This window comes from Brevundimonas sp. (assembly GCF_035626975.1).
Taxonomy (GTDB): domain Bacteria; phylum Pseudomonadota; class Alphaproteobacteria; order Caulobacterales; family Caulobacteraceae; genus Brevundimonas.
In genome coordinates, this window is record NZ_DASPMQ010000005.1 from 55,646 (window position 1) to 109,837 (window position 54,192).

The window sequence follows — 54,192 nt, forward strand, 5'->3', positions numbered from 1 at the left end:
ATCTGGCCCACCGCGCGGTCGTGCTCGACGCCGCGGCGGGACGGGTGGTTGCGGAACTGGCCTCTCCCGGCGTGCTGCCCCGACCGGAGGGATGGCGGGCCGACGTCGACTATCGTGCGGCGGTCGAAAGGCTGGCCGCGGAACTGGCTCGCAGCATGACTGCCATCCCGGCGGCGGATGAGAGGGGTTCATGAGCCGCCTCCTGCCGCCCCTGTTGTTGACGGCTCTCCTCCTCCTCGCGTGGGAGATCGCCTGCCGCGCCTTTCAGCTGCCGGTCTACCTGCTGCCTCCTCCCGGCGCGGTGGCCCTGTCCCTTGTTCACCGCGCGCCGCTGCTGCTGTCCTCCGCCGCCGCGACCTTCTGGATGGCCTTCCAGGCCCTGGTCGTCGCCTTTGGGCTCGGCGGCGGTCTGGCCCTCGCCGTTTCGCTCAATCGATCGGCCGAGCAGGCCGTTCGCCCCCTCGCGGTCGCGCTGCAGGTCACCCCCGTGGTCGCCATCGCCCCGCTGGTGGTGATCTGGGCGGGCCTCGACCATGCCGACAGGGCTGTCGTCGCCCTCGCTGCGGCGGTGGCCTTTTTTCCGCTTTTCTCGGGCGTGCTGACCGGCCTGAAGTCCGCAGATCCGGATCTGGAGCGGCTGTTCGACCTGTATGGCGCCTCCCCGCTGCAGCGGCTGCTCAGGCTGCGCCTGCCGGCCGCCCTTCCCTTCATCCTCGAGGGCCTGAGGGTCGCCGCCGGCCTGTCGGTCATCGGCGCCGTCGTGGCCGAGTTCGTCTCCGGCTCGGGCGCGACGCAGGGTCTGGCCTGGCGGCTGCTGGAAGCCGGCAACCGGCTGCGCACGGCCGACATGCTCGCGGCCCTGGTCTGCCTGATGATCATGGGTCTGGCGCTGAACGCCGTCGTCGGAGCGATCGAAGGCGCCGTGCGGCGCCGGCTGGCCTGAACGGACCTCCCCGTTAGCGGCGGGTTAAGCCCCGCACGGCTACCGTGGCGCTCCAGTTTCCGCGTCCGGAGCCCGCCCTTGCGCCGCGCCTCGATCCTCGCCGTCGCCGCTCTCGCCGCCACAGGTGTGCTGGCGCTCGCCGACGTCGCCTCGGCCCAATCCGCCCCGGCAGCCGGGCAGGCGCAGGGCCTTCGCTATCTGTCCTGGCAGGGCCGCGGCGAGCCGGCGGCCCCCTCCACGCGCGATGGGGCCCGGCCTGCGCCGGCCCGGACCGACCTGCGCCGCCCGAACACCGTCATCCCCCACGGCGGTTTCGCCGCGTCGGAGCCGCCGGCCCCGCGCCGCCTGTCTCCCGCTCCCGGGCCCGCCCGGCGAACCCTGACTCCCGCCAACGCCTGGCTTCAGCCGGCGGCGGTTCCGCCCGAACCGGCTCCGGCTCCTGTACCGCCGGCTCCGTCGGCGCCCGCGCCGCAGCCGTCTCCCGGCCCCGACTACTTGCCCGACCAGGGCCGCCGCGGTCAGCCCGCGCCCGCCGAAGCCGTCTATCCCGCGCCCCTTCGACAGGGCGACGCCTCCGTTACGGACGCCGCTGCGGACCCGATGGCTCCCCGCCGCGACGCGCCGATCTTCCGGATGCAGCAGGCGGCGCCCGCTCCACAACCGGAAGCCCCGTCCGCCGTCGCGCCCCCGGCTGAAGCGCCGGCTCAGCCGCGCCGCGTCGCGGAGGTGGCCGACTCCGGTGAGCGCCCCCCGCAACAGGGGGCCCGGTACTACTCCGTGCACCGGCAGAACGGACGCGAGCCGGATGCGCTGGTCATGCCCACGCCCACCTATGTCGACGCCCTGGTGGTGTCGATGACGGAGACCCCCGCCACGCAAGACCTGGCCGAACCGGCGCAGGGCCCGACCCTGATCCGCGATCGCGACGGAAACATGCGGGCGACCCCCGCCGCCTCCGACGGGGATCATCAGTGATCGAGGCGTCCACCCTGTCGCGTCTGCCCGACCTGATCGCCCTCGCGGAGGAGGACTCCAGCGAGAAGCGCCGCACCCTGCTGCGTGAACTGACGGACCATTTCTTCGGTGGATCGGCCCGCACCGCCACCGAGGACACCCTGTATGACGCGGTGCTGGTCAAGCTGGCTGACGACATGGAAACCGCCGTGCGGGCCGAGCTGTCCGCGCGCTTCGCCAACGCTCCCGACGCGCCGCACACCCTGATCCGCCGGCTGGCCAACGACGAGGCCGCCGTCGCCGGCGCGGTGCTGGCCGCCTCGCCCGTGCTGACGGACGAGGACTTGCTGGGGGTGGTGCGCCGGCACGGTCAGGACCATCTGCGCGCCGTCTCCGCCCGGCCCTCGGTGTCCGAAGCCGTCTCCGAGGTGATCGTCGAGCGCGGCGACGACGAGACCCTTGGAACCCTTCTGCGGAACGACGGCGCCCGCCTGTCGCGCAAGGCTTCGGAGGCCGCCGTGGAGCGGGCGAAGTCCAACCCCGACCTGCACGAAGCCACGATTTCACGCGCCAGCCTGCCGCCGGATCTGTTGAACGACATGTATTTCGTGGTCGAGGCGCGCCTGCGGACCCGGATACTCGAACAGAACGCGAGAATGGATCCGGCCTTGCTGGAGAGCGCCCTGGCCGCCGGTCGCGCCCGGATCGCGACGGACGACGGCGCCCTTCCCGCCGACTACGCGGAATGCTCGGCCTATGTGGAGGAACTGAAGGCCGCCGGACAGCTCACGCCCCAGATGCTGGCCCGCTTCCTTCGGTCAGGCGACCGCACCGGCGGCCGGACCTCGTTCCTGATCGCCCTGGCCCAGTTGGCCGATATTGATTTCCATACCGCCCGCCAGATCATCGAGCGGCGGGAACTGGATGCCCTGGCCGTGGTCTGCAAGGCCGCCGACCTCGATCGCGCCCTGTTCCTGACCTATGCGGTGGTGCTGCTGAACGACGACGGCGACGCCATGGCCAAGGCGCATTCCTACGCCCGCATGTACGCCGAACTGACCCGCGAGGCCGCGCTCAGGACCCTGCGCTTCTGGCGCATGCGGCGCGGCGCCCAGGCGGCCTGACCCCAAACGCAAGACGGCCGCCCCGTCGCCCGGGGCGGCCGCTTCTCAGCCAGTCGTATGAACCGGCTTATTTCTTGGCGCGGCCGGCGGCGCGGGCGGGTTTGCGGCCGCCCTGGCCCAGACCCATCTGCTTGGCGAGGTCCGAACGCGCCTTGGCGTAGTTCGGCGCGACCATCGGATAGTCCTTCGGCAGGCCCCACTTGGCGCGATATTCCTCGGGGCTCATATTGTACTTGGTGCGCAGGTGGCGCTTCAGCGACTTGAACTTGCGGCCGTCTTCCAGGCAGATCAGGTAGTCCGGCGTGATAGACTTGCGGATCGGAACCGCCGGCTCCTTCGGTTCGGGCTCGGGCTCGACCGCGCCACTTGAAACCTGCGACAGCGCCGCGTGGATGCTGGAAATCAGGCCGGGCACTTCGGTAGCCTGAACGTTGTTGTTGCCGACATAGGCCGACACGATGTCGGCGGTCATCTCAAGCAGTTGCGAATTGTCTTCCATACGCGCGGCCTCACCTTGTGATCTGGTCGTCTCAGCCGAACGTTCACCGCCAGCCTGTCGCGGGGTCAATATAGACGAACCCTGATTCAGGCAATAGCGTATTCGCGTGGCGTTTATCAGACTAACCGAGCTCTACTTGCGCGCCCGGATCAGCGGCCGAAGTTTTCCGCCAAGGCCAGCATCGCCGCCCGCTCCGGCGCTGAATAGTCGTCCATCCCGTCTTCCTCGCCGTCCCGGATCGCCCTCAGTAGAGCGGGCGTCAGGGCGGAGGACAGAGACCAGTTCCAGTAACGCAACACCGTCTGGGCGCGGTCCACGGCCAGCATGTCGTAGGTGATCTGGACCCGCTCCCAGGCAGGGTGAATCGATCCGTCGTCCGCGGTTTCCGGTCGTCGCATCGACCGCCACAGGCCCGTCAGATCCGACTTGCCCAGGCCGGTCGCCTTGCAGAGTATGGCCAGCGGCTCACCGCCCGGGTCGCCCAGTATCTTGGCTCCGGTGACCGGCTTGACGCCGGACAGATAGGCGATCTCCGTCGCCACCTCGCGCGTCAGGCCATCGCGGGCCGCGGCCTCGACGGCCTGCTCAAGACCGCTGTAAGGGCTCTTCTCTATGGCGGCCCGGTTCCTCTGGCGGCGCTCGATGAACTGCAGCGCCTTGCGCGACACCGGGTCCTGCCAGTTCTCTTCGGCGGCCATCGCGAAGACGTCCTCGACCACCTCCTGCATGACCTCGCGGGAGACGGCGAACCTCTGGAGGATGGTGCGGCGGTCGTCAGGCTCGCACCACCAGAACATGACATAGGCGCCCGAGGGCCTCAGCTCGGGCCGTTTCAGCAGATGGTGGCACAGACCGCGCTCGGTCCGGCTCAGGCTGACCACGCCCTCGACGGCGACCTGGCTCAGCCGCGCCGTGTTGTTTCTCAGCACCGCCTCGATCACCGGGCTCTCGCCAAAGCTCATGAGGGTCTCGGTGACCACCTCCGACAGGGCGCGGCGGCCGGCCATGAGGAGCCGGTGCTCGGTCCCGGCGTCCCGCGCGCAGGAGACCAGGTCGGCGTCCGACAGCGAGGCGCACTGCTCGATCAGCAAGCCCGCGATATCCGGTTCGTCCCGCAGCAGCATTCGCGTCAGGGCGCTGGGCAGTTCGGCCAGCGGCGCCAGCCGCGCCGTCACCCGCTTGCGATCCTCATGGGACGCCAGGCGCAGCATTTCGACCAGAAGGTCGCCGGTCACCGCCCGCTCGAACGCGTTGATCCGGCTGGTCGGCAGCGACACCACGTCGGCCAGGCGCTTCAGCAGGGCATGGCGCGCGCGGAAGCCGCCTTGCGGCGCGGCCTCCTCTGGCATGAGAGCGAGCTCGGACATGTCGGTCAAGGTTAAGGCTCGCCGGTTAACCGCCCGTGACGGTCCTCGCCGCCAGATCAGCTTCCCAAAGCCTCGAGCAGTTCAGCCTCCGGGAGGTTTGGATCGGCCAGTGGGTTGGCGCTGACCTGCGCGTACCAGTCGGGGCGGACGCGCGGCAAGGGCCGGGCGAACCGGATCCAGTCAACTTCCAGCACCATGTCGACCCGCGACTCACGGTCCACGGTGCGGTTGATCGCTTCGGGGTTCTCCGGTCCGGGCGGAACGTCGTCGCTCGTCGTGTAGGCGATGAGGCCCACCTGCATCACTGGATTGTTCTCCATCCGGTAGAACCGGTCCCGCACCTGCCAACGGGTCTCGCCCTCCGGCCGGGCGAGCGCGATCAGCACCATGCCGACCCGGACCAGCCGCAACTCGACCCAGCCGGTCGGAAACGGCCGCAGCCTCAGCGAGGAGTAGCTGTTGAACGTCGATTTGGTCTCCGTCATAGGCTCGCCCGCCACCTGCCCGACGCCGGTGGTGATGAAGTGCCAGTTCTCTGATCTCGGCGCCCATCGTTCCGCCGTGGATCGGTTAGGCACACGCGCCATCAATCCGCCCAGGGACCACGTACCGCCCGGAATGTCGCCCTCCTGGCTCCGCACCCGGACGCGCGCCCTCACGTCGAAGTCGCCGTTTACTTCCCTGAACAGGAATGGCGCGTTCAGATCGCGCACCCAGGCCGAATGATGCGGCTCGATGTGCAGGGCGCCCGGCGTAGTTTCGCCGACGTCCAACGCCTTGATCTTGTCAGGCCAGCCAAACGCCTGATCAAAGCGGACCCAGCCGGTCAGAACGCCGCTGTCGAACTCGTCCGAAAGGGAGGTCAGCTCATCCTGAGCCAGCGCTGGGGTGGCGGCGAGCAGACTCAACGAGGCGATCAAGGCGCGCATGGCGGCTCCACAGGTTGCATGCCGCCAATGCGCCGCCGTACGCGATCGCGTAAAGTTAAGCTTCTTTAAGCGCCCGCCGCCGCGGGTCCACAGTTGCGAAACACGGTTGCAACAAACTCGTGCCTACAGGCCCTCGAACAGCGCCGTGGACAGATAGCGCTCGGCGAAGCTCGGAATAATGGCCACGATCATCTTGCCGGCGTTTTCTGGCAAGGCGGCCTGACGGAAGGCGGCCACCAGGGCGGCGCCCGAGCTGATGCCGACCGGGATCCCCTCCAGGCGCGCCGCCTTGCGGGCCATGTCGAAGGCGTCGTCGTTGGACACCTGCTCGACGCCGTCGATGACCGAACGGTCGACGTTGGCGGGAATGAACCCGGCGCCGATGCCCTGAATCTTGTGCGGGCCGGGTTCGCCGCCTGACAGCACGGGCGAGGCGGTCGGCTCGACCGCGATCATCCGCACTGACGGCTTGCGGGCCTTCAGCACTTGGCCGACGCCGGTGATGGTCCCGCCGGTGCCGACCCCGGAGATGACGATATCGACCTCTCCGGCCGTGTCGTTCCAGATCTCCTCGGCCGTCGTGACCCGATGGATGGCGGGATTGGCCGGATTGTCGAACTGCGACGGGCTTACGGCGCCCGGCGTCTTGTCGAGCAGCTCCTGGGCCGCGGCGATGGCGCCCTTCATGCCCTTCTCGGCCGGCGTCAGCACCAGTTCGGCGCCCAGCAGGGCCAGCATCTTGCGGCGTTCCATCGACATGCTCTCGGGCATGACCAGGATCAGCCGATAGCCCTTGGCCGCCGCGACGAACGCCAGGGCGATCCCGGTGTTTCCGCTCGTGGGTTCGATCAGCACCGAGTGCGGCCCGATCTGGCCCGCCTGTTCCAGCGCGTCGATCATGGCCACGCCGATCCGGTCCTTCACCGAGCCGATCGGATTGAAGAACTCCAGCTTGGCCAGCACCGTCGCCTTCGGCCTGTATTCCTCCGACAGCCGCGGCAGGCCGACCACGGGGGTGTCGCCGATGGTGTCCAGAATGGACGGATATATCTTTCCGCGTCCGGCTTTCAGATGACGGGAAGGATCATAGGCTGAAGCCGGGGCGACGTCGGACATGGGAGGTCTCTCGCAGGGCAGGGCGGAAATGACGGCGTGACGCCGGGGCGAAAGTCGATCGCCCCGGCGTCGTCGCAAGCCGGTCGCGCCAGCCTACATCCAGTCATCCAGCCCGTCGATATGGCGCCACAGACCCGCCATCTCGCCCGTGAACCCGTCATCCCGGTCGAACAGGCCCGACATCCGGTCCGTCTCGCCGCCGAACCGGCTCCAGGGAGCCAGGTCAGCCGACAGCCCCTCATCGGGCAGGATCAGCGGTTCGTCGCCGCCTTTCAGGACGATGAAGTCGTCGTCTGACATGCCCGGCAGGATCTGGGCGTCGTAGGACTTCGCCGACGACGACGTCGCCGCCGCGGCCGGAGATGCGGCGACCAGGTCGGACAGCAGGGCCGTGGTCCCGTCGCTGAACCGGACGCGCTCCACACCCGTCAGCAGGTCGACGCCGTCGCGCGCCGCCACGGCGTCGGCCACGCGGTAGGCTCCGCCCGCCTCGGCCGTCACGACATAGTCGGCGCGAACGCCGGTCAGCAGAACCAGGTCCTGACCGGCGCCGCCGTTCAAGGTGTCGTTTCCGCCGCCGCCCGTCAGGGTGTCGGCCCCGACGCCGCCGGTGATTACGTTGGCCGAGGCGTTGCCGATGCCGGCGAAGTTGCCGGCGCCGGTGTAGATCAGGTTCTCGATATTGGCCCTGAGCGTAAGGGCGGCGACGGTCGTCTCGACGGTGTCGGTGCCCTCGCCCTCGTACTCGATCAGGGTGTCGCCGGCCAGGTCCACCAGGAAACGGTCGTCGCCGAGCCCGCCGTACACGGTGTTCGCCTCGCCGAGGCCGCCGCCCAGCACGTCCGCGCCGGCGTTGCCCATCAGGGTGTCGCGCCCCGCACCGCCCAGCAGGACATTGGCGGAGCCGTCGCCGAACAGGGTGTCGGCGAAGGCCGAGCCGGTGACGTTCTCCACGCCGGTCAGCACATCGACCGCGCCCGAGCCGTCATCCAGGACCCGTCCGATCGACAGCCGGGCGCTGACGCCCGCCGCCGCCGAGCCATAGTCCGCCGTATCGGATCCGGCGCCGCCGTTCAGGGTGTCGGCTCCGCCGCCGCCGCTCAGCGTGTCGTCGCCGACGTCGCCGTTGAGGACGTCCGTCCCAAGGCCGCCCGCGAGGATGTTGGCCGCCTCGTTGCCGGTCAGGGTGTCGTTCCCGTCGCCGCCGGTCGCCCGTTCGATGATCACGCCATTGGCGATGGTGAAGCCGGTCCAGGCGCCGAGCGCGTAGGACACCCGGCCGCCACCGCCTTCCTCGTACTGCAGGGTCGCGGCGCGCAGGTCGATGGTGGCGTTGCGGGATCCGGCATAGCGAATCTCGTCATTGCCGCCGCCGTCCCAGATGGCGCGGTAGTAGTGGCCGGCCCCGTTGACGTCGTCGATCGTGTAGACGTCGTCGCCGGTCGCCCACTCCTCGTTGACGCCGTACTTGTCCTGCAGCACCGCGATGTCCAGCGCGCCAAGGGTGCCCATCCAGCCGAAGTGGTCGGCCTGCATCTCGAGGCCGCCCGAGCTGGGGCCGCCATGGCCGGCAGGTCGGCCGCCGACGCCGCCGGTCTCGTTCCAGCCGTCGTTGTACGACATGATGGTGTACATCTGCTGGCTCAGGCCGAAGTCGCCGTACTGGCCGCCGATCGCGCCCTCGACCGGGTCTTCGCTGGGTCCGGCGCCGCTCATGACAGGACCGCCGCCGCCGGTGTCATGCGGATGCTTCATGCCGTGGCCGTGGCCCCACTCGTGCAGCAGGGTCGGGAAGAAGAAGCCGCCCGGGCTGACGCCCTCCTCGGTCCAGCGATAGTCTCCGCCGTTGATCTCGGTCTGGCCTTCGTTCTGTTCGCCGGGAGGACTCATGCGGCCCAGCAGGCTGGCGCCCGCGCCCGGCGTCCCCGGATAGACGATGATCTTGATGTCGGCGTCCGCGCGGTTATCAACCTCGATGTACTTCAGGTCGGTGACCTGCTCGTAGATGTTCATGCAGCTCCAGAAGGCGTCCCGTTCCCACTGCTCCAGGTTGCGCGCCTGAAGTGAGTTTTCCAGGCCCGGATTGAGGGGATCCTCGCTGAGGAAGACGTCGCCCTGCTTGGCGAAATACACCTTCATCACGTTCTTGCCGACGATGCCGTATTCGGTGTTCGTGATCGGCGTCCCGCCGTCGGCGACGCCATTGTCCGTGCGCGTGCCGTTGTCGCCGTCAGGGTTGCGGACGGTGTGGTCCCAGGTGCTGCCCCAGTCGAGCGAGTCGAGCAGGGGGTTGGGCGCCTGGCCGGCGGCCGAATAGAAGCGCGGCAGGGGCGCTTCGGAGGCTTCGACGGCCCGGACGTTCAGCGTGTAGTCGCCGACATGGTCGCCGTCCGTGCCATTGGTCGCGTCCTGATCGAAGCTGCGGGCGTTGATGTAGTAGGTGCCCGTGGTCGTCGCAGTGAAGAACAGCTTGGCGTCGAGGCCTGAGGGCGTGGTGTTGCTGCCGCCGTCGGCCGAGGCCAGCAGGGTCGTGCCGTCCGCGCCGTAGAGCTCGATGAAGGCGTCGGCCAGCGGAACGCCGCTCAACAGGGTTCCGTCGCCCGTGGCGGTGCCGCCGACATGCAGCAATTGGGAGATCGCATAGGTCTGGCCCGCGACCAGGGTGACGGCGAAGAAGTCCTGGTCGTTGAAGTCCTCGATCACACCATAGGTCGTCGAGCCGACGGTGATGGCCTGGGCCGCGCCGGCGCTGTCGCCGCCGACGGTGTCCAGCAGCAGGGGATTGGTGACCGTGTCCACGCCGACGGTTCGAACCCGGTCGCCGACTCCGTCGCGGAAGAAGTCCGTCCAGCCCTTGCCGCAGCCGCAGCCGCAACTCAGGCTCCACGAGGCCACAGCGGTCTCGCCGTCGCGATTGTCGTTGGCCGCGAAGGCCAGGGGCGCCGGAGCGACGCCGTGCAGCGCCGATGTCAGATTGATCTCGGCGAAGGCGAGCGGGGACACGAGGCGCGTGTCGAACACAGCCGCGCGAGCGGCTCCGGAAGAAGCAGCCATGGGGATAACCCTCCTGATGCCGACGATGGCCCGCGCCAGCCGCGGGCCCCGTCCTGATGGTCTCAACGACCGGCGTTCCGATTTTCATCCGCGGCCGGACCGATGAGGGTGGGGCGTCCGGGGCGGACGCGCGCCGGACGTCTGATCGCCGCCCCTCCTTGGCGGTTGGTCGATCAACGCTATCCGGCGGCGAGACTAATCCATGGGCCCGGAGGTTGGTTCCCGCCTCCTCGCGCCGTGAGACACGCGTCGAGGCGCCGCACCGGAATCCCAGCGTTACTGTGGCGCGAACAAAACAGTGCCGCAGCAAAACGCTGCCGTGCATCTCGCGCTTCGCCACAACTTGGAGCAAGTTGCAGCCCCGCTCATCGGGGGCGGCATTTTGAGAAACAGATCATGAAACAATTCATTGCGTTGGCTGCCGTAGCCGCCGCTGCGCTTGCGACGCCCGCCATGGCCCAGGACAACTCGGGCCGCTATGTCCAGGTCAATTTGGGCGGAGCGGTCGCCGGCTCCGTGGATCTCGACGTCGTCTCGCCGCCCGACACGTTCTCCGGTGACGCCGATCTTGAGTCCGGCCTGTTCGCGAGCATCGCCGCTGGCACCCGCGGCGACAGCGCCTTCTCGGTCGAAGGCGAAGTGCTGTACGTCCAGAGCGACATCGATACGGCCGAGGCGGACGCCATTTTCGGTCCCCTGGATGCGAGCGTGTCGACCGTCGGCGTTCTCGCCAACGTCATGTACAACTTCTCGACGGGCGGCCCGGTCGCGCCGTATGTCGGCGCAGGTGTGGGCTGGGGCATGGTCGATTACGAAGTCGCCGGCGAGTCGGAAGACGACTCCAGCCTCATCTGGCAGGCGAAGGCCGGCGTGACGATCCCGATGTCGGAAACCATGACCTGGGACATCGGTTACCGCTACATCGACATGCCGACGTTCGAGATTTCCGACGGCACGGACTCCATCCGGGCGGAAGGCAGCGCCCATGTCGTTTCGATCGGCGCCCGCTTCGTATTCTAGGTCTTTCGGGACGCGTTCCGAAGGAAGGGCCCCGGCTTCACGCCGGGGCCTTTCTCATTCGGCCTTGACCGGCTCCGGTCGTTTCACGCCTGATTGACCATGACCGCGCAAACGCCAGGCTCCGGTCTGAGGTCTTTCGCTTGCGCAATCTCGCGGCCGCCGTCGAAGCGACAGCCGGTCTGACGGCTGGACTCCGGCGCCGGGTCGGTTACGCCTGTGCATTCACGTCGAGGGGATGGGGGGACTACCACGTGACAGACGCCACACTGCCGACCGCGCAGGCCGACCGTATCGGGGAGATCGACATCATCCGCGGCTTCGCGCTGTTCGGAGTGTTGTGGATGAACGTCTTCGGCATGGGCGACTTCCTCGTGCCCGCGGACAACATCCACGGCCTGACGCAGATGGAGACGCTGGAAAAGGTGGTGGGCTTCCTGTCCGCCCTGCTGATGGGCGGCAAGGCGCAGGCGCTGTTCTCGCTGCTGTTCGGCTTCGGCTTCGCCATCATGATGGACCGCATCGGCCGGCGGGGCGGCGACGGGCGGACGATCTATCTGCGACGGGTCCTCGTGCTGCTGGCGGTGGGCGTGGCGCACACCAGCCTGCTGTGGGCCGGCGACATCCTGAACGCCTATGCCGCCATGGCCCTGCTGCTGCTGTTGACGCGGCGCTGGTCGAGCGGATGGCTGCTGGGAGCGGGCCTGGTCCTGGCCACCCTCCTGCCCGCCGCGGTGATGATCTTTTACCAGCTGACCACGCCCGAGGGACAACCGCCCGCCTTCGTCGCGCTCTTTGAGGCGGGGGCGGCGGCGCGCTGGCCGATCGTCATGAGCCACGACTATCCGGCCTTCGTGGTCGCCATGTTCAGGACGCTGTTCGTCGAATTCTACACCCAGCCGATCGCGCTCAGCTATTTCGGATGGATTCTCGGCCGGTTCATGATCGGCAGCTGGATCTATCGGCAGGGCTGGCTTCAGCAGCCCGAACGATATCTGACCGGCTTCGCCATCGTGGCCGCGACCTTCATCCCTCTCGGCCTGCTGACCAGCCTGCGCCGATCGATGATGGCCGGCATGGAGCTGGAGCCGATGCCGTGGGCCCAGGCGCTGTTCAGAGGGGTCGCGCCGGTCGCGGAGCTCGTCCAGGCCCTCGGCTACGGAGCCCTGATCGTCGTCCTGTGCCAGCTGCCGGCGGTGCGCCGGTTCCTGTCCGGGCTCGGCTCGGTGGGACAGATGGCCCTGACCAACTACCTGACCCAGAGCGTCTTCTTCTTCGTCTTCCTGTACGGCTTCGGCTTCGGCCTGTTGCCCTGGATGGGACCGACGCTGAGCCTCGCCTTCACCCTTGCGGTGTTCGGGCTGCAGATTGTGTTCAGCCGCTGGTGGCTGGCGCGTTACGCCTATGGCCCCGCCGAATGGCTGTGGCGCTGGGCGACCTATGGCGTGAAACCGGCGCTGAAGCGGGCATAGTCGTCCTCTCTTCACCGGTCGTTAACCACGATCCCGCATCCGTGGAAGCCTGATCAGGGGCTTTCCGCTTGCGCAATCTCGCCGCCGCCGTCGAAGCGATCGATCCGCTGGTCGTGACCGGCAAGGTCGCGGGCGTGAACGGCCTGCTGATCGAGTCAAAGGGCGGCCTGTCCCGCCTCGCCGTCGGCGCCCGGGCCGAGATCGAGCGCCGCCATCTGTCGCCCCTTCCCGCCGAGGTGGTCGGCTTCCGCGACGCCAAGGCCCTGCTGATGCCGTTCGGCCCGGTCGAGGGCGTGGCCCCCGGCGCCGACATCCGCATCGTCTCCGCCGCCGCCAGCGTGCGCCCGACCACCGCCTGGCTCGGCCGGATCATCGACGCCTTCGGGCAGCCCATCGACGGCAAGGGGCCGCTGCCGACCGGCCCCGCCGCCTATCCGCTCCGCGCGCCGCCGCCCCCCGCCCACTCGCGCGGCCGGGTCGGCGAGCGGCTCGATCTCGGCGTCCGCGCCATGGACGTCTTCACCACCACCTGCCGCGGCCAGCGCCTCGGCATCTTCGCCGGTTCGGGCGTCGGCAAGTCGGTGCTGTTGTCGATGCTGGCCCGACAGGCGACCTGCGACGTCGTCGTGGTCGGCCTGATCGGCGAACGGGGCCGGGAGGTCCGCGAATTCATCGAGGAGACCCTGGGCGAGGAAGGCCTGCGCCGCGCCATCGTCGTCGTCGCCACCTCCGACGAACCGGCCCTGAAGCGCCGGCAGGCCGCCTACATGACCATGGCCGTCGCCGAGTTCCTGCGCGACCAGGACCTCGAGGTCCTGTGCCTGATGGACTCGGTCACCCGCTTCGCCATGGCCCAGCGCGAGATCGGCCTGGCCGCGGGCGAGCCGCCGACCACCAAGGGCTACACCCCCACTGTCTTCACCGAATTGCCCAAGCTGCTGGAGCGCGCCGGCCCCGGCCCGGTCCGGCCCGACGGCACCACCGCCGGACCGATCACCGCCCTGTTCACCGTGCTGGTCGACGGCGGCGACCATGACGAGCCCATCGCCGACGCCGTCCGGGGCATCCTCGACGGCCACATCGTCATGGACCGCAAGATCGCCGAGCGCGGCCGCTTCCCGGCCATCGACGTGCTCAAGTCGGTGAGCCGCACCCTGCCCGGCTGCCAGACCCCGCCCGAACGCGAGCTGAACCGCCGCGCCCGTCAGTGCCTGTCGGCCTACGCCAACATGGAAGAACTGATCCGCATCGGCGCCTATCGCACCGGCGCCGATCCGATCGTCGACCGCGCCATCGCCCTGAATCCCGCGCTCGAGGCCTTCCTCGGGCAGGATCACCATGACGTGACGCGGCTGGCCGATTCCTTTGACCGTCTGGAAACCATTCTGAACCAGGGAATGGTTCAGTGACCGGAGACGCAGCATGACCGCCTGGGCCCAATCCCTGATCCGCATCTCCAACTACGAGGTCGAGACGCTGCAGAAGCGGCTCGCCGAGATCACCGCCCGTCGCGCCTCCGCCGAGATGCGTCTCGCCGTGCTGGAGGCCGAGGCCGAGATCGAGCAGGAGCGCGCCCGCGAGGACGCCGAGGCCGCCATGCTGCTGCAGGCCTATCTGAACGGCTGGAAGCTGCGCAAATCCGCCGCCGAGGCCGATGTGGTCGAGATCAACGCCGAGGAGGCGGGGGCCCGCGACGCCCTGACCGGCGCCTTCGAGGAGCTGAAGAAGTTCGAACATGTTGCGGAGACCACCCGGCTGAACCGGATCATCGCCGCCGGCAAGCGCGAGACCGCGGCCTTCGACGAACTGGGCCTGAGGCGCCGTGCGGGCTGACCCGCCGCGCCTGAACCGCCGCGCCCTCCTCGCCGCGCCGATCGCGCTGGCCGCCTGCGACCGCTTCGCGACCGCCCGGCCCGCCGCCGATCCCCCCGCCCCGCCGCTGAAGGCCGTCGCGCCCTGCCCTTTCGGCGCCACCGCCATGACCTGGCAGCTCGACCAGCCGGACTGGCTCGAACAGGTCCTGCGCCACTGCTCCCAGCTGACGCCCGAGTGGGAGCAGAAGATGGAGCGCACGCTCGGCGCCGGCTTCACCCATGACTTTTCGGCCTCCGACCGCGTCGTCGCCTTCGCCCGCGACAACGGCCTGCGCGTCCACGGCCACACCCTGATCTGGTATTCCCAGGGCGGCGAGGTCTTCAACGACGACGTTCCCCGCGCCCGCTTCGCCGCCGAATACGACCGTTACATCGCGGCCGCCGTCGGCCGCTACAGGGGCCGGATGGCCGGTTGGGACGTGGTCAACGAGCCTGTGGCCGAGGACGGCGACGGCCTGCGCGACTGCCACTGGAGCCGCGCCCTGGGCATGGACGGCTACATGGTCCGCGCCTTTGAACAGGCCCGCGCCGCCGACCCCGACGCCGTCCTGTTCCTCAACGAATACAATCTCGAGAACATCCCGGCGAAGGGCGCGACATTTCTGAAACTGGTCGAGCGCCTGCTCAAGCTCGGCGCCCCGATCGGCGGCATCGGCACCCAGTCGCACCTGAACATCGAGATCCCGGCCGGACAGATCACGGCCTTCATGCGCGACGCGGCCTCGCTCGGCCTGCCGATCCACGTCTCCGAACTGGACTTCCCGATGCAGCGCGACGGCGGCCGCCTGCCCGACCTGCGTCCCACCGCAGAGCGCCGCGCCCAGCAGGTCGCGCGCGTCGGCGAACTGGCCGAGGCCTTCATGGCCCTGCCCGAACGCCAGCGTTACGCCTTCACCACCTGGGGCCTGCGCGACGTCGACAGCTGGCTGGTCCGCGAGGAAGGCAAGAACCGCCCCGACGAGAGTCCGCTCCTGCTGGACGCCGCCGGCCGTCCCAATCCGGCGTACCGGGCCGTGGTCGACGCTTTCACCGGCTAGGCTCGCGCCGGGATTCTCGCCTCGATTCCGGCGAGCTCCAGCGCCTTCAGCAAGGCCTGCGCGGCCGCCTCAACGGCCCCTCCGTCCCGCCCGCGCACGACCAGATTGGTCCCGATCTCCCCCACCGCGCCCGCCCCGAATGGATAGCTCCCGAAACTGAGATCGTGGTGCGCCCTCGCCGCCGCCGTCAGCATATCCGCCACGTCGCCCTCGCCCACGCCGGTCACCCGCACCGTCCGCGAGTGCACCACAGCCCCGGTCCGCAACCGCGGCGCCACGTCCTCCAGCATCGCCGACATGATCCTGGGCACCCCGGCCATCACGAAGACGTTGCCGATCTGGAAGCCCGGCGCATCGGTCACCGGATTGGCGATCAGCGAGCCGCCGTCCGGAATCCGCGCCATCCGGCGACGCGGCGCGTTGAGCTCATCGCCATAGCGCCGCTCCAGGATGGCCAGCGCCCCTGGATGCTCGAGCAGTTCGACCCCGAACGCCGTCGCCACCGCATCCGCCGTGATGTCGTCATGCGTCGGCCCGATGCCGCCGGTGGTGAAGACATGATCGTGCGAGGCCCTCAGCGCGTTCAGGTTCTCGACGATCTGCGCCTTGCGGTCCCCGACCGTCCGCGCCTCCAGCAGGTCGATCCCCAACGCCCCGAGAAACCGGGCGATGGTGTTCAGATTGGTGTCCTGCGTCCGGCCGGACAGGACCTCGTCGCCGATGATCAGGACGGCGGCGGTGGGGGATGCATCGCTCATGACCAGCAGCTAGTAGACCCTCGCCCATGCGCTTCAAGTCGTCGCTCGAACACGGAACCCTGATCCGCCGCTACAAGCGGTTCCTCGCCGACGTGGTGCTGGAGGACGGCCGCGAAACCACCGTCCACGTCCCGAACCCCGGCGCCATGCTCGGCCTGACCGCGCCGGGCCTGCCGGTCTGGCTGTCCCGCTCGCCCGATCCGAAGCGCAAGCTGCCGCTGACCCTGGAGGCCGTGATCCTGCCCGACGCCGGTCCGGTCGGCGTCAACACCCTGAATCCCAACCGCATCGCCGAGGCCGCCATCCCGCGCGGCAGGATCCCGGAACTGACCGGCTACCGCATCCTCCGGCGCGAGGTGCGCTACGACGTCGACAGCCGCATCGACATCCTGCTTGAAGACGACGCCAAGGGCCTCGGGCGCCCGTCCTGCTGGGTCGAGATCAAGAATTGCCACTTCAGCCGCACCCCGCCGCTGGCCGAATTCCCCGACTGCAACACGGTCCGCGGCGTCAAGCACCTGAAGGCGCTGGAGCGGGTGGTCGAGGCCGGCGGCCGCGCCGTCATGCTGTTCATCGTCCAGCGCATGGACTGCGACTCCTTCACCACAGCCGACGACATCGACCGCGCCTACGGCCCCGCCCTGCGCGAGGCCGCATCGCGCGGGGTTGAGGTTCTGTGCTATAGTTGCCACCTGAGTTCCGAAGCGATCCGGCTGGATCGCGCCCTGCCATGGCGGCCCCACCCCTGACCGGGCCCCGCCGAAAGAGACCGATGTACGAGACCCCCGAACTGGACAGCGACGCCTTCGTCCGCACCCACGAAATCCGCGTCCATGACGCCGAAGCCTTCGAGGGCATGCGCAAGGCCGGCCGCCTGGTCGCCGAGGCGCTCGACATGATCACGCCCTTCGTGGTCCCCGGCGTCACCACCGGCGAGATCGACGACCGGGTCCGCGAGTTCACCCTCGACCACGGCGCCCTGCCCGCCTGCCTCGGCTACAAGGGCTATGAGAAGACGGTCTGCACCTCGATCAACCACGTCGTCTGCCACGGCATCCCGGGCGACAAGGTTCTCAGGGACGGCGACATCGTCAACATCGACCACACCGTCATCGTCGACGGCTGGCACGGCGACTCCAGCCGCATGTATCCCGTCGGCCAGATCAACGCCCGGGCGAGGAAGCTGATCGACGTCACCTATGACTCGATCGAGGCCGGTCTCGCGGTCATCAGGCCGGGCGCCACCTTCGGCGACATCGGCTACGCCATCCAGCAGGTGGTCGAGGCCAACCGCATGTCGGTGGTGCGCGACTTCTGCGGCCACGGCATCGGCCGGCTGTTCCACGACAGCCCCAACGTCCTGCACTACGGCCGCCGCGGCGAGGGCGCGACGCTGAAGACCGGCATGTTCTTCACCGTGGAGCCGATGGTGAACCTGGGCAAGCCGCACGTGAAGGTGCTGTCCGACGGCTGGACCGCCGTCACCCGCGACAAGTCCCTGTCGGCCCAGTGCGAACACACCATCGGGGTCACCGAGACCGGCGTCGAAATCTTCAGCGCCAGCCCCGCGGGACTGTTCCGTCCCAAATTCTGACCGGTGAGCGTAGCTCCGACGGCCTGTTCTCGGCCGAACTGGACGTTCCCTTTCTGTTCTGGCATCGTGCGGCGTTCATCCCGGAGGCCGCCGTGTCCGCAGTGCTGCCCTTCCCGACACCGGCTGCGCGTCAGGACGCGCCGTCCGCCGAGGTCCTCGCCATCAGGGGGCCCGGCCTGTCCGGCCATCGCGAACGGCTGAGGAACCGCGCCCGCACGGCCGGCCTGCACCACCTCCCCGACTACGAGCTGCTCGAATTCTTTCTGTTCCGCAGCCAGCCCCAGGGCGACGTCAAGCCGATCGCCAAGGCCCTTCTGGCCCGCTTCGAGTCCCTGGCGGCGGTGCTCGCCGCCTCGGTCGAGGATCTGATGACCGTCAGGACCGAGGATGCGCGAGGCCGGACCCGGGGCATCGGCGTCGAAACCGCCCTGGACCTCGCCGCCCTGCACGAGGTCGCCCGGCGCGTCGCCAGGGAAGAGGCCGGCAAGCGCACCGTCATCTCGTCGTGGACCGCCCTGCTGGCCTACGTCCGCCTGTCGCTCCAGCATGAGCCGCGCGAGCAATTCCGCGTCCTCTACCTCGACAACCGCAACCAGCTGATCCTCGACGAAATCCAGAATCGCGGCACCGTGGACCATGCTCCGGTCTATCCGCGCGAGGTGGTGCGCCGGGCGCTGGAGCTGTCGGCCAAGTCGATGATCATCGTCCACAACCATCCGTCCGGCGACCCGACCCCGTCCCGCCCCGACATCGACATGACCCGCCAGATCATCGAGGCCGCCCGCGCCCTCGACCTCTCCGTGCACGACCACCTGATCGTCGGCCGCGACGGCGTGGCCAGCTTCAAGCAACTGGGCCTGATGTGACCGGGCCCTCGCGCAGGACCTTGCTGGGTGCGGCGCCGGTCGCCGCCCTCGCGGGCGCGGCCGTCGCCCCGGACGCCGCGCCCGCGGTCATGGTCTCGACCTGGGACTTCGGCGCCGCCGCCAACGCCGCTGGCCTGGCGGCGCGGGCGACCGGCGGCTCGGCGCTGGACATGGTCGAGGCCGGCGGGCGCGTGGCCGAAGCCGACGAGAGCAATTCCTCGGTCGGTCTCGGCGGCCTGCCGGATCGCGACGGCCGGGTGACGCTGGACGCCTGCGTCATGACGTGGGCGGGCGACATCGGCGCGGTCTGCGCGCTGGAGGACGTGGTCCACGCCGTCTCGGTGGCCCGTCGGGTGATGGAGCGCACGCCTCACACCATGCTGGTCGGCGAAGGCGCGCGGCGCTTCGCCGTCGAACAGGGCTTCGAGACCCACAACCTGCTGACGCCGCGGGCGGAGGCGGCCTGGCGGGAGTGGCTGAAAACCGCCGACTACGCCCCCCGTATCAACAGCGAGAATGCCGACTGGCGCGCCATGCCCGGCGGCCCGGGAAACCACGACACCATCGGCCTGCTGGCCATCGACGCGGCGGACCGGATGGCCGGGGCCTGCACCACCTCCGGGATGGCCTTCAAGATGCGCGGCCGGGTCGGGGACAGCCCGCTCATCGGCGCCGGCCTCTATGTCGATGACGAGGTCGGCGGCGCCACCGCCACGGGCGTGGGCGAGGACGTCGTCCGCGTCGCCGGCTCGCATGCCGTGGTCGAGGCGATGCGCGCCGGACTGGATCCGGCCGCCGCCTGCCGTCGCGTCATCGAGCGCCTCGCCCGGCTGCGCGGCGCAGCCGTGGCCCGGTCGCAGGTCGCATTGCTGGCGCTCGACAAGCAGGGCCGCGCCGGCGGCTTTGCACTACAGCCCGGCTTCACCTACGCCGTCACGGACGCGAGCGGCCAGACACGGATCGAACGCGCAGGAGCCCTGTTCGAGACCCCATGACCACCCTGATCACTGAACGCCTGACCCTGACACCCGTCGCGCTCTCCGACTACGACGACCTGCGGGTCCTTTGGGGCGACGCTGACTTCATTCGTCACATCTTCCCCGCGCCGCTGACAGGCGAGGACGTGTGGCTGCGCGTGTTGCGCGACATCGGCCACTGGGAGGCGCTGGGCCACGGCAACTGGACCGTCCGCCTCAGGGACGGCGGCGACTACGTGGGCAGCGTCGGCGTGCTGGACTACCACCGAACCCTCGAACCGGCGTTCGACGCGCCGGAGCTCGGCTGGGGCGTCCATCCCCGCTTCCAGGGTCAGGGCCTGGCCTTCGAGGCCCTGTCGGCCGCCCTCGCCTGGTGCGACGACACGCTGAACGCCGCGCGCACGGTCTGCATGATCTCGCCGGAGAACGAGCCCTCGATCGCCCTGGCCCGCCGCGCCGGCTTCGCCCCGTACGTCGAGACGACCTACAAGGGCGAACCCGTGATCCTGTTCGAGCGCACCGCCGCCTGAACCGCCTGTCCGTAGCCAGCCATTAAGGTTTACGCGGCATTCTGGCCGGTGAAATCGAGAGAGAATCGCCCGTCCCATGCCCATGCCCGTCGAAGAGCTTCGCGGTCATCTGACCGAGGCCTTTCCCGACGCCGAGATCGTCATCGACGATCTGGCCGGCGACGGCGACCACTATCGCGCCCGCGTCGTCTCGACGGCGTTCGCGGGCCTGCCGCGCGTCCGTCAGCACCAGCTCGTCTACGCGGCGCTGAAGGGCAAGATGGGCGGCGAACTGCACGCGCTGGCGCTCGAAACCTCGGCGCCGGCCAACGCCTCCCCGGCAGGAGACTGAACCATGCGCTACCGTCCCTTTGGACAGGCGGGTCAGGCGGTCTCGGCGCTCACGCTGAGCCTGGGCCCGCGTGACGTCGCCCAAGGCCCCGAAGCCAGCCGCGAACTGATCTATTCGGCGCTCGAAGCGGGCATCAACAGCTATCGGCTGGAAACGGCCGATCCCGTGCTGGCGGAAATTCTCGGCCAGGCCCTGAAGCACGTCGACCGCAAGCTGGTCCAGGTCTCCCTGACCCTCGGGGCCGGCGATGGCCGCCGCGGATCCGATCGCGATTTCTCGGCCGAGGGCATCACGTCGGCCATCGATCGCGCGCTGGGCATCTCAGGCCTCGGCTGGTTCGACCTGGCGATCCTCGACGAACCGGCCGATCATGAGCTGCCGCAGACCACCCTCAGCGCCCTCAAGGCCCTGCGGGCCACCGAACGGGTCCGCCTGCTGGGCATTTCCGGCGAGGGCGAGGTGATGGACACCTATGTCTCGACGGGCGCCTTCGACGTCCTGGTCACGCCCTTCCACGTCAATTCGCCGTGGCAGATCCGGTCGCGCCTGCGCGCCGCCCAGGAATCGGACATGGCCATCTTCGGCTACGACTACTTCCCGGAAAGCCTGGACACCGCGAAGAAGGCCGCCGCCGTGCATCAGCCGAAGAAGGGCCTGTTCGGCTTCGGCGGTTCGAAATCGAAGGCCAATCCGCTGGCCCATGCCGGCACCTTCGCCTTCCTGCACCGCACCAACAACTGGCCCGCCGAGGCCATCTGCCTGGCCTACGCCCTGACCGACCCCTCGGTGTCCAGCGTGCTGATCCGCGCCAGCGACATCGAGCGGATCAATATGCTGGCCATGGTGCCGGACCGGGACATGCCGCCGGGCCTCGCCGCCCAGATCGAGATGGCCCGGGTCGCGGGCGCCAAGGCCGCCTGAGCCTCAGAGGGCTGAGACCTTCCGGCGCCTTGACCCGGCCCCTTTGGGTCCCTAGCTGACGGCCATCACCGAAAGGCCCTGTTCCAGTGACCGATCAAGCCATCGCCAATCCCGTCCAGACCTTCATCGCCGAGACGGTGAAACAGCATGACGTCGTGCTGTTCATGAAGGGCACGCCGGACGCGCCGCGTTGCGGCTTCTCCTCGCTGGCGGTGCAGATTCTCGATCATGTGGGCGCGCCGTTCGTCGGCGTCGACGTGCTGCAGGACGACGCCCTGCGCGACGGCATCAAGGTCTTCAGCGACTGGCCGACCATTCCCCAGCTTTACGTCAAGGGCGAGTTCGTGGGCGGCTCCGACATCGTGCGCGAGATGTTCAACGCCGGCGAACTGCAGGCCCTGCTCGCCGACAAGGGCGTGCCCCTCGGCGACGCCGACGCCTGATGGCCAGGGCTCAGCTCGAGCCCCGGGACGACCGCGAGATTTTCGTCGTCCCGCTGGAGGTCCGGCCCGGGCACATCGACGACAACGGCCACGTCAACAACGTCGTCTATGTCGGCTGGCTGCAGGACGCGGGCACGGCCCACTGGAACGCCCGCTTCGACGCCGAGACGCGCGCCCGCTGGTCGTGGGTCGCACTGCGCCACGAGATCGACTATTTCCGCCCGCTACTGCCCGACGCCGCCGACGTGAAGGCCCGCACCTGGGTCGGCGATCCCCAGGGCCCGCGCTTCAACCGCTATGTCCGGATCGAGGACGGCGAGGGCCGGCTGTGCGCCCAGGGCGTGTCGGAATGGGTGCTGGTCGACGCAGCCACCATGCGGCCACAGCGCATCCCGCCGGATATGCTGCCGGCGTTCGAAGCCCGCTGACCGGTCAGCCGATCAGGCGGGCCAGCATCTGCAGGTAGGGCCGGTCCGGCTCACGCTCGCACTCGACGATCAGCCGCGGCCATTGCGCCTCCATCTCCCTGACCGGACGGAGCGCCTCAACGCCGGCGGCCCCGCCATTCATCGCCACAAGGGTCATCGCCCCCACCGACGCCCTGTACAGCGTCGTCTCCGTGGGGCTTTTCTCGGGCCACGTGGCCGCGAACCAACGCGATTGCAGCGCGAAGTCGCGGCACTTCATTTCGAGGAAGTTGGACGGGTCGAACTTGACCTCGATCCTGTAGCGCGTCGGAACCGCCTGCGGACGCAGGGTCGCCCCGGTGATCATGCTGATCGCCTCGGCGTCCAGAAGGTCGGACCGCGAGGAAACCGCGATGGCGACCTGCCCCTTGGTCCCGTCCGGTTGGACATCGACTTCCACGACGGCGGTTCCGGTATGCCCGGCGGCCAGACCCGCCTCGCTGTACCCGGACACCGGCCTGACCGGCCTGACCGGCAGCGCGGCCTCCGGCGCCGCCGGGACGGCCGCCTCGACGACGGGCGGCGCGGGCTCCAAGGCGACGGGCAAGGCCGGATCCTGGCCAGTCAGCAGGAGAAGTAGAATTTGAAACACAATGGCCTCCCCCAGGATGGAGCCTGTATCGTCGGAAACGGCACGGGCTTCAATCCTGGTCCGGCAGGACCACGGCCGTCAGTGCAGCGTCGGTCAGCCGCGCGGCAGCTGGTAGGGGTTCTCGACCGAGACCCGGCTCCCCGGCGCCAGCCCCATTTCCTGGAAGGTCCAGCGCATCTCCACGCCCTCGTCGCGGGGCTCGAGGCAGCGGTCTTCCCTGAGGCGGCGCAGGGTGATCACCGAGGCGGCGCCGACGCGGCGCACCACCGGCGTCAGGTCCGATTTCTGGGTGCAGCCGTTCGAACTGACCCAGAACACGGCCTGGTCCTGGACGATGGCGGCGGCGTGGACGGGTTCGATCTGCCCCGGTCCCCCGGCGACGGCCGTCGGCTCCTGGCCGGTGAACCGGTCCATCAGCGCGCAGCCCGGCAGGGCCGCGGCCAGCAACAGCGCGCCGGAGAGCGTGACGATCCGTTTCATTCCCGGCCTCCCGCGCCGAAATCCTGAACCTGTCCAGTGTGCGCCTGTTCGTTCGTCAGGGGAACCCGCCACAGGCGGATACGGAAAGGGCCCCGGATCGCTCCGGGGCCCCAGATTTCGCGCTATCGCTCGCCGCGCGGCAGCTCGCTGCTTGAGCGCGTTTCCGATTCGGCGCTCAAGTCGCGAGTGACCGTGTCACGAGCATAGCGCCACAAAAGGTCGTAATCGCGAAGCGATTACGACGAGTAGTACTCGACCACCAGGTTCGGCTCCATCTTCACCGGGAACGGCACGTCGGCCAGCTCCGGCACGCGGACGTAGCGGACCGAGAAGCCGCGGTCGCCCAGTTCCAGATAGTCGGGAACGTCACGCTCCGACGACTGCTGGGCCTCGAGCACCAGCGCCATGGCGCGGGACTTTTCCTTGACCTCGACGACCTGGCCCGGCTTGACCCGGTACGAGGCGATGTCGACCTTCTTGCCGTCGACGGTCACGTGGCCATGGCTGACGAACTGGCGGGCGGCCCAGACGGTCGGAACGAATTTGGCGCGGTAGACGATGGCGTCCAGGCGGGACTCCAGCAGGCCGATCAGGTTCTCGGAGCTGTTGCCCTTGCGGCGCGAGGCTTCGTCATAGGTCGCCGAGAACTGCTTCTCGGTGATGTTGCCGTAGTAGCCCTTCAGCTTCTGCTTGGCCTTCAGCTGCAGGCCGAAGTCCGAGACTTTCGACTTGCGGCGCTGGCCGTGCTGGCCGGGGCCGTAGGAACGCTTGTTGACCGGGGATTTCGAGCGGCCCCAGAGGTTTTCACCCATGACCCGGTCGAGTTTGTACTTGGCGCTGTGGCGCTTGGACATAAGTCACTCTCAATATGATGCGGCCCGGTCCCTCCCCAACTGGAGGGACGATCTCAACGGCGGTCCACGCATCGTCCGTAGTGGATCACGCAACGCGGCGAGCCGGTGGCGTGAAGGCGGGGCTTATGACCGTCGCCCCCTCCCGAGTCAAGGCGCCGCCTGATCCTCCGGCGCCCAGACGAAGCCGTCGTCGCGGCGCTGAAACCTGCCGATCCCGGGGAACGGGAAGTGGACGCCGTAGATCCTCAGGCTCCCCGAGGCGCCGCGATCCAGCAGGATCTGGCGCGTGCGGATCGCCGCGGCGCTGTCGCTGTCCCAGCCGTTGACCAGTTCCGGCCGCTGAACCGAGATCAGCGAACTGTGCAGGGCGTCGCCGATGTAGAGCAGGCGGTCGGCGCCCGACACGATCTCAAACCCGCTATGGCCGGGGGTGTGCCCGGCCAGGGGCGCCGCCTTGATCGAGGGCGTCACCTGCGCACCGGGGGCGAACGTCTCCACCCTGGGGGTTATGGCCGCCAGCAGCGGACCGGCCCCCGCCTCCGCCGCTCCGGCCCTGGCGTAGTCCCACTCCGCTTCGCTCATGCGAATCACGGCGTTGGGGAAGGTCAGCCGGCCATCGGCTCCGGCGAGTCCGCCGACGTGATCGCCGTGGGCGTGCGAGATCAACACGTCGGTGACCTGCCCCGGCTCCACGCCCGCCGCCCGCAGCGAGGCCAGCAGCTTGCCCTCCGTGCCCATCTGGCCGCCGGCGCCCGAATCGATCAGCACCACCCGGTCGCCGTCCCGCACCAGCAGCGGCTGGATCGGCAGGTGAACCTGCCCGTCCGCCTGGCCCGCGGCGGTCAGCAGCGCGGTGACCCCGTCGACATCGGCCCACGGGCTCGTCTCCCTGTCCGACGCCCGGAAGACCAGTTCGCCGTCCCTCAGCGCCGTCGCCTCGAGGGCGCCGATGCGGAAGGCGTGAATGTCCGGAATGGCCGCGGCCGCCGGGGCGGGCGGCGCGGCCTTCTTCTCTGCCTCTGGCGAGCAGGCGCCGGCGCCCATGGCGGCGAGGATCAGGCCGGCGGCGGCGAGGCGGGCGTAAAAGGTCATGGTCGGCTCCGACGAAGGTCCGCGGCTATGCTTGTTTGGGGGGCCGTGGCGCCCGACGCCGGGACGCCGGGCGCGAACGACCGGCTCAGGCCGTCGCCGCCGCGAACAGTTCGTTGGCCTTGTTCCAGTTCACCACCGTCCAGAAGGCCTTCAGATAGTCGGCCCGGCGGTTCTGGTACTTCAGGTAATAGGCGTGCTCCCAGACGTCGGCCGCCAGCACGACGGCGCCCTTCTCTTCGGCCACGTCCATCAGCGGATTGTCCTGGTTCGGCGTCGAACTCACTTTGAGTTTGCCGTCCTGGACGACCAGCCAGGCCCAGCCCGAGCCGAACTGCCCGGCGCCGGCGGCGTTGAAGTCTTCCTTGAACCTGTCCATCCCGCCGAGGTCGCGGTCGATGGCCGCCGCCAGTTCCGCCGACGGTTCGCCGGTCCGCCCGACCGGGGCCAGCAGTTCCCAGAACAGGCTGTGGTTCCAGTGGCCGCCGCCGTTGTTGCGGATCGCCTTGGGCAGTTTCGACACGCTCTCGAATATCTGCTCCAGCGACTGGCCCTGGAGCGGGGCGATGGCGTCCACCGCCTTGTTCAGGTTGTCGACATAGGTCTGGTGGTGCTTGTCGTGGTGGAAGGTCATCGTCTCCTTGTCGATGGCCGGCTCCAGCGCGTCATAGGCATACGGGAGGGGCGGAAGCGTAAAGGCCATGGGGAGGCTCCTTCGACAGGGTTCGGGGAGCCCTCATCTAGGCGCCCGTACGCCGAACCCAAGCCCGGTCGCCCGGATTCTGTTCCGCTCAGGCGTCCGGCAGATTGGCCTTCAGGCAGTCGCGCACCGCCCGCCGCAGGTCGCCCGGAGCCGAGACGAAATCCACGCCCTCGGCGTCGAACACGGCCCGGGTCGCCGCGTCCAGCCCGTTCGGCAGGGCTGCGAGCACCCGCTTCTCGCCCTTGGGATGCAGGCAGAAGCCGACCTCCCGGCACAGGGCGGCGAACATCTCGTCATAGGCGGAACTGGAAGCGTCGGTCATGGCCGTCCCTTAGCACGCTTCAGGGCAGCAGGCCGGTCAGCCAGTGCATAATGTTCAGGCCGAAGCGCGCATTGCCGGGGGCGACATTCATGCCGAAGCGCCGGTCGGCCTGGCCGCTCCCGGGCGGGAAGCGGATCAGCTGGGCCGACAGCATACCGGCCTCGCCCAGCACCACCACCCGGCCCAGACCGTACTCGAAGGCCAGGCCCTGGGCCGGCAGCGCCGGCTTCGACAACGCCTCCAGCACGGCGTCTCGCGACTCCGCCTCCGTCTTCAGCCGGTCGGCCAGCGCCTGCAGCGTGGGCAAGTCCCGCGACTCGCGCGCGCCGGCCGCCATCGGCAGCAGCACCGCCGCCCCGGCGGGGCCCTCCAGCGACTGGCCGGTGAAGGCGGTCACGCCCTCCACCCGCTCAGCGGCGTCGCGGCCGGCGAAGATCGGATGGTCCCCCAACGCTTCGGCCGGATACGTCAGGGTGGTCGTCGGCTCGCCGTCCGGGGTCATCGCAAAGGCGTAGCCCGTGGCCATCTTCACCCCGAACCGCGCCGCCAGTCCCTCCGCCGCCGCTCCGAACGGCGCATGGTCGGCGATCAGCAGCAGCTTGCCGCCCGCCCGGACCCACGCCTCCAGCGCCGCCCCTTCCGCCTCGGTGAAGGCCGGCGGCGTCGGTCGCTCGTCCGTCGCGCCCGCATTGGCGATGACCAGCACGTCCACACCCTCCAGCCCGCCGGCGTCGAACGCCAGCGCGCCGGCGCGCGTCCGGTAGCCGTCCGCTCTAAGCAGGGCCGCGAAGGGCGAATACCGCCCCTCCATCCGGTGGAAATTGGCGTGCGCCTCGTCGATCACCACGACCGGCCCCTGCCCCTCGGCCCAGGCCGGGCGCTCCACGGCCGGCCTGAAGTCCGGATCGACCATCTGCTGGGCCTGCGCGGGCGCGACGACGGCAGCCATGGCCATCAGACCCAACGCGAATGCAAGCCGCCGCATGAGACACCCTCCGGTTCGGACGGCGAACCTATCATGGACCGGTCAGGACTTCAGTCGCGCCGCATGAAAGGCGACATGATCGGCGATGAAACTGGTCATGAAGAAGTAGGAGTGGTCGTAGCCGGGCTGCATCCGCAGGGAGAGTTTCTGGCCCGCCGCGCCCGCCGCCGCCTGCAACAACTCCGGCTTCAGCTGTTCGGTCAGGAAAGGATCGGCGTCGCCCTGGTCGATCAGGATGTCGTCGTAGCAGCCGCCTCCAACCTCCGCCTCGATCAGCCGCGCCGCGTCGTGCTCCGCCCACGCCGCCCGATCGTCGCCCAGATAGGCCGTGAACGCCTTCTCGCCCCACGGACAGCGCGTCGGCGAGGCGATCGGGGCGAAGGCCGATACCGACCGGAACAGGTGCGGATGCCTGAGCGCCAGCGTCAGCGCCCCATGCCCGCCCATCGAATGGCCCGAAATCGCCCGCGCCTTCGTGGTCGGGAATTCGGCGTCGACCAGTCCGATCAGCTCGTCGACGACATAGGACTCCATACGGAAGTGCGGCGTCCACGGCGCCTGCGTCGCGTCGACATAGAAGCCCGCGCCCTGCCCGAGGTCCCAGGCGTCGTCATCCGCCACGCCCTCGCCGCGCGGCGAGGTGTCGGGCGCCGCCACGATCACCCCGTGCTCGGCCGCCGCTGCGTAGGCGCCGGCCTTGGTGGTGAAATTGTCCTCGGTGCAGGTCAGGCCCGACAGCCAGATCAGCACCGGAAACGGCCCCTCCCCCGGCGGAGTGAACACCGACAGGGTCATCGGCGTGCCGGTGGTCCTGCTGTCGTGCCGCAGATAGCGGAGGGTTCCGCCGTGGACGGCGTGGGTCTTCAGGGTTTCCATATTCCGCTCATCCCGGCGAAAGCCGGGACCCAGTTCTGTCCAGCGTGACGCCGGTGCTTCGTGACATCGTTCCGGCCAGTCTAGACAGACCGATCTTCCAAAGCACTGGTTCCCGGCTTTCGCCGGGATGGGCGGTGAAGGGGGTCACGGCATCCGGTGCAGGGCGCAGATCTTGTTGCCGTCCGGGTCACGCAGATAGGCGAGGTACAGCTTCCCGAACGCGCCCTCCCGGAGGCCCGGCGGGTCCTCGATCGACCGGCCGCCCGCCGCCACGCCCGCGTCATGGAAGGCATGGACCATCTCGGGCGTCTTCGCCGCGAAGCCCAGCGTGCCGCCGTTGGCGTGGCAGGCCGGTTCGCCGTCGATCGGCTTGCCGATGGCGAAGGCGCCGTGCGCCGTCCGCCACCAGTAGCGCCCCTTCGGGTCGGGACCGCTGGCGGACTCAATTCCCAACGCGCCCAGCGCGGCGTCGTAGAACCGGCGCGACGCCTCGACGTCGTTCGCGCCGACGGTGATATGGGTGAACATGGCGGCCTCCCCTGCCCCTGAACCGATGTCCGTTTCTTTAAGGAACCGACGCGAGAAGGCAAGTCGCCTTCAGCCGCCGCCCGGGTCATCCGGATCAGGGAAGAACAGTTGGTTGCCGGCGGGATCCGCGACCACCCACATGCGATAGCCCCACCATCCCTCGGTGCAGGCGACGCCCCTGGCTCCCAGCATCTCCGGCAATGCCTTCCAGTCCGCAGGCGTCAGCGAGATGAACAGCATCCCCATCCCGATCTTGTCCGGCCACTGGCTGGTCAGGATGATCTCGCAGCCGCCCCGCTGCACCTGGGCGACGAAGGCCTTTTCGTCTCCCTCGGCGAAACGCCAGGCTTCCGAGAAACCGAGCTTCTCGACGTAAAAGGCCGAGGCGGCTTCGACATCCGCCACCAACAGCATGGGACGCGAATACCAGTCGGCCATCGATTGGCTCCTCCTATCGACTAGGGCGCCGTCGGACGAACTGAGTCAGCGAGCGCCCGAGCCCGACTCGCCTGGCCCTCGGTCAGGCCCGGGACTGTCCAGACATGTAACCTCGAAGGCCAGTCGTAAGACGTGCTCCATAGATGCTCAGTTTGGCCAAGGGTACGGCTCGTGATCCTCTTCGTCTCTCTTTGATCGTCAGTGTCAGCCGGGGTTGGAAAATCCGGGTAGTCCCCAACATAGACACCCACCAGAACGACCCCATCGACGCTGAGGTCATAGACCTTGAAATCGAGCGCTCCAGGTCTGGCCGCAACCGTAACCGTTTCTGGGAAGTCGAAGTCAAAAGCGTTTCGGCCCCGCGCATCCATAGTTTCGCCAGGTGGATTGATGGCTTTCGGTTGGCCCTGAGTGCAGCCTGCCAACGCCAAGGCCAGCAGGGCCACGACCAGCCTCATCAGAACACCACCACGGACCGGATGCTCTCGCCCGCATGCATCAGGTCGAACGCCTCGTTGATCCGCTCCAGCGGCAGCGTATGCGTGATCATCGGGTCGATCTCGATCTTCCCGTCCATGTACCAGTCGACCACCTTCGGCGTGTCCGTCCGCCCGCGCGCGCCGCCGAAGGCCGAGCCGCGCCACACCCGCCCGGTGACCAGCTGGAACGGCCGTGTAGCGATCTCCTTGCCCGCCTCGGCCACGCCGATGATCACGCTCTCGCCCCAACCGCGGTGGCAGGCCTCCAGCGCCTGGCGCATCACCGTGGTGTTGCCGGTGCAGTCGAAGGTGTAGTCCCCCCCGCCCCCGGTCAGCTCGACCAGATGCGCCACCACGTCGTCGACCGACTTCGGGTTGACGAAATGGGTCATGCCGAAGCGCCGGCCCCATTCCTCCTTCGACGGGTTGATATCCACGCCGACGATCATGTCGGCCCCGACCATCTTCAGGCCCTGGATGACGTTCAGCCCGATGCCGCCCAGGCCGAACACCACGCAGTTGGCCCCCGGCTCGACCTTGGCCGTATTGACCACCGCGCCGACGCCCGTGGTCACGCCGCAGCCGACGTAGCAGGCCTTGTCGAACGGCGCGTCCTTGCGGATCTTCGCCACCGCGATCTCGGGCAGCACCGTGTAGTTCGAGAAGGTCGAACAGCCCATGTAGTGGGCGATCGCCTGCCCCTTGTACGAAAACCGGGACGTGCCGTCGGGCATCAGCCCCTTGCCCTGGGTCGCGCGGATGGCGGTGCACAGGTTGGTCTTGCGGCTGAGGCAGCTTTTACATTGCCGGCATTCCGGCGTGTACAGCGGGATTACATGGTCGCCGACCGCGACAGAGGTCACACCGGCGCCCACCTCGACCACCACCCCCGCGCCCTCGTGGCCCAGGATCGACGGGAAGATGCCCTCCGAGTCCAGCCCGTCCAGCGTATAGGCGTCGGTGTGGCAGATGCCCGTCGCCCTGATCTCGACCAGCACCTCCCCGGCGCGCGGCCCCTCCAGATCGACCTCGACGATCTCCAGCGGACGTTTGGCCTCGAAGGCGACGGCGGCGCGGGTTTTCATGGTCGGGTCTCCGAAAGGAATGGCCCTGGATGCTATCCAGCGGGGGCCCGCTCCAGTCCAGACCCTGCTGCAGGTCCACGACGAGATTCAAGGGCCACACGCAATCTTGAGTTGCCGCCGCCTCACGTCCGGCCCACGTTCCGGTCGTCATCAGGAATGGAGGAAGATGATGCGACTTTCCAGATTGATTTCGGCGGCCGTCATCGGCGCCGCGCTCGCGGCCGGCGCGGTCGGGCCGGGGGCGACCCGCACCGCCAATATGCCGGCCGGGGACTATAGTTGGTACAATACCGAGCCGACGCACCCGGGCGCCCAGGTGATCGGTTACATGATCGTGGAGTGTGACGGAACCGTCCGGGGCCCCTACGGCGGCATCTCCGAGTGGGAGGTGTTCACGCCGAACGGCTGCTGAGTCGCTCGAGGTTCGGACGTGCTATTGGCGCGTCCCATGGTGCGTTCGAACCTCGTCATCCTCACAGGTTCCGGCGTTTCGGCCGAGTCCGGCGTGCCGACCTTCCGCGCCGCCGACGGCCTGTGGATGGGTCATCGCGTGCAGGACGTCGCGACGCCGCAGGCCTTCGCCCGCGACCCGGCCCTGGTGCAGGACTTCTACAACCGCCGCCGCCGCCAGCTGTCAGAGGTCCGGCCCAACGCCGCCCACCACGCCCTCGCCGGCCTCGCCGCCCGCTGGGACGGCGACCTTCTGCTGGTCACCCAGAACGTCGACGACCTGCACGACCGCGCCCACGCCGCGACCCCGCCCGCGCCCGGTTTCGCGCTGATCCATATGCACGGCGAACTGCTGAAGGCGCAGTGCACCGCCACCGGCCGCGTCCTCGACTGGCCCGGCGACCTCGCCCCGGACCAGCCCTCGCCCGTCCATCCGCAAGGCCGCCTGCGCCCGCACATCGTCTGGTTCGGCGAGTGGCCGCTGCACATGGACCGGATCGAGGCGGCGCTGGCCCGCTGCGACCTGTTCGTTTCGATCGGCACGTCCGGCTCGGTCTACCCCGCCGCCGGCTTCGTCCAACAGGCCAACGAGGCCGGCGCCCGGACCGTCGAACTCAACCTCGAGCCCTCCCTCGGCCGCCGCCTGTTCGATGAAGGCCGCTACGGACCCGCGACCGAGGTCGTGCCGGCGTTCTGCGCCAGCCTCTAGCCCTCGCTGGCCTTTTTCGCGGCCAGCTTGGCCAGCACCCGGCCCCGCCCCTTGGCCAGGGCGTGGATCACCCCCCGGAAGGTCGCCACCTCCTGCTCGGAGAACCCGGCCCGGCCCAGCATCACCCGCAGGTTCTGGCTCATCGACGGCCGCTTCTCGGGCGGATGGAAGAAGCCGCCCTCGTCGAGCTCCTTCTCGAGGTGCTCGTACATGCCGACCAGCAGCGCGTTCGGCGCCGGCGGATCGCCTTCCCGGAACCTCGGCGGCGGCGCGTCGAGGATCAGGGTCCGCCACTCATAGGCGTTGATCGCCACCGCCTGCGCCAGGTTCAGCGACTGATGGCGCGGGTCGATCGGGATGGTGACGATGCCCTGGGTCAGGGCGATGTCGGTGGTCTCCAGCCCCGCCCGCTCGCCCCCGAACAGCAGGCCGGTCGCCAGGCCCGAGGCCCGGTCGTCATACAGCAGTCGCGCCGACTCCCGCGGCGTCCGCACCGGCATCCGCGTCTCGCGCGGCCGGGCCGTGGTCGAGAACACGGTGTTCAGATCGGCGATGGCCTCCGCCACGCTGCCGAACACCTTCACCCCGTCCAGCACCCAGTCGGCGCCCGAGGCCGTGGCCCAGGCCCGCTCCTGCGGCCAGCCGTCGCGCGGGCTGACGAGGCGCAGTTCGGACAGGCCGAAATTGGCCATCACCCGCGCCACCGCGCCGATGTTTTCGGCCATCTGCGACTTGTCGAGGATGACGACGGGCGGGGTCAGTTCACTCAAAGGCCCAACCTCAATCCTCCCCGTACATGGCCAGCCACGGGTCGGCGGTCCCGGCCTCGACCTCGGCCACCTTGACCGCCGGCCAGCCGATCGAGTCGTCGGCGGAATCCCGCCAGGCCAGAATGTACAGGTCGCGCAGCTCCGACGCCCCCGCCGCCAGCCGCGCCGTCACGAACGCCCCGCCGCGCGCATCGCTCTCCACGAACCCGCCGGCCTTCTCCAGCCGGTAGAACGGCAGCACCTCCGCCAGCGTCGTCTTCAGATAGGCCGGAACCCGCGCGCGCAGGTCGAACCCGTCCAGCCTCGGGGCCGCCATCGCCGCCTCGACCGCGTCCAGCCGCGCGACCCGGGCCGTGAACGCGCCCTCGAAGGCGCCGTGCGTCTGACGCGAGGTGGTGAAGCCCTCGGGGTTCGGCGTGTCGCGGTTCCAGCCGTTGTAGTGGATCGTCGTATGGTGCGGCTGCGAGCCGTCGCCGACGTAGTGCCCGAGGTAGCCCATGTCGCGCAGGATCAGCGCCTCGCGCCGCAGCCGGTCCTCGCGGTACCAGGCGCGCTTGCCCGGATCACTCTCGCGCGCCTCGGCGGCGTTCAGCACCCGCCATGTGGCGAAGTCGCGCACCAGCTGCTGATAGCCGTCCTGGATGGCGTAGGGCAGGTAGCCGGCGTCATCGACGTCCAGCCCGGCGGCGATCAGGGCCGCGTCGTACTCGGACTTCAGGCGCGGCAGGGCGTCGATCGACGGCCCGGCCGCATTCATCACATGCGCCGTGTCGTCCAGGTCGATGAAGTGGGCGGTGTCGCGTTCCCGATCGTGCGGCTGGCCCCCGCCCTTGGTCCGGTCCGGCTCGCGCGACAGTTCCCCGACCTCGGACGCGGCGCCCGGCGTGCGCAGGAAGGCCGGCATCTCCGCGGGCAGGCCGCGCACCGCCGCGACGCCGATCAGCCGGTGGCCGGTGTTGCCCCAGGCCGCCGCCTGCAGGGCCACACCCCCGACGGCGGCGACCGCGAAGGCGGCGATGAGGATGCGCTTCATGGCAGGGCTCCGGCGAACGACGCCGATGCTCTAGCCGATCCCGAACGCGGCCTCCACCCGTCCGATCCAGCGCCGGATCGCCGGATACGGTGTCAGATCGAAATCCCCTTCGTGCGCCACGCGGGTGTAGGCGACCAGCGCCAGGTCGGCCAGCGTCGGGCCGTCCCCCACCAGCCAGTCCCCGCCCGTCAGGGCCGCCTCCATCCGGTCGAGCGCCGCCCGCCCCCGCTCCATCAGCCTCGGCTCGATCTCGGCGGCCGGCTTGCCGGCGAGGGCGCGCTGGAAGCGGACCACGGCGATGTAGGGTTCGTGACTGTACTGCTCCCAGAACAGCCACTCGTACATACGGGCCCGGTCCCATGGATCGGCCGGAACATACGGCGTGCCCTCGCCGAAATAGCCGATGATGGCGTTCGACTGCGCCAGCGCCCGGCCGTCATCGAACACCACGGCCGGGACCTGTCCGGCCGGATTCATCGCCAGGAATTCTGTGGATCGTGTGCGGCCTGACATGACGTCGGTTTCGACCCACCGATAATCATGACCGAGCTTGTCGAGCAACCACTTGACCTTCAAACAGTTTCCCGAACGAATATCTCCATAAACAGTAAGCATCTCGCCCCAGCAAAGTGTTTCTGATCTGCGAATACAGCTGACAGATTTGCCCGCGTTGGCCAAACGAGATTCGACGTAACCATCACAAGGCCTGCTTATCCACCGTATGACCGGACAGATGGTCACACGTGGAGCGTGAAGTCTGGTTTTCGCCACAATTTTTGACGACAAGCGGCGGGCCGGACGCGTAAGGGGCCGGAGCTTACGCGAGTCGAATCATGCTCGGCAGTGCCGCTGCGTTCGCCCTTTTCTGGGCGATGGCCTTCTCCGCCAATGCGGCGGTCCCGGGTGATCCCGTATCCTACGAAGCCGCGGTCGCAGCCGACCCGGTCGTGGAATCAACGGAACCCGTGGACGAAGGTTCCGACAGCGGCATGACGGCTCTGACCGCCGAGCAGCAGGCGCTGATGGACGCGGATCCCCGCTGGACCGCCCGCGTCAATCTCTACCATGCGGGCGGCGGCGGAGCGACGGGCAACGACAGCCTGGGCTGCCGGCCGATCCCCATGCGCACCATCGCCACGGACCCGCGCTACATCCCCCGCCGCACCCGTCTGTTCATCCCCGAGACGGTCGGCATGCGGATGCCCGACGGCACGCCGCACGACGGCTACTGGTACGCCTCGGACACCGGCGGCGCGATCAAGGGGCAGAAGATCGACCTCTACACCGGCCACGGCCGCGGCTCGATGCAGCCGGCCATGCGCTTCAACCAGCGCCGCCTGACCCTCGTCGACGCGGGCCGCTTCGACGGCTGCCCGCCCTCGTGGGACAGCCAGCCGAGCCAGACCCTGATGGCCTCGGCCAGCGTCAGCGCCGGGTCCAACTAGGCCCGACCGCGCCGGCGGATCCTTACGCCGATTTCATGTGACTCCCTGCTACACCTGTAGCATGCTACGTTTGTAGCAGGAGAGTTGCGATGATCGAGTCCTTGCCCCGACGCGAACGCGAAGTCTTCGAGGTCCTGTGTGGACTCGAGGAAGGCACGGCGAGCGCCGTCCGCGCGGGTCTCAGCGATCCCCCCAGCGATTCCGCCGTACGAACCCTTCTCGGACGGCTGGCGGCCAAGGGGCTGGTGGTCCATCGCACGGTCAATCAGGCCTACGTCTATTCGCCCGCGCCGGTCGCCGCCTCCGTGGCCGAAACGGCCATGCAGCGGCTGGTGCGCACCTTCTTCGACGGGTCGGCCGCCAACGCCGCGACGGCCCTTCTGGGCATGGCCCCGGACCTGAAGGACGACGAGCTCGACGCCCTGCAGAAGATCATCAACGACGCGCGGGAGCGGGGCTGATGACCGCCGCCATGCTGCTGGAGTTCGCCTGGAAGTCCGGCCTTCTCGCCGGCGCGGCCCTGTTTGGCGCGGCCCTGCTCCGGGCCCGTCCGGCCGCCGAACGCGTCGTCGTGCTGCGGCTCGGCGTCGTCATGATCGTCACCCTGCCGGTGTTTGCGCTGCTGATGCCCGCCCTGCGGCTCGATGTTCCTGGCCTCGCAGCGCCGGCTGGAGGGACGATCCCCGCCATCGCCGGGGTGCTGGCCCCGTCCCGGCCCGACGCCGTCGCGGCGTCGCCCGTCTCGCCCCCCGTCGCGTCCCCTGTCGCGGCTGCCGTCCCGCCGGCTCCCGCGCCCCGGCCGGCCGCGCCGGCTTGGCGGATCGATGCGGGGCCGGTCGCAGTCGCCGTCTGGGCCCTGGGAGCCGCCCTCCTGCTGTTTCGCCTCGGCGCGGGCGTGGCTGCGCTGCACCGCTGGACCCGCCGGGCCGAGCCGGTCCGTGATCCGCGCTGGCTGTCCGCCCTCGACCGGGCCGCGCCCGACGGAGCCCGTCCGGTCCTGCGCGCCTCTTCCCGCGTCAGTTCGCCTCTCAGCTGGGGCGTGCGTCCCGCCGTGATCCTGCTGAACGCCGACGCCCTCGGCCAGGCGGGCCGGGCCGACGCCATTCTCACCCACGAGATGGGACACGTGCGCCACGGCGACTGGCTGTTCCTGATGCTGGCGCGGCTGCTCGTCGCCCTCCTGTGGTTCAATCCTCTGGTCTGGCTGCTGCACCGCGAACTGGCGCACCAGTCGGAACAGGCCGCCGACGCCTGGGCCGTCCGGCGCATCGACCGCGCCGACTACGCCACCGCCCTGGTGGCCATGGCCGCCCGGCGCCGCCCGCACGCCGCCCTCGGCATGGCCGCGCCGAAGGGTGAGCTGGCCCGGCGGGTCACCGCCATCATGACCGGGTCGACCGGCCGGGGCCGTCCCTGGCCGACCGCCCTGGCGATCGCCGGCTGCGTCGGTCTCGCCACCCCGCTGGCCGCGTTCGAACCGGGCGCGGCCGCCGTGGCCCCGGTCCTGGAACTCGTCGCGCCCAAGGCCCGTCCCGCGGTCGGCCCTGCCACGCCGGCGCCTGTCGTCAGCGCCGCACCGCTGGCCGCTGCCGCGCCCCGGCCCCTTGGCCTTGCCCCTGCCGCGGGCCAAGGCTCGCCGGTCCTTGAGCATTCCGGCCAAGGGCCCGTCGAGATGGAGGCGGGAGCCGTCCAGATGGAAGACCATGCGCGCGGCATGCGCGCCCTCGCGGCCGGCTTGCCCGATCCGGCCGATCGCGCGAATTTGCTGGCGGAGGCCGACGAACTTGACCGCGAAGCCGCACAGCTGCGCGCGGAATCACGCACCCTGGCCGAAGAACTCCGTACCGTCGGGCCGGCCGCGAACATTGCGGCCAATCAGGCGAGCTTGGCGCTGAACGTCTCGACGGCGGCCGGGAACGCCGCGGCTCTCCAGGTCAACGCCAACTTCAACCTCCGCGCGCCGGATGCAGCGCCTCCGCCGCCGGACACGGCCCGACAGCACGGCCAGGGCGCGGCCGACATGCGGGCCGCCGCCCGGCGGATGCGCCAGACGGCAACCGGAATGGACACCGCCGCCAGCCGGGCCGAGCGACCCCCCGGGCGCCGCACCCCGTCCGGGCTGATCAGCGAGATGCGCGGTCAGGCCGCAGAGCTGCGGCGACAGGCCGACAACCTCGACGCCCAGGCCAGTCAGACCGAAGCCCCGACCTGAACCTGTAACCCGAACCTGATCCCGTCGCCGCGCCCCTCGCGGCCACGCCACCCCCTTGCCTGACGGCAAGACTTTCCAGACCCCAATACCGGAGATCCCCGATGCGACCCCTCGCCATCGTTTGCGGGCTGCTGCTCGCCGCCTGCTCGGCCCTTTCCGCCCATGCGGAGGAACCGGCGCCCCAGGCCCGCTTCAGCTACGGCGACCTGAACCTGCGCGATCCCGCCGACCGCAGGACGCTCGTCGCCCGCGTCGACCAGGCGACCGCCGACTATTGCCGCGATCACAGCGCCGTTGTGACCCCGTATCACCGGCGCGGCGACCGCGCCTATTGCCGGGCGTCTATCCGCGCCCAGTTGACGTGGGCCATGCCGCCGAGGGTTCGCAGCGCCTATCAGACCGCGTGGGCGCGCCGGCCGGTCGGCTGACCGGCTAGAAAGCCCGCTTGCCGGTGACGGTCTCGAAGAACATCCGCCAGTCGCCCATCAGGCTCCACAGCGGATATTTGAACGTCGCCGGCCGGTTCTTCTCGAAGAAGAAATGTCCGACCCAGGCGAAGCCGTAGCCGACCAGCGGCATGGCCAGCAGCCACCACGGGTTCCGCGTCGCGATCGCCGTGGCCAGCACGACCAGCACCAGGGCCGAGCCGACCACATGGATGCGCCGGCAGGTCCGGTTGGAATGCTCATGGATGTAGTGCGGGTAGAAGGCCGAGAAGCTCTGGAAGCGTTCGCCCGCCGGCGCCTGCGTGCTCATGCGCCGACGATGACTCCGCCTCCGGCGCGCCGCAAGTGCACCTCCGGCGCCGAACCTTCCCGGCCCTGCGCGGTTCTCTCCGCAAAGGAGTTCCTCCATGGCCCAGCATCAGCAACCCGAACATTCCGGCGCCGCCATCACCTCCCTGAAGGTCCAGCCCTACCAGGCGCTCGAGATCGTCATGACCTCGCCCGCCATCGACGCCGACGGCTGGCTCTCGGCCGACCACGCCCGGAGCGGCGACGAAACCTCGCCGGCCCTGTCGTGGAGCGGTCTGCTCGAAGCGGCGTCCTGGGCGCTGGTGGTCGAGGATCCCGACGCGCCGCGCGACCAGCCGACGCTCCACTGGCTGGTCTGGAACATCCCGGGCGCCTGGACCCGGCTGCCCGCCGGCCTCGACAAGACCGCCCACCCCGCGGGCTACGACCTGGTGCAGGGCCTCAACAGCCAGGGCCGGCCCGGCTGGATGGGCATGGCGCCGCCCAGGGGCCACGGCCCGCACCGGTATTATTTCCAGCTCTTCGGCCTCGACCGGCGGCTGGATCTCCCCGAGGACATCCCCCTGGTCGAGTTCGTCAATGTCCTGAAGAGCGCGACCATCGCCAAGGGCCAGCTGATCGGCCGGTTCGAGAACCCCGATCCCGTCATGGACGCGCCGTCCACCGCCCGCACCGGCTCCTACGGTCGCGACGAGGGCGACCCGCGTCGGCCCACCGCGGCCGAGGCCAACGCCGGCCGCGGCGGCCTCGACCGGGACGATCCCGACCGCCATGCCCCACACGATCCGGATGGCGTCGTCCGGCCGGACTGATCCCGGCCCGTCACCATCCGTGATCCCCGCCGGCTCCGGGCTCCGCTATCGTCGCCGGATGCGCAGCCTCCTGACCGCCCTGCTCGGCCCCCTTCTGCTCGCCGCCCCGGCCTGCGCCCAGACGCCGCCGCCCGACGGTCCGCCCGGCCACCGCCTCGTCTGGGCCGACGAGTTCGACCGCGACGGCCTGCCCGATCCGGCCCTGTGGACCTGGGACACCCACGCCAACCGCACCGGCTGGTACAACAACGAGCTTCAGTACTACGCCGCCGACCGCCGGGAGAACGCCCGCGTCGAGGACGGCCGCCTGATCGTCGAGGCCCGACGCGAGCGCCTCGAGACCGCCACCGACTGGGGCGGCCAGGCCTATACCTCCGCCCGCATGCTCAGCCGCCAGAGCTGGACGTACGGCGTCATCGAGGCGCGCGCGAAACTGCCCTGCGGCCGCGGGACCTGGCCGGCCATCTGGATGCTGCCGGTCGACCTCGAGGACTGGCCCGGCGACGGCGAGATCGACATCATGGAGCACGTCGGCCACCGCCCCGGCGTGGTCCACGGCACCGTCCACACCGGCCGCTACAACCACGTCGCCAAGACCCAGCGCGGGGCCGAGGTCGCCGTCCCCGACGCCTGCGACGCCTTCCACGTCTACCAGGTCCGCTGGACCCCCGACGCCATCGACTTCGTCCTCGACGGACGGCCGTACTACAGCTTCCCCAACGAGCGCACCGACCGCGCCGCCTGGCCCTTCGACCGCCCCTTCCAGCTGATCCTCAACGTCGCCGTCGGCGGCGACTGGGGCGGGGCCGAGGGCGTCGACGACGCCGCCTTCCCGCAGCGGCTGGAGGTGGACTGGGTCCGGGTCTGGCGGCCGGAGTAGCCGCCGCCGTCAGGTCTCCTCCACCGGCTCCGGTCCCAGCAGCCGCTTCAGCATCGGCCACACCTTCGCCAGCGCCGACAGGAAGCCGACCACCGTCGACACCCACTGGAAGGCGCTCCACATCCAGCCGAACAGATCACCGTCGCCCAGCGCCTGGCTGAGCGGGAACAGCACCTGCGACACCCCGATCTGGAAGGCGGCGTAGGCCTGGGAATACTCGATCGAGCGGTCGGCGAAGAAGGCGATCGCCACCGCCGCCGACACCGGCGCCCACAGCAGCGGCAGCACCAGCAGCCCCGCCAGCAGCACCACCACCAGCTTGGTCCCCACCGTCTCGCGCGAGACCAGGCTGGCCACCACCCCCGCCCCCAGCGCCAGCGCCGTCAGCGCCAGCCCGACCGGCAGCACCAGGTCCGCCGCCGCCATCAGGTCGGTGAACCACAGCCCGGCCAGGATCGCCGCCCCCGACAGCAGGAAGGCCGACACCCAGACGGCGGCGTACTGCCCCAGGCGGCGTTTCAGATGGGCAAGGCTGACCATGGCGAGCGTCCCGTTCGCTGGATCCGATGCGCGCAGCCAATCACGTCCGGCCCGCCCTGTCGATTCGGCGAACGGCGGTCCGGCGGCCTCTTTGCGGAAGCGGGGAATCGCATTCCGGGCCCGGGCTGCTAGGATGTCCGCCAGTCGAGAGGGACCGCGTCCGGGCCTGGGCGGCCAACCAGGCTCAAGCAGCGAGCGACCGCGTCGCGCGCATAGGTGACAAACCCGGGCTCAAGCAGCGAGCGACCGCGTCGCGAGCGATAGCCCCCAAGGAGACTCCCATGAGCTACATCGACGGATATCTGATCCCGGTGCCGAACGACAAGAAGGACGCCTACAAGGCCGTGGCCGAGATGGCCGCGCCGATCTTCAGGGAGCATGGCGCGACCCGCGTGGTCGAGGCCTGGGGCGACGACGTCCCCGACGGCAAGGTCACCGACTTCAAGCGCGCCGTGAACGCGGTCGAGGGCGAGAACACCGTCTTCTCGTGGATCGAATGGCCCGACAAGGCCACCCGCGACGCCGGCATGAAGAAGGTCATGGAAGACCCCCGCATGCAGGACATGTCCAACATGCCCTTCGACGGCCAGCGCATGATCTTCGGCGGCTTCCAGCCGATCGTGGAGGCCTGACGGCGGCGGGGGCGAGGGCGAGGGCCAGGGCCGCCGCCCCCACCGCGCCCTGTCGCCCTTTGCCCCACCCCTTTCTCCAAGGAGCCTCTACCCATGAGCTACATCACCGGCTTCCTCACCCCCGTGAAAACCGGAAACAAGGACCGCTACATCGAGTCCGCCCGCAAATCCTGGCCGCTGTTCCAGAAGTATGGCGCCCTGGAACAGGTCGAGACCTGGGGCGAGGACGTCCCCGACGGCAAGGTCACCAGCTTCCCCATGGCCGTGAAGAAGGAGGACGACGAGGTCGTGGTCTTCTCCTGGCTGCGCTGGCCCGACCGCGCCACCGCCGACAAATGCTGGGAGCAGATGCAGTCCGACCCGGCCTTCGCCGACATGGACATGCCCTTCGACGGCCAGCGCATGATGTGGGGCGGCTTCGAACCGGTGTTCGAAGGCAAATAGCCGCCGCTGATCCTCCGCCTCCGGGGGTGGAGGACGGTCGCCGGAGGCGACCGGACGACGGGACCGCGCGCAGCGTGGTGGAGGGGGGCTGACGCAAGCACCGCCGCACCGCCTCTCTCCTCCCCGTCGCGCAGCGATGGGGAGGGGGACCACAAAGCGGTGGAGGGGTGGAGGAGGATCGCATGCGATCCGACGACGACCAGCGCACCGACCGGCGCCGGCTTCTGACTCGCAGCGGCGGTTTAAAACGTCCGCTCTAGGGTTGCGGCGGGCTAGCCCAGGGACACCACCGAGGAGGGGTCGCTTGAACGTCCGCGATGGCTGGGGGAGCGGTCACTCACGACGGGCCGCCACAACAGCTTTACGGCGCTCAAATTGTCAGAGTAATATCCCGGACGCCTGATGGCGATCGGAGGGAAGAGGATGAAACGAGGCCTGTCTCTTGCGGTCGCCTCCCTGGTGGTGCTCGCTTCCTGCAGCACGCAGTCGATCGTTCGATCAGCCGGTCCCGAGTCGGTCATCGTCAACCGGGGCAATCCGCTGTTCCGCGACCTCTACACCGCCGATCCCGCGCCGCTGGTCGTGGGCGACACGCTCTACCTGTACGTCGGACATGACGAGGCGCGCGGCGATCAGTTTTTCAACATCAATCAATGGCTCGCCTACTCGACCCGGGACATGCAGCACTGGACCGCGCACGGGCCGATCATGAAGGCGACCGACTTCGCCTGGGTGCAAAAGGACGCCTGGGCCAGCCAGGTCCACGAGAAGGACGGCAAGTTCTGGTTCTACACTTCGGTCGAGCACGACCCGGCAATGTCAATCGGCAAGGCCATCGGGGTCGCAGTGGCCGACCATCCGCTCGGGCCGTTCCGCGACGCCAGGGGCAGCGCGCTCGTGCGCAGCGAAGACACCGAGGGACCCCATAACTGGGACGACATCGATCCAACCGTGTGGACCGAGGAGGACGGCACCAGCTGGCTGATCTGGGGCAACGCGGTGCCCAGGATCGCCAGGCTGAAGCCCAACATGATCGAATTCGACGGGCCGATCCGCACGATCGACCTGCCCGACTTCGAGGAGGGCCCATGGGTCTTCAAGCGCGGCGATATCTACTACCTCGCCTATGCCTCGATGGACAAGGCGATCAGCCCGGACGAGCGCATCTCCTATGCCACCGCGCCGAGCATCGAAGGGCCCTGGACCTGGCGCGGCGAGCTCATGGGCTCAGCCCCCAACAGCTTCACGATCCACGCCGGCATCGTCGAATTCAAGGGCGACTGGTACCTCTTCTACCACGTCGGGACCTTGAGCGTCGGCGACCAGACCGGCGCCATCGGTCGCCGCGCCGTGGCGGTCGAAAAGATGCACTTCAATCCCGACGGCACGATCCAGCCGGTCCAACAGACCACCAGAGGTGTCAGCATCCTGCCTCAGAGCTGATGCGTACGGCGGCCGTCGTCAGAATGGGACTGGCCGTTCCCGTCGGTTGGAGGGTTCTATAGTCGTGCAAACGGGGACCGGCGACCGCAGCGGGAAAATGTTGCCGGCGGGAGCAGGAGGGGAATGAGGCGGCTTGTCAGGCCCCGCAGCGGCGGTGATCGCGCGATATGGGTGAGCCGATTTACGGGAGGGGACCGGCAGATGCGTCACAGGGCTTCGTTGGGTTTCCGGATCGCGTCCGCGTTAGCGATCGCATGCTTCACCGCGGCCGGCGCGGACAATCCCATCATCCAGACCCGCTTCACCGCGGACCCGTCGCCGCTGGTGCACGAGGGCGTGGTCTATCTTTATGCCGGTCACGACGAGGATGATGCCGAAGGCTTCAAGATGCTCGATTGGCGGCTCTACAGCTCGACCGACATGGTCAATTGGACCGATCGCGGGTCGCCGGCTTCGCTAAACACCTTCCCCTGGGCCAATCAGGCCAACGACGCGTGGGCGCCGCAGGTGGTGGAACGCGGCGGCAAGTTCTACCTTTATGCGCCGGTCACCATTGCCGGCTCGCCCAGGAACGTCATCGCCGTCGCCGTGGCCGACAGGCCGGAGGGGCCGTTCAGGGATGCCCTGGGCGGGCCGTTACTTGGACCGCAGGACGGTTTCTTTGATCCCACAGTGTGGGTTGATGACGATGGCCAAGCCTATCTGTACTGGGGCAATCCGCATCTTTGGTACGTGAAGCTCAACCCGGACATGGGTTCCTATTCGGGGCCAATCGTGAAGGTCGATTCCAGGCCGGCCGATTACCAGGAGGGTCCCTGGTTCTATAAGCGGAACGGGCGTTACTACATGGCCTATGCCTCGACCTGCTGCCCGGAAGGCATCGGCTATGCGATGAGCGACAGTCCGACTGGTCCGTGGGTGCACCAGGGCAAGATCATGGATCCCAATCAGGGATCGACCGGCAACCACCCCGGCATCATCGACTATAATGGCGCGACCTACCTGTTCGGCTTCAATTATCGGCTCAATTTCGGGATCACGCCGATCCATCATGAGCGGCGGTCGATCACCGTCACTCGGATCAGTTTTAATCCCGACGGCACCATCCCCAATCAGCCGTGGTGGGACGACAAGGGCGCCGAACAGCTGCATCCCATCGATCCGTTCACGCGAGTCGAGGCGGAGACGATCGCCTGGACGTCGCGGACCAGGCGGGACCGCGACCGACCCTACGATTGGGCGCCCGGGGTAACGACGACCGGCGATGCGCAAGCCGGCGTCTATGTGACCCGCACCGGCGACCGCGCCTACATCAAGGTCGCCGGCGTCGACTTCGGCCAGGCGGGCGCCAGCAGCTTCGTCGCGAGCGTCGCCAACGCGCGGCCGGGATCGAGAATCGAGCTTCGAGTCGACCGCGTCGACGGCCCCGTCATCGGCACATTGCAGCTGGACGGCGCGGCGTCAGGCGACCAATGGCAGGAGGTAAGCGCGCCCGTATCCGGCGCTACCGGCACCCGTGACCTCTACCTCCTGTTCAAGGGCGGTTGGGAGCCTTCCCTGGTCGACTTCGACTACTGGCGCTTCACGCGCGCACCCGCGTTGTCGGATCAGGCTGGGGCTTCATAACCACGCCGCCAGGGTCGCTGTGGCCGACGCGATCACCAGCCGAAACTTCTTCTTCCCCCTCGCTGCGGGCCGAACGTCCGGTTTGCGCAAACCCCTGAATGTCTGCTCCTGGCGCAAAGCCGTCCGCCCATCCCCGCCCCGGCCCCACACCCCCATTGCACAGCCGCGCCCTGCCCCCCACCTGACCTCCCACCGCCAGCGCGCTCGGGGCGCCCGCCGGGCCTTTCCGACCCCTCACCCTGACGCCCCACACACCACGAGGTCCGGAAATGCTCAGGCTGGTCGCTTTCGGCATGCTGTCCGTGGCCGCCATCACCGGGACCGGGTGGCTGTATCAGACGCACCACCTCGTGCCGGTGAATTTCGAACAGTGGTCGATGCTCGGGGCGATGCGCGATCTCGGCCTCATCGTCGTGGCCCTGATCTGGCTGTTCCGCCCGTCGCGCGCGCTCGTCGCCGCGGCGATGGCGGCGGTGCTCATCGCGCCGACCTTCATCAGCCTGAACCCGCCCGGCCTGCCCTATGCCGGGATCGCCGCGGCCTGCGTCGGCCTCGCCCTGGCCGCCACCCAGCTGAGGCGGGGCATTCACTCGCCCCTCACCCGGGACCGGGCGTCCCCGACGGGCTGATGTTTCGCATGGCCGGTCGCCGGCCAGGGCCGTCGCGCCCGAAGGGCGACCCCTCCCTCAAACCTCCTCCGTCCAGTCCATCCCGCACTCCCGCCGCGCCCCGGCCAGCCAGGCGTGCTGCCGCTGCATCCGCCCGTCCGGGCTCGCCGGCGGCCGCGCCGGCCACAGCGTCCCGTCCACGTCCCAGTAGCGCTCCGCCCATCCGCCGCTGACCCCGCGCGCGAAATCCAGCGCCGCCTGCTCCGGCCCCAGCACCCGGGCGCGCCAGCGCAGGGCCGAGGCGGCCCAGCGATCGCCGATGTCGTAGCCGGTCTCTCTCAGCAGGGCCTCGGCCATGGCCCGGGCGCGCGGCCCCCAGTAGGCCTCCAGCCGACGGGTCTCGGCCTCGCGCCACGCCTTCATCACCTCGGGCGAGGGCTGCAGCGGCGGGCCGGGCGGGGCCGCGCGGACCGCGCGCGCCAGGGCCTCGGCGCTGGGCGTCAGCGCCGCCGCCTCCTCGACGCGGCCCTCGTGCAGCATCCGGCCGATGCGGGCGATCAGGGCCGACAGCGCCTGACCGGGATGTTCGCTGCGCTTCAGCGCCTCGGCGTGCCGGGTGCGGGTCCAGCCCTTGCGGGCGGCGCGCTTGCGGATGCCGTTCTCGGTCAGGTCGAGCCGCGCGGCGATCGAGCGGGCGCTCTCGCCGGCCAGATAGGCCTCCTGCGCCAGGGTCCATGTCTGCTGGCCGGGAAACCGGCGGATGCGCGGCGGCTTGGTCATGACGCGCAGTCTGCCGGGTCGCTGCGTCAGGATCGGACGTAAGGGGGAAGGATCGCCCCCTGTTCCGTCATCCTCGGGCCCGACCGGTGGATGACGGAGGCAAGTCCCTGTGTTGAAGCAACAGTTCTGTCCCGCATCCGTCCCCGCCCGTCCCGCTTCTGTCCCCGCGACAGGGACAAATCCAACAGGGACAAACAGGGCCACCCCGGATGCGAAAAGGGCCCGGCGTCACCACCGGGCCCCCGTCAGTCTCAGCTGTCCAGGAAGCTGCGCAGCTTGCGGCTGCGGCTGGGGTGCTTGAGCTTCCTCAGCGCCTTGGCCTCGATCTGGCGGATGCGTTCGCGGGTGACCGAGAACTGCTGGCCGACCTCTTCCAGCGTGTGGTCGGTGTTCATGCCGATGCCGAAGCGCATGCGCAGCACCCGCTCCTCGCGCGGGGTCAGCGACGCGAGCACTCGCGTCGTGGTCTCACGAAGATTGCTCTGGATGGCGGCGTCGATCGGCAGGACGGCGTTCTTGTCCTCGATGAAGTCACCGAGGTGCGAATCCTCCTCGTCGCCGATCGGCGTCTCGAGGCTGATCGGCTCCTTGGCGATCTTGAGGACCTTGCGGACCTTCTCCAGCGGCATGGCCAGCTTCTCGGCCAGCTCTTCCGGGGTCGGCTCGCGGCCGATCTCGTGCAGCATCTGGCGGCTGGTGCGGACGATCTTGTTGATCGTCTCGATCATGTGCACCGGGATGCGGATGGTCCGCGCCTGGTCGGCGATCGAGCGGGTGATGGCCTGACGGATCCACCAGGTGGCGTAGGTGCTGAACTTGTAGCCGCGGCGGTACTCGAACTTGTCGACCGCCTTCATCAGACCGATGTTGCCCTCCTGGATCAGGTCCAGGAACTGCAGGCCGCGGTTGGTGTATTTCTTGGCGATGGAGATGACCAGGCGCAGGTTGGCCTCGACCATTTCCTTCTTGGCCTGACGGGCCTCGCGCTCGCCCTTCTGCACCGTCTGGACGATGCGGCGGTAGTCGTCGATCGGCAGGCCGGCCTCGGTGGCCACGGCGGCGACGTCGCCGCGGATCTGGGCGATCTGGGCCTGTTCGTTGTCGCTGAACTTGGTCCAGCGCACGCCCATTTCCTTGATCCGGTCGGCCCAGGTCGGGTCCAGCTCGGCGCCGAAATAGGCCTTGAGGAATTCAGGGCGCGAGATGCCGTAGCTGTCGGCGAGGCGCAGCAGCCGGCCTTCCAGCCCCATCAGCCGCTTGTTGATGGCATAGAGCTGCTCGACCAGCGCCTCGATGCGGTTGTTGTTCAGCTTCATCGTCTTCAGGCGGCCCGAGATGGTCGCCGTCAGCGTGTCATAGGCCTTCTGGTCCTTGGCGTTGAGGACCTCGCCCTTCAGGCGGGCCTCGACCAGCTTGTCCTGCAGCTTGCGGAAGGCCCCGAAGTCGCCGGCGATCGCGTCGAGGACCTCCATGACGCCGTCGCGCAGCTCCGCCTCCAGCGCCGAGATCGACATCCCGCCGCCGTCGTCGAAGTCCTCGTCCTCCTCGTCGTCCTCGGCCTTGTCCGCCGCGCCCTCTTCCGGCTCGACCTTGGCCTCCGGCGTGCCCGGCACGGGCTGCGGCGGCTGATTGTGCGGCAGGGACGAGGGATTGAGCACGCCATAGGTGGCGTCCAGATCGATGACCTCGCGCAGCAGGATGCGGTTGTTGGCCAGTTCGTCGCGCCAGACCATGATGGCCTCGAACGTCAGGGCGCTCTCGCACAGGCCCGAGATCATCGCGTCGCGGCCGGCCTCGATGCGCTTGGCGATGGCGATCTCGCCCTCGCGGCTCAGCAGCTCGACGCTCCCCATCTCCCGCAGATACATCCGCACCGGATCGTCCGTCCGGTCATACGCGGCCTTGGCCGGAGTCTCGGCGACGGAGGTCTCGGCGGTCGCGGCGACCTCGCCGCCCTCCGAGGTCTGGGTCTCGGCCGCGTCTTCCTCGGCCTCGACGACGTTGACGCCCATCTCGGACAGCATCGCCAGCGTGTCCTCGATGGCGTCCGGAGTCACCTCTTCGGACGGCAGGACCTTGTTCAGGTCCTCCATCGTCACATAGCCGCGCGCCTTGGCCTGTTTGATGAACTTCTTGACGCCGGCGTCGGTGAGGTCGAGCAGCGGGCCGTCGCTCTGGACTTCGGCTTCCTGCGTCTCGGTCTGCGCACTCATTCAGTCAATCTCCGGGCGGAGGGGCTGATCAGGCCGTCCGCCAAATACAACGTGTGGCGGGGTCGTTTGTTACGAGCCCGCGCTGTGAGAGCGAATTCGGTTCGGACGCGCTGGCGTCCGGCTCCAGATATTCGCTCAGCTCAAGTCCTGCCATATCTCGCCGGTTTTGATCGCGCGACGCAGGACGTCACGCTCGGCCTTCAGCCGGCGAAACGCCTCATCCTGCCCCGGCACGCCACGCGCCGAGGTCAGGGCGTCTTCCAGCGCCGCCACGCGGGTGAGCGCGTCGAACGCCTGCGACCATCGGATCCGCGCCTCGCCGAGGGGCTTGTCTGTGGCCAGGAAGGGCGCGCCGGACTTTGCCGCCGCCTTCTCGACCTCGTGCATCAAGACGCCATGACCCGATTGCGCCAGATGGCGACGGAGGGCGGCGGAGTCAAGGTCTTGTCCCGAGAACCGTAGCCTGACCATCTCCTGCGCAAGCCCGTCGAGGGCCGGATCGCCAAAGCCGTGGGCGGCGATCGCCTCGAGGTGATCGTCCATCCGCTCCGGGTCGTCGACGGCGCCGTGGGCCAGGGCGGCGGCGACCGGCTCGATCGACCGCGATAGCGACTGCATCGCCTGCGCCCCCTCGGCCGTCTGGCCGAGAACGGGTGGCGGGCCGAACCGGCGACCGCCGGGGCCTGCCCTTCCGGGGCCGGTCTGAACCGCGCGGCGGGCCGGGAACATCGCGTCAAACCGGTCGAACAGCTCCCGCCGGTACTGTTCCGCCAGATCCTTGTCCTGCACCGCCGACGCCGCCTGCCGCAACCGGCCCTTCAGCCCGGCCCGCCGTTCCGGCGTGTCCAGCGGCTCGGCCTCGGCCTCCTTCTGGAACAGCACCTCGGCGAAGGTTCGCGTAGCGGAGAGCGCCTGACGCAGCGCGGGCGCGCCCTTGTCGCGCAGGATGTCGTCCGGATCCTGTCCCGCCTCCAGCAGGGCGAAGCGGAACGACCGTCCCGCCTTCAACTGCGGCAGGGCGCGGTCGATGGCGCGATACGCCGCCCGCCGCCCCGCCGCATCCCCGTCGAAGCACAGCACCGGCTCGGACGACACCCGCCACAGGCGCTCCATCTGTTCCTCGGTCAGGGCCGTGCCCATCGGCGCCACGGCCGGGATGCCGGCCCGCTGACAGGCGATGACATCCATATAGCCCTCGACCACCACGATGGCCTGGCTGTCCCGGCTCTCGGCCCCGAGGATGCGGCGCGCTTCGGGCAGGCCGTACAGGGTCGCGCCCTTGTGGAAGAGCGGGCTCTCCGGCCCGTTCAGATATTTGGCGCGGTCGTCCGGATTCATCGCCCGGCCGCCGAACGAGACGATCCGTCCCCGGGCGTCGAGGATCGGGAACATCAGCCGGTCCCGGAAGCGGTCATAGGGCGTGCCGCCGCCCTCCGGCGCGATCAGCATCCCGGCCTCGACCAGATCGCCCGGCCGCGCCCCCCTCTGCACCAGGGCGTTCTTCAGGCCTTCGCGGTCGTTGGGCGCATAGCCCAGGCCGAACCGCTCCCACTGGTCCTCGGGCAGGCCGCGCTTCTCCAGATACTCACGCGCCGCCTTGCCCGGCGAACGGCGCAGGTTGGCGGCGAACCATTTCTGGGCCAGGTCCATCCAGTCGGTGAGACCCTGCTTTCGGGCCTCGCGCTCGGCCGCCTGCGGGTCCTCGGCCGGCAGGGCCATGCCCGCTTCCCCGGCCAGTCGCTGAACCGCCTCGACGAACGACAGCCGCTCGGTCTCCTGCAGGAAGCTGATGACGTCGCCGTGCTTGCCGGATGAGAAATCGTGGAAGAAGCCCTTGTCGTCGTTGACGAAGAACGACGGCGACTTCTCCTTGGTGAAGGGCGACAGGCCGACATACTCCCGCCCCTGCCGCTTGAGCTTCACCGTCCGGCCGATCACGTCGGACGGGCGAAGGCGGGCCTTCAGTTCTTCAAGGAAGCGGTCGTCGAAGCGCACGGCCGTCTTATAGCGCGCGACTCACGTCAGCGGTGGATTTACCGTGTCCATTAAACTCCACGACCGGAATGCGGCCCCAACCGCCTGATTGTCCCCGCATTTTCCTCCCATGTCGGAACAATCCGCGCGCCTGCGGTTTTCCACCGGTCGTTCGAGAAGTCCCACCGTGACCATGTCGCCCGTCACCACCTCTCCGGAGGTGGGAGCCCACGCCCCCGAGACCAGCGACGGAGTGCCGCTCCGCGCCCTGCACGCACGCCTGCTCGAGAACGCGGCGCTCCGGCGCATGCGCGGTCTCGAACGGCTTCGCAGCCGGCGGCTGGACGACGCGGGCTACTGGCTCTCGGCCGCCCCCGCCGCGGTCCGCAAGGCCAGCGCCCTGCGCGAGGAACATAGCTTCGCGCCACTGCCCTGACGGCCCGGCGGCATTTTACCGCCGTCATCCTCGGGCTTGACCCGAGGACAGACCGTCTGGTGCTCGGTGGATGAGGGTGGTTGCATTCGCCGGGCCGCCCCGGGACGCACAGCCCTGTCCAACATCTGATCCTCGGGTCAAGCCCGAGGATGACGGTGGAGGGGTTGGCCGAGAAGCTCAGGGACAATCCCGTAAGGAATCCTGGCGGCTCGGGCGGCTTACCTAGAGATACCCCAGCCACCAGTCGCGGCGCCGTCGTTTGACGCCCTCGAACCAGCGCGACAGCGGGTAGAGGAGGATGAGAACCGCCGCCCACGCCACATAGACCCATGGCAGGCTGAAGCCCCAGCCCAGTTCGATCAGACGGGACGGATCGGTGATGGTGTCGATGAAGGCTGACGGCGGAACCCCCAATGCCATGCCGACCGCGACCGCCAGGGCGTGGGCGACCCAGATGTGCAGCAGATAGGTGAACAGCGGAGTCCGGCCAAAGGTCAGGAATACGCCCGTCACCGGGCCGCGCAGGCGGTCGAGAACGAGCAGCAGGACAAAGGCCAGGCCGAGGGTCAGCAGCACATAGGCGGGGGACGGAGGATATTTGTTGGCGCTGATGATGCTGAAGACGCTCCACAGCGGACTCTCCTGCATCGTCCAGGGGACGGTGTCGAAGCCGGGCAGGTTGAACCCGCGTCCGACCGCGAACAGGGTCAGGAACCCGGCGGCGAACAGCATGACCCTGCCGCGCCTCAGCCCGCCGGAGTCGGTGAGGAAACCGGCGAGGCCGTAGCCCAGCAAAAGAATCCCCGTCCACTGGATCGCCGGATAGACCACCAGCAGCAGCCCCGCGTCCGTGGGGAACGGCCCTCTCACGGCCAGGGCCCTCCACAGGGGCTCCAGCGGCCCGAAGGCGGAGGGTGCGATCAGGTTCAGCGCCGGATGGCCCGCGATGATGATCACGCCAAGGGCCAGCACCAGGTTTCGCGGCAGCCGATGCAGCGCGGCGAGCACGATCATGCCGAAGCCGATGGCCCAGATGACCTGCGCGAATATCCACCAGCCGAAATTGAACCCGACGCCGATCAGGGTGAATTCCAGCACCAGCAGCCAGAGGCCCCGCGTCAGCAGAAAGCGCGACAGATCCCCGGGACTCTTGCCGTTGGCCTTCTGCAGCCAGACCGACAGACCCGCGAGGAAGACGAAGGTCGGGGCGCACAGATGGGTGACCCAACGCGTCAGGAAGAGCGCCGGATTGCCGGAGTCCAGCGCCATGGGATCGGCCGTGAAGGCCGTGGCGTGGAAGAAGTCCCGCACGTGATCCAGCACCATCAGGACGATCACCAGTCCCCTCAGCGCGTCGATCCCGTCGATGCGGACGGCGCCGGATCGGGTCACGCCGGCCGCGCCGGCGGCGGGCGACGCCAGCGGGGCGTCATGGGCGGCTTCGACGGGCTGTGCGGTCATCGGGGTCCCTCCAGCGCCAAGCTTAAGTCGGGTTGTGGCCGATGCGCCAGAGGCCGCTTCACCCGCCCGCGCGAACGTGCTTCGATCGGTCGGGGACCGGGGTCTGGAGACTGACATGAAACCGCTGATCATCGCCGCCGCGCTGGCCGTCGCCCTCGTCGCCGCCCCCGTCATGGCGCAGGACGCATGGCGGGCCCACTCCCCCGAAGTCCAGGCCGTCGACGCCGCCGTGCGCGCGCCGCTTGAGGCGTATCTGCGCGGCCACGCCACCGGTCTGGCCGACGAATTCCGTCCCGCCTTCCATCCCGACTCCCAGCTCTGGGGCATGCGCAACGGAACCCTGATCCGGATGACGTCCGAGGAGTACATTGGCCGGGCCTCCGGCGCGCCCGCCGCCGACGAGGCGCAGCGCCGGCGCTGGATCGAGAGCATCGACGTCACCGGCGACACGGCCGTCGCCAAGATCGTGCTCGACTATCCGGCCGTCCGTTTCACCGACTACATGGCCCTGTCGCGCATCGACGGCCGCTGGGTCATCATCAACAAGATGTTCCAGGCCGAACCGAAGGCTCCGCCGGCCTAGCCACGGCCAGGCTCTTGTGGTTGTCTCCGGCCCGCATCTCCGGGGGGAAAGCACCATGAACCGTCTCACTGCCGCCGTGGCCGCCGCCACGCTCGCCGTCGCCACGCCCGTCGGGGCCCCCGCCGCAGCGCAGGACATCGCCGGCCCCGTGGCCGCCGCCGTGGACCAGTTCGGACAGAGCATGGCCGAATCGATGACCGGCGGCCCCGGCCTGTTCGTCACCGCCCAGGGCGAGGCTCCGTTGCCCGCCGCCGCCTCGACCCCGATGACCGTCACCATCAAGGGGACGGGCAAGACCGCCGTCGAGGCCGTCGCCGATCGTAACGCCCAGCTGGAGCGGGTCCGTTCCGTCGCCAACCGCTTCGACGTGGCGATGGAGGTCGGGACCACCAACTATGCGATCGCCGACGCGGACGCATGGACGGTCGATACCGTCATGCCCGGGATGGACTGGAGTTCTGACGAAGCGGAAGTCGAGGCGGAGGTGGAAGCGGCCGTGGACGCCGTCATGGCGCCCGCCACCCTTGATGGCGCGGCCGACACCCGCACCGTCACCGCGTCCGTTCAGGTCAAGCTCGACCGGCCCAACGAGTCGCGCCTGCCCGAGTTCGTCGACGCCCTGGTGGAGGCCGGCGTCACCAATCTCGACGACAGCCTCAATGGCTTGAACCTCGGGGCCATGACGCCCTTTCTGTCCCTGCTCGGACTGGACCCGACCCGCGATCCGGGCGAACCGGTCTGGAACCAGGCCACCGCCGACGGCGTGCGCAAGGCCCGCGCCCAGGCCGAAGCCATCGCCGAAGCCTCCGGCCGTCGTCTCGGCCCGGTCCGCTACGTCAGCGTCCTGATGCGCTCCCACGACGGCGAGAACGCCCTCGTCAGCGTCGCGGTGCGGTTCGGCTTCGAGGATTAGGCCCTCAATCGCCCCATCCTCCGTCATCCTCGGGCCTGACCCGAGGATCAGAGGCGGGGTCGTGCTGTGCGGCGGGGACGGCCTCGCGAAGGTGGCCGCAACTCGCCCCACCGAGCACCGGACGGTCTGATCCTCGGGTCAAGCCCGAGGATGACGGTGCTGGAATGGGGGTAAAAAGCCATCTCGGATGAGCCGGTCGGGCGCCCCAAACCCTGCCATCCCGTACCCTGCCAACCCGACACTTCCGTGCACTTTCCGGCCATCTCGGCCCCCTCGGTCAGCGGCCGAGAAGCCCCATCCGCGCCCCTACGTCCGCTTCTGACGCCCAGCCGTGCATAATGCTCCAAAGCCCCACCGGGCGTGGTCTTTGACAGCACTGTTCCCCCACCGGCGCCGCCTCCAGGCCCGGCTCTCCCCCAGCGGGCGCGCTCGTCTGTTTAAACAGAATCCGCCCGCCGTACTTTTTGAATGCGCACCCTGCCATCCCTACCTCTCAGGGAACGGCGACGGACTCAGCGCTTCATCGAATCCGCGAAGCGCTGGAACAGGTAGAGGCTGTCGGTCGGCCCCGGCGACGCCTCCGGGTGATGCTGCACGCTGAACACCGGCCGGTCCTTCAGGGCGATGCCGCAGTTGGTGCCGTCGAACAGGCTGACGTGGGTCTCGACCACCGCATCGGGCAGGCTGTCGCGATCGACGGTGAAGCCGTGGTTCATCGACACGATCTCGACCTTGCCCGTGGTCAGGTCCTTGACCGGATGATTGGCCC

At 69.1% G+C, this 54,192-nt stretch carries 61 protein-coding genes (2 of these 61 only partly in view); 34 read left to right on the top strand and 27 right to left on the bottom strand.

Features of this window, described 5'->3' with window-relative positions:
* The 4 genes from VEB62_RS01065 to VEB62_RS01080 all read left to right on the top strand — a co-directional run.
* Positions 1-194: the end of an ABC transporter ATP-binding protein gene (locus tag VEB62_RS01065; protein ID WP_324794605.1), read on the top strand. 595 nt of this gene lie to the left of the window's left edge; the window shows 194 of its 789 coding nt (coding positions 596-789); its start codon lies off the left edge, out of view; its stop codon occupies positions 192-194.
* Positions 191-943, top strand: a complete 753-nt coding sequence (locus VEB62_RS01070; RefSeq protein ID WP_324794606.1) for an ABC transporter permease — start codon at positions 191-193, stop codon at positions 941-943. The genes VEB62_RS01065 and VEB62_RS01070 overlap by 4 nt, the downstream gene beginning before the upstream one ends.
* A gap of 78 nt (positions 944-1,021) precedes the next feature.
* Positions 1,022-1,918: a hypothetical protein gene (locus VEB62_RS01075; RefSeq protein ID WP_324794608.1), complete on the top strand. Its 897-nt coding sequence runs from the start codon at positions 1,022-1,024 to the stop codon at positions 1,916-1,918.
* Positions 1,915-3,021, top strand: a complete 1,107-nt coding sequence (locus VEB62_RS01080) for a DUF2336 domain-containing protein (RefSeq protein WP_324794610.1) — start codon at positions 1,915-1,917, stop codon at positions 3,019-3,021. The genes VEB62_RS01075 and VEB62_RS01080 overlap by 4 nt, the downstream gene beginning before the upstream one ends.
* A gap of 67 nt (positions 3,022-3,088) precedes the next feature.
* On the opposite strand, the gene VEB62_RS01085 is transcribed toward VEB62_RS01080, so the two are convergent.
* The 5 genes from VEB62_RS01085 to VEB62_RS01105 form a co-directional block, all read right to left on the bottom strand.
* On the bottom strand, positions 3,089-3,520 hold the full coding sequence (locus tag VEB62_RS01085; RefSeq protein WP_324794612.1) for a Ros/MucR family transcriptional regulator: 432 nt from the start codon (positions 3,518-3,520) through the stop codon (positions 3,089-3,091).
* 149 nt (positions 3,521-3,669) lie between these two features.
* Positions 3,670-4,887 (bottom strand): DUF2336 domain-containing protein, encoded by a 1,218-nt coding sequence (locus tag VEB62_RS01090; RefSeq protein WP_324794614.1) that lies wholly within the window; start codon positions 4,885-4,887, stop codon positions 3,670-3,672.
* Between the two features lie 56 nt (positions 4,888-4,943).
* The gene (locus VEB62_RS01095) at positions 4,944-5,816 is read right to left on the bottom strand and encodes a DUF1349 domain-containing protein (protein WP_324794616.1); all 873 of its coding nucleotides are present in this window, start codon (positions 5,814-5,816) and stop codon (positions 4,944-4,946) included.
* Between the two features lie 123 nt (positions 5,817-5,939).
* The gene (cysK, locus tag VEB62_RS01100) at positions 5,940-6,932 is read right to left on the bottom strand and encodes a cysteine synthase A (protein WP_324794617.1); all 993 of its coding nucleotides are present in this window, start codon (positions 6,930-6,932) and stop codon (positions 5,940-5,942) included.
* Positions 6,933-7,025: 93 nt separating this feature from the next.
* Positions 7,026-9,986: a M10 family metallopeptidase C-terminal domain-containing protein gene (locus VEB62_RS01105; RefSeq protein ID WP_324794619.1), complete on the bottom strand. Its 2,961-nt coding sequence runs from the start codon at positions 9,984-9,986 to the stop codon at positions 7,026-7,028.
* A 396-nt stretch (positions 9,987-10,382) separates the two neighbouring features.
* Here VEB62_RS01105 and VEB62_RS01110 point away from each other — a divergent pair, with 396 nt between their 5' ends.
* The 5 genes from VEB62_RS01110 to VEB62_RS01130 all read left to right on the top strand — a co-directional run bounded on the left by VEB62_RS01110 (position 10,383) and on the right by VEB62_RS01130 (position 15,386).
* Positions 10,383-11,006, top strand: a complete 624-nt coding sequence (locus tag VEB62_RS01110; RefSeq protein WP_324794620.1) for an outer membrane protein — start codon at positions 10,383-10,385, stop codon at positions 11,004-11,006.
* Between the two features lie 251 nt (positions 11,007-11,257).
* Positions 11,258-12,475 (top strand): DUF418 domain-containing protein, encoded by a 1,218-nt coding sequence (locus VEB62_RS01115; protein WP_324794621.1) that lies wholly within the window; start codon positions 11,258-11,260, stop codon positions 12,473-12,475.
* 68 nt (positions 12,476-12,543) lie between these two features.
* Complete coding sequence (gene fliI, locus VEB62_RS01120) at positions 12,544-13,884, top strand: flagellar protein export ATPase FliI (protein ID WP_324794622.1); 1,341 nt, start codon at positions 12,544-12,546, stop codon at positions 13,882-13,884.
* 13 nt (positions 13,885-13,897) lie between these two features.
* Positions 13,898-14,308, top strand: a complete 411-nt coding sequence (locus VEB62_RS01125) for a flagellar export protein FliJ (RefSeq protein ID WP_324794623.1) — start codon at positions 13,898-13,900, stop codon at positions 14,306-14,308.
* Positions 14,298-15,386, top strand: coding sequence for an endo-1,4-beta-xylanase (locus VEB62_RS01130; RefSeq protein WP_324794624.1), 1,089 nt, complete (start codon positions 14,298-14,300; stop codon positions 15,384-15,386). The genes VEB62_RS01125 and VEB62_RS01130 overlap by 11 nt, the downstream gene beginning before the upstream one ends.
* Here the strand turns inward: VEB62_RS01130 and VEB62_RS01135 are convergent.
* The gene (locus VEB62_RS01135; RefSeq protein ID WP_324794626.1) at positions 15,383-16,144 is read right to left on the bottom strand and encodes a competence/damage-inducible protein A; all 762 of its coding nucleotides are present in this window, start codon (positions 16,142-16,144) and stop codon (positions 15,383-15,385) included. The genes VEB62_RS01130 and VEB62_RS01135 overlap by 4 nt on opposite strands.
* A gap of 26 nt (positions 16,145-16,170) precedes the next feature.
* Between VEB62_RS01135 and sfsA the strand changes: the two genes are divergently transcribed.
* From sfsA to VEB62_RS01180, 9 genes are all read left to right on the top strand, one after another.
* The gene (gene sfsA / locus VEB62_RS01140) at positions 16,171-16,893 is read left to right on the top strand and encodes a DNA/RNA nuclease SfsA (protein WP_324794628.1); all 723 of its coding nucleotides are present in this window, start codon (positions 16,171-16,173) and stop codon (positions 16,891-16,893) included.
* 23 nt (positions 16,894-16,916) lie between these two features.
* Positions 16,917-17,738 (top strand): type I methionyl aminopeptidase, encoded by an 822-nt coding sequence (map, locus tag VEB62_RS01145; RefSeq protein ID WP_324794630.1) that lies wholly within the window; start codon positions 16,917-16,919, stop codon positions 17,736-17,738.
* Between the two features lie 161 nt (positions 17,739-17,899).
* Complete coding sequence (gene radC, locus VEB62_RS01150) at positions 17,900-18,604, top strand: RadC family protein (RefSeq protein ID WP_324794761.1); 705 nt, start codon at positions 17,900-17,902, stop codon at positions 18,602-18,604.
* Complete coding sequence (locus VEB62_RS01155; RefSeq protein ID WP_324794632.1) at positions 18,601-19,599, top strand: glycosylasparaginase; 999 nt, start codon at positions 18,601-18,603, stop codon at positions 19,597-19,599. The genes radC and VEB62_RS01155 overlap by 4 nt, the downstream gene beginning before the upstream one ends.
* Positions 19,596-20,111: a GNAT family N-acetyltransferase gene (locus tag VEB62_RS01160; protein WP_324794634.1), complete on the top strand. Its 516-nt coding sequence runs from the start codon at positions 19,596-19,598 to the stop codon at positions 20,109-20,111. Before VEB62_RS01155 ends, VEB62_RS01160 begins: the two co-directional genes overlap by 4 nt.
* 76 nt (positions 20,112-20,187) lie before the next feature.
* On the top strand, positions 20,188-20,442 hold the full coding sequence (locus VEB62_RS01165; protein ID WP_324794636.1) for a BolA/IbaG family iron-sulfur metabolism protein: 255 nt from the start codon (positions 20,188-20,190) through the stop codon (positions 20,440-20,442).
* Between the two features lie 3 nt (positions 20,443-20,445).
* A complete protein-coding gene (locus VEB62_RS01170; protein ID WP_324794638.1) occupies positions 20,446-21,363 on the top strand; it encodes an aldo/keto reductase in 918 nt (305 codons plus the stop codon).
* Between the two features lie 86 nt (positions 21,364-21,449).
* Positions 21,450-21,806, top strand: a complete 357-nt coding sequence (grxD, locus tag VEB62_RS01175) for a Grx4 family monothiol glutaredoxin (RefSeq protein WP_324794640.1) — start codon at positions 21,450-21,452, stop codon at positions 21,804-21,806.
* Positions 21,806-22,234 carry an acyl-CoA thioesterase gene (locus VEB62_RS01180; protein WP_324794641.1) on the top strand — a complete coding sequence of 143 codons (429 nt, stop codon included), beginning with the start codon at positions 21,806-21,808 and terminating at the stop codon, positions 22,232-22,234. Before grxD ends, VEB62_RS01180 begins: the two co-directional genes overlap by 1 nt.
* A 4-nt stretch (positions 22,235-22,238) precedes the next feature.
* On the opposite strand, the gene VEB62_RS01185 is transcribed toward VEB62_RS01180, so the two are convergent.
* The 11 genes from VEB62_RS01185 to VEB62_RS01235 form a co-directional block, all read right to left on the bottom strand.
* Positions 22,239-22,820 (bottom strand): TonB family protein, encoded by a 582-nt coding sequence (locus tag VEB62_RS01185; RefSeq protein ID WP_324794642.1) that lies wholly within the window; start codon positions 22,818-22,820, stop codon positions 22,239-22,241.
* A 138-nt stretch (positions 22,821-22,958) separates the two neighbouring features.
* On the bottom strand, positions 22,959-23,345 hold the full coding sequence (locus VEB62_RS01190) for a hypothetical protein (RefSeq protein ID WP_324794643.1): 387 nt from the start codon (positions 23,343-23,345) through the stop codon (positions 22,959-22,961).
* 236 nt (positions 23,346-23,581) lie between these two features.
* The gene (rpsD, locus tag VEB62_RS01195; protein ID WP_324794645.1) at positions 23,582-24,199 is read right to left on the bottom strand and encodes a 30S ribosomal protein S4; all 618 of its coding nucleotides are present in this window, start codon (positions 24,197-24,199) and stop codon (positions 23,582-23,584) included.
* Between the two features lie 147 nt (positions 24,200-24,346).
* A complete protein-coding gene (locus VEB62_RS01200) occupies positions 24,347-25,291 on the bottom strand; it encodes an MBL fold metallo-hydrolase (protein WP_324794646.1) in 945 nt (314 codons plus the stop codon).
* 85 nt (positions 25,292-25,376) lie between these two features.
* Entirely contained in the window at positions 25,377-25,991 is a 615-nt protein-coding gene (locus tag VEB62_RS01205) for a superoxide dismutase (protein WP_324794648.1), read from the bottom strand.
* Positions 25,992-26,079: 88 nt separating this feature from the next.
* Entirely contained in the window at positions 26,080-26,313 is a 234-nt protein-coding gene (locus VEB62_RS01210; protein WP_324794650.1) for a hypothetical protein, read from the bottom strand.
* A 19-nt stretch (positions 26,314-26,332) separates the two neighbouring features.
* Positions 26,333-27,298, bottom strand: a complete 966-nt coding sequence (locus VEB62_RS01215; RefSeq protein ID WP_324794651.1) for a DUF4350 domain-containing protein — start codon at positions 27,296-27,298, stop codon at positions 26,333-26,335.
* Between the two features lie 42 nt (positions 27,299-27,340).
* Positions 27,341-28,174: an S-formylglutathione hydrolase gene (gene fghA / locus VEB62_RS01220; RefSeq protein ID WP_324794652.1), complete on the bottom strand. Its 834-nt coding sequence runs from the start codon at positions 28,172-28,174 to the stop codon at positions 27,341-27,343.
* Positions 28,175-28,318: 144 nt separating this feature from the next.
* Positions 28,319-28,702, bottom strand: coding sequence for a VOC family protein (locus VEB62_RS01225; protein ID WP_324794653.1), 384 nt, complete (start codon positions 28,700-28,702; stop codon positions 28,319-28,321).
* 69 nt (positions 28,703-28,771) lie between these two features.
* Positions 28,772-29,140, bottom strand: a complete 369-nt coding sequence (locus VEB62_RS01230; RefSeq protein ID WP_324794655.1) for a VOC family protein — start codon at positions 29,138-29,140, stop codon at positions 28,772-28,774.
* A gap of 457 nt (positions 29,141-29,597) precedes the next feature.
* Positions 29,598-30,704 (bottom strand): S-(hydroxymethyl)glutathione dehydrogenase/class III alcohol dehydrogenase, encoded by a 1,107-nt coding sequence (locus VEB62_RS01235; RefSeq protein ID WP_324794657.1) that lies wholly within the window; start codon positions 30,702-30,704, stop codon positions 29,598-29,600.
* A 169-nt stretch (positions 30,705-30,873) separates the two neighbouring features.
* On the opposite strand from VEB62_RS01235, the gene VEB62_RS01240 reads away from it, so the two are divergent.
* Positions 30,874-31,116, top strand: a complete 243-nt coding sequence (locus VEB62_RS01240; protein WP_324794659.1) for a hypothetical protein — start codon at positions 30,874-30,876, stop codon at positions 31,114-31,116.
* A 36-nt stretch (positions 31,117-31,152) separates the two neighbouring features.
* Positions 31,153-31,863, top strand: coding sequence for an NAD-dependent deacylase (locus VEB62_RS01245; protein ID WP_324794661.1), 711 nt, complete (start codon positions 31,153-31,155; stop codon positions 31,861-31,863).
* Here the strand turns inward: VEB62_RS01245 and VEB62_RS01250 are convergent.
* Genes VEB62_RS01250 through VEB62_RS01260 form a run of 3 tightly spaced genes read right to left on the bottom strand, consistent with a single transcriptional unit; the run spans position 31,860 to position 34,281 of the window.
* Positions 31,860-32,633 carry an RNA methyltransferase gene (locus VEB62_RS01250; RefSeq protein WP_324794663.1) on the bottom strand — a complete coding sequence of 258 codons (774 nt, stop codon included), beginning with the start codon at positions 32,631-32,633 and terminating at the stop codon, positions 31,860-31,862. The genes VEB62_RS01245 and VEB62_RS01250 overlap by 4 nt on opposite strands.
* A gap of 10 nt (positions 32,634-32,643) precedes the next feature.
* Positions 32,644-33,666: a phospholipase C/P1 nuclease family protein gene (locus tag VEB62_RS01255; RefSeq protein ID WP_324794664.1), complete on the bottom strand. Its 1,023-nt coding sequence runs from the start codon at positions 33,664-33,666 to the stop codon at positions 32,644-32,646.
* A 30-nt stretch (positions 33,667-33,696) separates the two neighbouring features.
* Positions 33,697-34,281 (bottom strand): glutathione S-transferase family protein, encoded by a 585-nt coding sequence (locus tag VEB62_RS01260; protein ID WP_324794665.1) that lies wholly within the window; start codon positions 34,279-34,281, stop codon positions 33,697-33,699.
* Positions 34,282-34,499: 218 nt separating this feature from the next.
* Here VEB62_RS01260 and VEB62_RS01265 point away from each other — a divergent pair, with 218 nt between their 5' ends.
* The 4 genes from VEB62_RS01265 to VEB62_RS01280 all read left to right on the top strand — a co-directional run bounded on the left by VEB62_RS01265 (position 34,500) and on the right by VEB62_RS01280 (position 37,751).
* Positions 34,500-35,111 carry a 3D domain-containing protein gene (locus VEB62_RS01265; protein WP_324794666.1) on the top strand — a complete coding sequence of 204 codons (612 nt, stop codon included), beginning with the start codon at positions 34,500-34,502 and terminating at the stop codon, positions 35,109-35,111.
* An 89-nt stretch (positions 35,112-35,200) separates the two neighbouring features.
* Complete coding sequence (locus VEB62_RS01270) at positions 35,201-35,572, top strand: BlaI/MecI/CopY family transcriptional regulator (protein ID WP_324794667.1); 372 nt, start codon at positions 35,201-35,203, stop codon at positions 35,570-35,572.
* Positions 35,572-37,323: a M56 family metallopeptidase gene (locus tag VEB62_RS01275; protein WP_324794669.1), complete on the top strand. Its 1,752-nt coding sequence runs from the start codon at positions 35,572-35,574 to the stop codon at positions 37,321-37,323. The genes VEB62_RS01270 and VEB62_RS01275 overlap by 1 nt, the downstream gene beginning before the upstream one ends.
* A gap of 101 nt (positions 37,324-37,424) precedes the next feature.
* Positions 37,425-37,751, top strand: a complete 327-nt coding sequence (locus VEB62_RS01280) for a UrcA family protein (protein WP_324794672.1) — start codon at positions 37,425-37,427, stop codon at positions 37,749-37,751.
* A 4-nt stretch (positions 37,752-37,755) separates the two neighbouring features.
* Here the strand turns inward: VEB62_RS01280 and VEB62_RS01285 are convergent, their stop codons facing one another.
* The gene (locus VEB62_RS01285; RefSeq protein WP_324794673.1) at positions 37,756-38,079 is read right to left on the bottom strand and encodes an Mpo1-like protein; all 324 of its coding nucleotides are present in this window, start codon (positions 38,077-38,079) and stop codon (positions 37,756-37,758) included.
* Positions 38,080-38,176: 97 nt separating this feature from the next.
* Between VEB62_RS01285 and VEB62_RS01290 the strand changes: the two genes are divergently transcribed.
* Both VEB62_RS01290 and VEB62_RS01295 read left to right on the top strand, forming a co-directional pair.
* Positions 38,177-38,890 carry a YbhB/YbcL family Raf kinase inhibitor-like protein gene (locus VEB62_RS01290; RefSeq protein ID WP_324794675.1) on the top strand — a complete coding sequence of 238 codons (714 nt, stop codon included), beginning with the start codon at positions 38,177-38,179 and terminating at the stop codon, positions 38,888-38,890.
* 58 nt (positions 38,891-38,948) lie between these two features.
* Positions 38,949-39,770 carry a glycoside hydrolase family 16 protein gene (locus VEB62_RS01295; RefSeq protein WP_324794677.1) on the top strand — a complete coding sequence of 274 codons (822 nt, stop codon included), beginning with the start codon at positions 38,949-38,951 and terminating at the stop codon, positions 39,768-39,770.
* A 9-nt stretch (positions 39,771-39,779) separates the two neighbouring features.
* Here the strand turns inward: VEB62_RS01295 and VEB62_RS01300 are convergent, their stop codons facing one another.
* On the bottom strand, positions 39,780-40,310 hold the full coding sequence (locus VEB62_RS01300; RefSeq protein WP_324794679.1) for a hypothetical protein: 531 nt from the start codon (positions 40,308-40,310) through the stop codon (positions 39,780-39,782).
* A 281-nt stretch (positions 40,311-40,591) separates the two neighbouring features.
* On the opposite strand from VEB62_RS01300, the gene VEB62_RS01305 reads away from it, so the two are divergent.
* The 5 genes from VEB62_RS01305 to VEB62_RS01325 all read left to right on the top strand — a co-directional run bounded on the left by VEB62_RS01305 (position 40,592) and on the right by VEB62_RS01325 (position 45,084).
* Positions 40,592-40,942 carry a DUF1428 domain-containing protein gene (locus VEB62_RS01305; RefSeq protein ID WP_324794681.1) on the top strand — a complete coding sequence of 117 codons (351 nt, stop codon included), beginning with the start codon at positions 40,592-40,594 and terminating at the stop codon, positions 40,940-40,942.
* Between the two features lie 93 nt (positions 40,943-41,035).
* A complete protein-coding gene (locus tag VEB62_RS01310; RefSeq protein WP_324794683.1) occupies positions 41,036-41,386 on the top strand; it encodes a DUF1428 domain-containing protein in 351 nt (116 codons plus the stop codon).
* 402 nt (positions 41,387-41,788) lie between these two features.
* Positions 41,789-42,829, top strand: coding sequence for a glycoside hydrolase family 43 protein (locus VEB62_RS01315; protein ID WP_324794684.1), 1,041 nt, complete (start codon positions 41,789-41,791; stop codon positions 42,827-42,829).
* Positions 42,830-43,030: 201 nt separating this feature from the next.
* A complete protein-coding gene (locus tag VEB62_RS01320; RefSeq protein WP_324794686.1) occupies positions 43,031-44,455 on the top strand; it encodes a glycoside hydrolase family 43 protein in 1,425 nt (474 codons plus the stop codon).
* Between the two features lie 269 nt (positions 44,456-44,724).
* Positions 44,725-45,084, top strand: coding sequence for a hypothetical protein (locus tag VEB62_RS01325; RefSeq protein ID WP_324794688.1), 360 nt, complete (start codon positions 44,725-44,727; stop codon positions 45,082-45,084).
* Between the two features lie 57 nt (positions 45,085-45,141).
* Here the strand turns inward: VEB62_RS01325 and VEB62_RS01330 are convergent, their stop codons facing one another.
* The 3 genes from VEB62_RS01330 to dnaG form a co-directional block, all read right to left on the bottom strand.
* On the bottom strand, positions 45,142-45,843 hold the full coding sequence (locus VEB62_RS01330; RefSeq protein ID WP_324794689.1) for a hypothetical protein: 702 nt from the start codon (positions 45,841-45,843) through the stop codon (positions 45,142-45,144).
* 251 nt (positions 45,844-46,094) lie between these two features.
* The gene (gene rpoD / locus VEB62_RS01335; protein ID WP_324794690.1) at positions 46,095-48,056 is read right to left on the bottom strand and encodes an RNA polymerase sigma factor RpoD; all 1,962 of its coding nucleotides are present in this window, start codon (positions 48,054-48,056) and stop codon (positions 46,095-46,097) included.
* Between the two features lie 135 nt (positions 48,057-48,191).
* Positions 48,192-50,051, bottom strand: coding sequence for a DNA primase (gene dnaG, locus VEB62_RS01340; RefSeq protein ID WP_324794692.1), 1,860 nt, complete (start codon positions 50,049-50,051; stop codon positions 48,192-48,194).
* Positions 50,052-50,223: 172 nt separating this feature from the next.
* Here dnaG and VEB62_RS01345 point away from each other — a divergent pair, with 172 nt between their 5' ends.
* Positions 50,224-50,466, top strand: coding sequence for a hypothetical protein (locus VEB62_RS01345; protein ID WP_324794763.1), 243 nt, complete (start codon positions 50,224-50,226; stop codon positions 50,464-50,466).
* A gap of 222 nt (positions 50,467-50,688) precedes the next feature.
* Here the strand turns inward: VEB62_RS01345 and VEB62_RS01350 are convergent, their stop codons facing one another.
* On the bottom strand, positions 50,689-51,927 hold the full coding sequence (locus tag VEB62_RS01350) for an acetyltransferase domain-containing protein (protein WP_324794693.1): 1,239 nt from the start codon (positions 51,925-51,927) through the stop codon (positions 50,689-50,691).
* A gap of 115 nt (positions 51,928-52,042) precedes the next feature.
* Here VEB62_RS01350 and VEB62_RS01355 point away from each other — a divergent pair, with 115 nt between their 5' ends.
* Both VEB62_RS01355 and VEB62_RS01360 read left to right on the top strand, forming a co-directional pair.
* Positions 52,043-52,510 carry a nuclear transport factor 2 family protein gene (locus tag VEB62_RS01355; RefSeq protein WP_324794695.1) on the top strand — a complete coding sequence of 156 codons (468 nt, stop codon included), beginning with the start codon at positions 52,043-52,045 and terminating at the stop codon, positions 52,508-52,510.
* Positions 52,511-52,565: 55 nt separating this feature from the next.
* Positions 52,566-53,423, top strand: a complete 858-nt coding sequence (locus VEB62_RS01360; RefSeq protein WP_324794698.1) for an SIMPL domain-containing protein — start codon at positions 52,566-52,568, stop codon at positions 53,421-53,423.
* Positions 53,424-53,935: 512 nt separating this feature from the next.
* Here VEB62_RS01360 and carA read toward each other — a convergent pair.
* Positions 53,936-54,192 carry the 3' end of a glutamine-hydrolyzing carbamoyl-phosphate synthase small subunit gene (carA, locus tag VEB62_RS01365; protein ID WP_324794699.1) on the bottom strand. The gene runs 904 nt beyond the window's last position, so 257 of the gene's 1,161 nt are visible here — the last part of the coding sequence; its start codon lies beyond the right edge, outside the window — the gene reads right to left on this strand; its stop codon occupies positions 53,936-53,938.

What these genes read in the sequence shown, in the direction of transcription:
- VEB62_RS01205 (WP_324794648.1), bottom strand. Translation starts at nt 25,991, where the DNA reads ATGGCCTTTACGCTTCCGCCCCTCCCGTATGCCTATGACGCGCTGGAG.
- VEB62_RS01320 (WP_324794686.1), top strand. Translation starts at nt 43,031, where the DNA reads ATGCGTCACAGGGCTTCGTTGGGTTTCCGGATCGCGTCCGCGTTAGCG.
- VEB62_RS01275 (WP_324794669.1), top strand. Translation starts at nt 35,572, where the DNA reads ATGACCGCCGCCATGCTGCTGGAGTTCGCCTGGAAGTCCGGCCTTCTC.
- VEB62_RS01330 (WP_324794689.1), bottom strand. Translation starts at nt 45,843, where the DNA reads ATGACCAAGCCGCCGCGCATCCGCCGGTTTCCCGGCCAGCAGACATGG.
- VEB62_RS01300 (WP_324794679.1), bottom strand. Translation starts at nt 40,310, where the DNA reads ATGGTCAGCCTTGCCCATCTGAAACGCCGCCTGGGGCAGTACGCCGCC.
- VEB62_RS01210 (WP_324794650.1), bottom strand. Translation starts at nt 26,313, where the DNA reads ATGACCGACGCTTCCAGTTCCGCCTATGACGAGATGTTCGCCGCCCTG.
- VEB62_RS01085 (WP_324794612.1), bottom strand. Translation starts at nt 3,520, where the DNA reads ATGGAAGACAATTCGCAACTGCTTGAGATGACCGCCGACATCGTGTCG.
- VEB62_RS01325 (WP_324794688.1), top strand. Translation starts at nt 44,725, where the DNA reads ATGCTCAGGCTGGTCGCTTTCGGCATGCTGTCCGTGGCCGCCATCACC.
- VEB62_RS01355 (WP_324794695.1), top strand. Translation starts at nt 52,043, where the DNA reads ATGAAACCGCTGATCATCGCCGCCGCGCTGGCCGTCGCCCTCGTCGCC.
- VEB62_RS01245 (WP_324794661.1), top strand. Translation starts at nt 31,153, where the DNA reads ATGGTGCGTTCGAACCTCGTCATCCTCACAGGTTCCGGCGTTTCGGCC.
- VEB62_RS01280 (WP_324794672.1), top strand. Translation starts at nt 37,425, where the DNA reads ATGCGACCCCTCGCCATCGTTTGCGGGCTGCTGCTCGCCGCCTGCTCG.
- fghA (WP_324794652.1), bottom strand. Translation starts at nt 28,174, where the DNA reads ATGGAAACCCTGAAGACCCACGCCGTCCACGGCGGAACCCTCCGCTAT.
- VEB62_RS01290 (WP_324794675.1), top strand. Translation starts at nt 38,177, where the DNA reads ATGGCCCAGCATCAGCAACCCGAACATTCCGGCGCCGCCATCACCTCC.
- VEB62_RS01135 (WP_324794626.1), bottom strand. Translation starts at nt 16,144, where the DNA reads ATGAGCGATGCATCCCCCACCGCCGCCGTCCTGATCATCGGCGACGAG.
- map (WP_324794630.1), top strand. Translation starts at nt 16,917, where the DNA reads ATGTACGAGACCCCCGAACTGGACAGCGACGCCTTCGTCCGCACCCAC.
- VEB62_RS01190 (WP_324794643.1), bottom strand. Translation starts at nt 23,345, where the DNA reads ATGAAACGGATCGTCACGCTCTCCGGCGCGCTGTTGCTGGCCGCGGCC.
- VEB62_RS01240 (WP_324794659.1), top strand. Translation starts at nt 30,874, where the DNA reads ATGCGACTTTCCAGATTGATTTCGGCGGCCGTCATCGGCGCCGCGCTC.
- VEB62_RS01305 (WP_324794681.1), top strand. Translation starts at nt 40,592, where the DNA reads ATGAGCTACATCGACGGATATCTGATCCCGGTGCCGAACGACAAGAAG.
- VEB62_RS01255 (WP_324794664.1), bottom strand. Translation starts at nt 33,666, where the DNA reads ATGAAGCGCATCCTCATCGCCGCCTTCGCGGTCGCCGCCGTCGGGGGT.
- VEB62_RS01310 (WP_324794683.1), top strand. Translation starts at nt 41,036, where the DNA reads ATGAGCTACATCACCGGCTTCCTCACCCCCGTGAAAACCGGAAACAAG.
- VEB62_RS01200 (WP_324794646.1), bottom strand. Translation starts at nt 25,291, where the DNA reads ATGACCTTTTACGCCCGCCTCGCCGCCGCCGGCCTGATCCTCGCCGCC.
- VEB62_RS01260 (WP_324794665.1), bottom strand. Translation starts at nt 34,281, where the DNA reads ATGCTTACTGTTTATGGAGATATTCGTTCGGGAAACTGTTTGAAGGTC.
- sfsA (WP_324794628.1), top strand. Translation starts at nt 16,171, where the DNA reads ATGCGCTTCAAGTCGTCGCTCGAACACGGAACCCTGATCCGCCGCTAC.
- VEB62_RS01315 (WP_324794684.1), top strand. Translation starts at nt 41,789, where the DNA reads ATGGCGATCGGAGGGAAGAGGATGAAACGAGGCCTGTCTCTTGCGGTC.
- VEB62_RS01165 (WP_324794636.1), top strand. Translation starts at nt 20,188, where the DNA reads ATGCCCATGCCCGTCGAAGAGCTTCGCGGTCATCTGACCGAGGCCTTT.
- VEB62_RS01345 (WP_324794763.1), top strand. Translation starts at nt 50,224, where the DNA reads ATGTCGCCCGTCACCACCTCTCCGGAGGTGGGAGCCCACGCCCCCGAG.
- VEB62_RS01095 (WP_324794616.1), bottom strand. Translation starts at nt 5,816, where the DNA reads ATGCGCGCCTTGATCGCCTCGTTGAGTCTGCTCGCCGCCACCCCAGCG.
- rpsD (WP_324794645.1), bottom strand. Translation starts at nt 24,199, where the DNA reads ATGTCCAAGCGCCACAGCGCCAAGTACAAACTCGACCGGGTCATGGGT.
- VEB62_RS01180 (WP_324794641.1), top strand. Translation starts at nt 21,806, where the DNA reads ATGGCCAGGGCTCAGCTCGAGCCCCGGGACGACCGCGAGATTTTCGTC.
- VEB62_RS01285 (WP_324794673.1), bottom strand. Translation starts at nt 38,079, where the DNA reads ATGAGCACGCAGGCGCCGGCGGGCGAACGCTTCCAGAGCTTCTCGGCC.
- cysK (WP_324794617.1), bottom strand. Translation starts at nt 6,932, where the DNA reads ATGTCCGACGTCGCCCCGGCTTCAGCCTATGATCCTTCCCGTCATCTG.
- VEB62_RS01070 (WP_324794606.1), top strand. Translation starts at nt 191, where the DNA reads ATGAGCCGCCTCCTGCCGCCCCTGTTGTTGACGGCTCTCCTCCTCCTC.
- VEB62_RS01160 (WP_324794634.1), top strand. Translation starts at nt 19,596, where the DNA reads ATGACCACCCTGATCACTGAACGCCTGACCCTGACACCCGTCGCGCTC.
- VEB62_RS01265 (WP_324794666.1), top strand. Translation starts at nt 34,500, where the DNA reads ATGCTCGGCAGTGCCGCTGCGTTCGCCCTTTTCTGGGCGATGGCCTTC.
- VEB62_RS01125 (WP_324794623.1), top strand. Translation starts at nt 13,898, where the DNA reads ATGACCGCCTGGGCCCAATCCCTGATCCGCATCTCCAACTACGAGGTC.
- VEB62_RS01295 (WP_324794677.1), top strand. Translation starts at nt 38,949, where the DNA reads ATGCGCAGCCTCCTGACCGCCCTGCTCGGCCCCCTTCTGCTCGCCGCC.
- VEB62_RS01225 (WP_324794653.1), bottom strand. Translation starts at nt 28,702, where the DNA reads ATGTTCACCCATATCACCGTCGGCGCGAACGACGTCGAGGCGTCGCGC.
- VEB62_RS01110 (WP_324794620.1), top strand. Translation starts at nt 10,383, where the DNA reads ATGAAACAATTCATTGCGTTGGCTGCCGTAGCCGCCGCTGCGCTTGCG.
- VEB62_RS01230 (WP_324794655.1), bottom strand. Translation starts at nt 29,140, where the DNA reads ATGGCCGACTGGTATTCGCGTCCCATGCTGTTGGTGGCGGATGTCGAA.
- VEB62_RS01270 (WP_324794667.1), top strand. Translation starts at nt 35,201, where the DNA reads ATGATCGAGTCCTTGCCCCGACGCGAACGCGAAGTCTTCGAGGTCCTG.
- VEB62_RS01350 (WP_324794693.1), bottom strand. Translation starts at nt 51,927, where the DNA reads ATGACCGCACAGCCCGTCGAAGCCGCCCATGACGCCCCGCTGGCGTCG.
- rpoD (WP_324794690.1), bottom strand. Translation starts at nt 48,056, where the DNA reads ATGAGTGCGCAGACCGAGACGCAGGAAGCCGAAGTCCAGAGCGACGGC.
- VEB62_RS01090 (WP_324794614.1), bottom strand. Translation starts at nt 4,887, where the DNA reads ATGTCCGAGCTCGCTCTCATGCCAGAGGAGGCCGCGCCGCAAGGCGGC.
- VEB62_RS01235 (WP_324794657.1), bottom strand. Translation starts at nt 30,704, where the DNA reads ATGAAAACCCGCGCCGCCGTCGCCTTCGAGGCCAAACGTCCGCTGGAG.
- VEB62_RS01360 (WP_324794698.1), top strand. Translation starts at nt 52,566, where the DNA reads ATGAACCGTCTCACTGCCGCCGTGGCCGCCGCCACGCTCGCCGTCGCC.
- VEB62_RS01215 (WP_324794651.1), bottom strand. Translation starts at nt 27,298, where the DNA reads ATGCGGCGGCTTGCATTCGCGTTGGGTCTGATGGCCATGGCTGCCGTC.
- VEB62_RS01105 (WP_324794619.1), bottom strand. Translation starts at nt 9,986, where the DNA reads ATGGCTGCTTCTTCCGGAGCCGCTCGCGCGGCTGTGTTCGACACGCGC.
- VEB62_RS01170 (WP_324794638.1), top strand. Translation starts at nt 20,446, where the DNA reads ATGCGCTACCGTCCCTTTGGACAGGCGGGTCAGGCGGTCTCGGCGCTC.